Source organism: Streptomyces sp. B1866, from assembly GCF_031932565.1.
Lineage (GTDB): Bacteria > Actinomycetota > Actinomycetes > Streptomycetales > Streptomycetaceae > Streptomyces.
The window spans coordinates 1-41,879 of sequence record NZ_JAVSCF010000021.1 but is presented as its reverse complement, the minus strand read 5'-3'; the positions used below and the strand labels follow the sequence as shown (position 1 = coordinate 41,879).

At 72.0% G+C, this 41,879-nt stretch carries 39 protein-coding genes; 14 read left to right on the top strand and 25 right to left on the bottom strand.

Translation table 11 applies throughout. The features are described from left to right. The 4 genes from RKE29_RS05605 to RKE29_RS05590 all read right to left on the bottom strand — a co-directional run. A partial coding sequence (locus RKE29_RS05605; protein WP_312003913.1) for a DUF2637 domain-containing protein occupies positions 1-756 on the bottom strand: 756 nt, incomplete at its 3' end. Between the two features lie 219 nt (positions 757-975). Continuing rightward, the gene (locus RKE29_RS05600) at positions 976-1,698 is read right to left on the bottom strand and encodes a hypothetical protein (RefSeq protein WP_312003912.1); all 723 of its coding nucleotides are present in this window, start codon (positions 1,696-1,698) and stop codon (positions 976-978) included. Positions 1,699-1,816: 118 nt separating this feature from the next. After that, on the bottom strand, positions 1,817-2,782 hold the full coding sequence (locus RKE29_RS05595) for a DUF3558 domain-containing protein (protein ID WP_312003911.1): 966 nt from the start codon (positions 2,780-2,782) through the stop codon (positions 1,817-1,819). A 342-nt stretch (positions 2,783-3,124) separates the two neighbouring features. After that, positions 3,125-3,913 carry an SDR family NAD(P)-dependent oxidoreductase gene (locus RKE29_RS05590; protein ID WP_312003910.1) on the bottom strand — a complete coding sequence of 263 codons (789 nt, stop codon included), beginning with the start codon at positions 3,911-3,913 and terminating at the stop codon, positions 3,125-3,127. A gap of 669 nt (positions 3,914-4,582) precedes the next feature. Here RKE29_RS05590 and RKE29_RS05585 point away from each other — a divergent pair. After that, on the top strand, positions 4,583-5,008 hold the full coding sequence (locus RKE29_RS05585) for a hypothetical protein (protein WP_312003909.1): 426 nt from the start codon (positions 4,583-4,585) through the stop codon (positions 5,006-5,008). Between the two features lie 249 nt (positions 5,009-5,257). Here RKE29_RS05585 and RKE29_RS05580 read toward each other — a convergent pair whose 3' ends face one another. The 11 genes from RKE29_RS05580 to RKE29_RS05530 form a co-directional block, all read right to left on the bottom strand. Further along, positions 5,258-5,632: a VOC family protein gene (locus RKE29_RS05580; protein WP_312003908.1), complete on the bottom strand. Its 375-nt coding sequence runs from the start codon at positions 5,630-5,632 to the stop codon at positions 5,258-5,260. A 40-nt stretch (positions 5,633-5,672) separates the two neighbouring features. After that, positions 5,673-8,273 carry a serine/threonine-protein kinase gene (locus RKE29_RS05575; RefSeq protein WP_312003917.1) on the bottom strand — a complete coding sequence of 867 codons (2,601 nt, stop codon included), beginning with the start codon at positions 8,271-8,273 and terminating at the stop codon, positions 5,673-5,675. Between the two features lie 222 nt (positions 8,274-8,495). Continuing rightward, the gene (locus RKE29_RS05570) at positions 8,496-9,281 is read right to left on the bottom strand and encodes a carbohydrate ABC transporter permease (protein WP_312003907.1); all 786 of its coding nucleotides are present in this window, start codon (positions 9,279-9,281) and stop codon (positions 8,496-8,498) included. Positions 9,282-9,511: 230 nt separating this feature from the next. Then, positions 9,512-10,405 (bottom strand): sugar ABC transporter permease, encoded by an 894-nt coding sequence (locus RKE29_RS05565; RefSeq protein WP_312003906.1) that lies wholly within the window; start codon positions 10,403-10,405, stop codon positions 9,512-9,514. 100 nt (positions 10,406-10,505) lie between these two features. Beyond that, positions 10,506-11,825, bottom strand: a complete 1,320-nt coding sequence (locus RKE29_RS05560) for an extracellular solute-binding protein (protein WP_312003905.1) — start codon at positions 11,823-11,825, stop codon at positions 10,506-10,508. Positions 11,826-11,882: 57 nt separating this feature from the next. Further along, positions 11,883-13,619, bottom strand: coding sequence for an alpha-glucosidase (locus RKE29_RS05555; RefSeq protein ID WP_312003904.1), 1,737 nt, complete (start codon positions 13,617-13,619; stop codon positions 11,883-11,885). A gap of 93 nt (positions 13,620-13,712) precedes the next feature. Continuing rightward, complete coding sequence (locus RKE29_RS05550; protein ID WP_312003903.1) at positions 13,713-14,900, bottom strand: ROK family protein; 1,188 nt, start codon at positions 14,898-14,900, stop codon at positions 13,713-13,715. Between the two features lie 49 nt (positions 14,901-14,949). After that, positions 14,950-16,812 carry a hypothetical protein gene (locus tag RKE29_RS05545; RefSeq protein ID WP_312003902.1) on the bottom strand — a complete coding sequence of 621 codons (1,863 nt, stop codon included), beginning with the start codon at positions 16,810-16,812 and terminating at the stop codon, positions 14,950-14,952. Between the two features lie 766 nt (positions 16,813-17,578). Beyond that, positions 17,579-18,400, bottom strand: coding sequence for a class I SAM-dependent methyltransferase (locus RKE29_RS05540; protein WP_312003901.1), 822 nt, complete (start codon positions 18,398-18,400; stop codon positions 17,579-17,581). Continuing rightward, positions 18,397-19,326: an XRE family transcriptional regulator gene (locus RKE29_RS05535; protein WP_312003900.1), complete on the bottom strand. Its 930-nt coding sequence runs from the start codon at positions 19,324-19,326 to the stop codon at positions 18,397-18,399. The genes RKE29_RS05540 and RKE29_RS05535 overlap by 4 nt, the downstream gene beginning before the upstream one ends. Before the next feature lie 176 nt (positions 19,327-19,502). After that, positions 19,503-20,054 carry a hypothetical protein gene (locus tag RKE29_RS05530; protein ID WP_312003899.1) on the bottom strand — a complete coding sequence of 184 codons (552 nt, stop codon included), beginning with the start codon at positions 20,052-20,054 and terminating at the stop codon, positions 19,503-19,505. A gap of 386 nt (positions 20,055-20,440) precedes the next feature. Here RKE29_RS05530 and hemL point away from each other — a divergent pair, with 386 nt between their 5' ends. The 8 genes from hemL to RKE29_RS05490 all read left to right on the top strand — a co-directional run bounded on the left by hemL (position 20,441) and on the right by RKE29_RS05490 (position 29,295). Further along, positions 20,441-21,751 carry a glutamate-1-semialdehyde 2,1-aminomutase gene (hemL, locus tag RKE29_RS05525; RefSeq protein ID WP_312003898.1) on the top strand — a complete coding sequence of 437 codons (1,311 nt, stop codon included), beginning with the start codon at positions 20,441-20,443 and terminating at the stop codon, positions 21,749-21,751. Between the two features lie 8 nt (positions 21,752-21,759). Continuing rightward, a complete protein-coding gene (locus RKE29_RS05520) occupies positions 21,760-22,488 on the top strand; it encodes a histidine phosphatase family protein (RefSeq protein WP_312003897.1) in 729 nt (242 codons plus the stop codon). 265 nt (positions 22,489-22,753) lie between these two features. After that, positions 22,754-23,983 carry a hypothetical protein gene (locus tag RKE29_RS05515; protein WP_312003896.1) on the top strand — a complete coding sequence of 410 codons (1,230 nt, stop codon included), beginning with the start codon at positions 22,754-22,756 and terminating at the stop codon, positions 23,981-23,983. Between the two features lie 229 nt (positions 23,984-24,212). Then, the gene (locus tag RKE29_RS05510; RefSeq protein ID WP_312003916.1) at positions 24,213-24,800 is read left to right on the top strand and encodes a TlpA disulfide reductase family protein; all 588 of its coding nucleotides are present in this window, start codon (positions 24,213-24,215) and stop codon (positions 24,798-24,800) included. Between the two features lie 10 nt (positions 24,801-24,810). After that, the gene (locus tag RKE29_RS05505; RefSeq protein WP_312003915.1) at positions 24,811-25,572 is read left to right on the top strand and encodes a cytochrome c biogenesis CcdA family protein; all 762 of its coding nucleotides are present in this window, start codon (positions 24,811-24,813) and stop codon (positions 25,570-25,572) included. A 3-nt stretch (positions 25,573-25,575) separates the two neighbouring features. Continuing rightward, positions 25,576-27,597 carry a cytochrome c biogenesis protein ResB gene (locus RKE29_RS05500; RefSeq protein WP_312003895.1) on the top strand — a complete coding sequence of 674 codons (2,022 nt, stop codon included), beginning with the start codon at positions 25,576-25,578 and terminating at the stop codon, positions 27,595-27,597. Further along, positions 27,594-28,676 carry a c-type cytochrome biogenesis protein CcsB gene (gene ccsB, locus RKE29_RS05495; RefSeq protein WP_312003894.1) on the top strand — a complete coding sequence of 361 codons (1,083 nt, stop codon included), beginning with the start codon at positions 27,594-27,596 and terminating at the stop codon, positions 28,674-28,676. The genes RKE29_RS05500 and ccsB overlap by 4 nt, the downstream gene beginning before the upstream one ends. Positions 28,677-28,737: 61 nt before the next feature. Further along, positions 28,738-29,295 carry a Uma2 family endonuclease gene (locus RKE29_RS05490; protein WP_312003893.1) on the top strand — a complete coding sequence of 186 codons (558 nt, stop codon included), beginning with the start codon at positions 28,738-28,740 and terminating at the stop codon, positions 29,293-29,295. A 22-nt stretch (positions 29,296-29,317) separates the two neighbouring features. Here the strand turns inward: RKE29_RS05490 and RKE29_RS05485 are convergent, their stop codons facing one another. The 10 genes from RKE29_RS05485 to RKE29_RS05440 all read right to left on the bottom strand — a co-directional run bounded on the left by RKE29_RS05485 (position 29,318) and on the right by RKE29_RS05440 (position 36,432). After that, positions 29,318-30,292: a 2-oxoglutarate and iron-dependent oxygenase domain-containing protein gene (locus RKE29_RS05485; protein WP_312003892.1), complete on the bottom strand. Its 975-nt coding sequence runs from the start codon at positions 30,290-30,292 to the stop codon at positions 29,318-29,320. A gap of 152 nt (positions 30,293-30,444) precedes the next feature. Next, complete coding sequence (locus RKE29_RS05480) at positions 30,445-30,669, bottom strand: DUF397 domain-containing protein (RefSeq protein ID WP_312003891.1); 225 nt, start codon at positions 30,667-30,669, stop codon at positions 30,445-30,447. Then, positions 30,662-30,790 carry a hypothetical protein gene (locus RKE29_RS05475; protein ID WP_312003890.1) on the bottom strand — a complete coding sequence of 43 codons (129 nt, stop codon included), beginning with the start codon at positions 30,788-30,790 and terminating at the stop codon, positions 30,662-30,664. The genes RKE29_RS05480 and RKE29_RS05475 overlap by 8 nt, the downstream gene beginning before the upstream one ends. After that, positions 30,787-31,494 (bottom strand): helix-turn-helix transcriptional regulator, encoded by a 708-nt coding sequence (locus tag RKE29_RS05470; RefSeq protein WP_312003889.1) that lies wholly within the window; start codon positions 31,492-31,494, stop codon positions 30,787-30,789. Before RKE29_RS05470 ends, RKE29_RS05475 begins: the two co-directional genes overlap by 4 nt. A gap of 196 nt (positions 31,495-31,690) precedes the next feature. Continuing rightward, a complete protein-coding gene (locus RKE29_RS05465) occupies positions 31,691-32,161 on the bottom strand; it encodes a hypothetical protein (protein ID WP_312003887.1) in 471 nt (156 codons plus the stop codon). Positions 32,162-32,396: 235 nt separating this feature from the next. Continuing rightward, positions 32,397-32,933, bottom strand: coding sequence for a hypothetical protein (locus tag RKE29_RS05460; RefSeq protein ID WP_312003886.1), 537 nt, complete (start codon positions 32,931-32,933; stop codon positions 32,397-32,399). Between the two features lie 25 nt (positions 32,934-32,958). Next, a complete protein-coding gene (locus RKE29_RS05455; RefSeq protein WP_312003885.1) occupies positions 32,959-33,837 on the bottom strand; it encodes an alpha/beta hydrolase in 879 nt (292 codons plus the stop codon). A 964-nt stretch (positions 33,838-34,801) separates the two neighbouring features. Continuing rightward, the gene (locus tag RKE29_RS05450; protein ID WP_312003884.1) at positions 34,802-35,200 is read right to left on the bottom strand and encodes a hypothetical protein; all 399 of its coding nucleotides are present in this window, start codon (positions 35,198-35,200) and stop codon (positions 34,802-34,804) included. Between the two features lie 245 nt (positions 35,201-35,445). Then, positions 35,446-35,805, bottom strand: a complete 360-nt coding sequence (locus RKE29_RS05445; RefSeq protein WP_312003883.1) for a hypothetical protein — start codon at positions 35,803-35,805, stop codon at positions 35,446-35,448. Between the two features lie 234 nt (positions 35,806-36,039). Further along, positions 36,040-36,432 carry a PLD nuclease N-terminal domain-containing protein gene (locus RKE29_RS05440; protein ID WP_312003882.1) on the bottom strand — a complete coding sequence of 131 codons (393 nt, stop codon included), beginning with the start codon at positions 36,430-36,432 and terminating at the stop codon, positions 36,040-36,042. 93 nt (positions 36,433-36,525) lie between these two features. On the opposite strand from RKE29_RS05440, the gene RKE29_RS05435 reads away from it, so the two are divergent. From RKE29_RS05435 to mqnE, 5 genes are all read left to right on the top strand, one after another. Beyond that, positions 36,526-37,989, top strand: coding sequence for a menaquinone biosynthesis decarboxylase (locus RKE29_RS05435; protein WP_312003881.1), 1,464 nt, complete (start codon positions 36,526-36,528; stop codon positions 37,987-37,989). Between the two features lie 139 nt (positions 37,990-38,128). After that, a complete protein-coding gene (gene mqnP / locus RKE29_RS05430) occupies positions 38,129-39,046 on the top strand; it encodes a menaquinone biosynthesis prenyltransferase MqnP (RefSeq protein WP_312003880.1) in 918 nt (305 codons plus the stop codon). Positions 39,047-39,166: 120 nt separating this feature from the next. Further along, entirely contained in the window at positions 39,167-39,880 is a 714-nt protein-coding gene (locus RKE29_RS05425) for a UbiX family flavin prenyltransferase (protein ID WP_312003914.1), read from the top strand. Between the two features lie 126 nt (positions 39,881-40,006). Beyond that, the gene (locus RKE29_RS05420) at positions 40,007-40,462 is read left to right on the top strand and encodes an Lrp/AsnC family transcriptional regulator (RefSeq protein WP_312003879.1); all 456 of its coding nucleotides are present in this window, start codon (positions 40,007-40,009) and stop codon (positions 40,460-40,462) included. 70 nt (positions 40,463-40,532) lie between these two features. Next, positions 40,533-41,696, top strand: coding sequence for an aminofutalosine synthase MqnE (gene mqnE / locus RKE29_RS05415; RefSeq protein ID WP_312003878.1), 1,164 nt, complete (start codon positions 40,533-40,535; stop codon positions 41,694-41,696). Positions 41,697-41,879 lie beyond the last annotated feature (183 nt).

Sequence of the window (41,879 nt, the reverse complement as noted above, 5' to 3'; positions counted from 1 at the left end):
GCCCGCCCCGGCCGCGTCCGCCCCGGCCGCGAGCAGCGCCTGCGGGGACAGGGCGGCCGCCGCCTGTACGGGCAGGCCCGCCGCCGCCAGGCCCGCCGCAGCGGTCTCGGCCAGCGGCACCCCGTACCGCGCGAGCCGCAGCGGCATCAGCGACTCGACGGGTGCCTTGCGGCGCCAGGCGCGGCCGTAGCGGGCGCGCAGCCGGGCCCGGTAGACCAGGCGGTCCTGCTCGAAGCGGATGACCTCGTCGTAACTGCGCAGCTCCCACAGCTTCATCCGGCGCCACAGCCGGAAGGTCGGCACCGGCGCGAGCAGCCAGCGGGCGATGCGCACCGACTCCATGTGCCGGTCGGCGGTGATGTCGGCGATCCGCCCGATCGCGTGCCGGGCCGCCTCGACGGAGACGATGAACAGCACCGGGATGACGGCGTGCATGCCGACGCCGAGCTTGTCGGGCCAGGCGGCGGCGCCGTTGAAGGCGATGGTGGCGGCGGTCAGCAGCCACGCGGTCTGCCGCAGCAGCGGGAAGGGGATGCGCAGCCACGTCAGCAGCAGGTCCAGGGCGAGCAGGACGACGATCCCGGCGTCGATGCCGATGGGAAATACGGCGGAGAAGCGGCCGAAACCCCGGTCGTGGGCGAGGTCGCGCACGGCGGTGTACGAGCCCGCGAAGCCGATGGCGGCGATCACCAGCGCACCGGTGACGACCACCCCGACCAGTATTCGATGTGTGCGTGTCAACTGCATCGCGGCCACCCGCGTTCCCTCCCGCCTTCGGCAACCGGCGGGCCCAGCCTGGCATACGCGTCAAGCCCCGTTGACACGAAGGGGCGGGATGACGGGCCGGGGGCGCGTGCGGCGGGCGGTGCGTTCACCGCGGGTACGGGCGTCCGCCGCCCGTCCGTACGCCCGCCGCCCGTACGCCCGCGTCCCCCGTACGCACGGGGTCTGACCGGGGCTCAGGCGCCGCCGGTCTCAGGAGTTGGCCCGCTCCACCGCCGCGAGCGCCTCCTCGGCCGCCGCCTGCGCGTCCTTCAGCAGCCGTGCCCCGTCCGGGGTCTTGGCGTCCTCGTAGCCCGCGCCGTCGAGTTCGACGGTCACCACCACGTTGGCGGCCCGGGCTATGACGGTCTGGTTGCGGAAGTCCTCGCCGTCCTTCTTGCTCTCGCCGCGCACCGTGCTCGCCGCGTCGCCGATGCCCTGGGCCTGGCCGGTGACGGCCTTTCGCAGGCCCTCGGCGGTGGCGGCCCGCTGGGCCTGCTCGGCGGCGTAGTCCCGCGCGCGCGTCTCGCCCGCGCCGAGCGCCGGGTCGGAGGGCAGCAGCCGCAGCGAGACGGTCAGCGACCGGTACTGGTATCCGTCCAGGCGGCTCCACAGGCAGCTGCCCGACTCGCCGGAGTCCGTCGTCGGCAGCGACTTGCCGTGCTTGCTGCCGTCTCTGGGCACCAGGCGGTCGACGGTCCTGGGCGGCAGCGCCGAGCAGGGCGCGGGCAGCTTGGCGTACTTCCCGGGCGCGAGGGTCGGCGAGGCGCTGGTGCGGCCCGGGGTCGGCGAGGTCTCGTCCGGGCCCTTGTCGTCCCCGCCCGAGCCGGACGAGCAGCCGACCGCGAGCAGCGCGGGCAGGCCGAGGACGGCGAGCGCGCGGAGGGCGCGGAGCGTACGGGACGTGCGGGGCAGTCGCGAGGGTGTGCGGTGCATGGGTCCTTCGCTTGTCGGGTCGGCGGCCCGGTCCGGGCGGCGGCGCGTACGGGTACGGCGCGTGCGTGTGTGTGATGCGGTGCACGCGCGGGCGGTGCTAGGTGCTAGGTGCCAGGTGCTAGTCGCGGAAGCGGTCGGCCAGCTTGCGGGCCAGGTCGCCCGCCTCGCCCTGCATGGACGCGCTGTCGGGGACGTGGCCTCGGTCGCTGGACCAGTGGCCGTAGGTGACGGTGACGAGCACGTTGGAGGAGCGGAAGACGAGGGTGACGTCACGGCCGGCGCCGGAGCGGCGGAGGGTGGGCCGGTCGTCGAGGTACGCCTCGTCGCCCAGGTCGCCCACGCGGCGCGGCGCGGTGGTGTCCGCGCCGTCGTCCCCGCCGTCGTCTCCGTCCCCGCCGTCCTGGTCCTGCCCGCCGCCGTCCGAGCCGCCCGTGGCGCCCGAGCCGCCCGTGGCGCCGCTCGCGCTCGGCGAGGGTCCGCCGGTGGCGCCCGCCGTACCGGACGTACCCGTCGGCGAACCGGAGGCCGGGGAGTCCGCGTCCGCGTCCGAGGACGAGGACGAGGACGAGGAGGACGGGGCCGGGCCGGTGCTCGGGGAGTCCGGGACGTGCGCGGCCGCGGCCTTCTTCTCGTACGTCTCCTCCGCGCGCTGCTCGTCGCTGACCGCCGGGTCGTAGGAGACCACGCGCTCGAAATCGAGGGTGAGGACGCGCGTGCCGTCCGGGGTCTGGTACTGCCAGCGGCAGCCGACGCGCCGGTCGCTGTCGTACGTCGGGGCGGGCCGGCCCGCGTAGACCTGGTCCTCCTCGTCCTCCGGCACGCCGGGCAGCAGGTCGCGCAGCGCGCCGCGGCGGACGGCGGCGCACGCGTCGGGCAGGGTCCGGTACTTGCCGGGCGGCGCGGCGGCCGGCCCGCCCGTGGTGGGGTCCACGCCGCCGTGCAGGCCGGAGCCCGAGGCGGAGGTGGTGCACCCGGTGAGCCCGGCGGCGGCCAGCCCGGCGGCGGCCACGGCGCCGAGCAGGGCGGCGGCACGCCTGGCGCTCAGGCGGCCCGGGGAGTACGTACCGCGCGGGGCTGGCTGCACTGTGGTCCGCGTCCTTTCCAACGGGTCGGGCGGGCTGAACGGTCCGGGCGGGCGGTGCCGGTCGGGCGGGCCGGGCGGCCCGGCGGCCTTCAGCGGCGGCGCGCCCCGGCCCCGGCCGGCGTCCTGCCCGGCGCTCCGCGCGCCACCCCGCCCGGCGCTCCGCGCGTCAGTCCGGCCGGGGTCCCGCGCGGGAGGTTCGGTGGAGCGGGCCCTACTTGCTGCACGTATGGCCGCGTCCCGCGGTTCCCCGGCGCGCGCCCGCGTGCCGCGCGCCGTACCGCGCGCCGCCCGGCCGCCGCCTCGTTCGTTCGTCATGGCCTGTGGCTCCCGTCGCGCCGGCGGTCAGCTCTCCGGGCGCGGCTCGCGGTGCACCTTGTGCTGGGCGGCCTGCGCGCGCGGGCGGACGACCAGCAGGTCGACGTTCACGTGGGACGGCCGGGTGACGGCCCAGGCGACGGTGTCGGCGACGTCGTCCGCGGTGAGCGGTTCGGCCACGCCCTCGTACACGGCGGCGGCCTGGGCGGCGTCGCCGCGGTAACGGTTCACCGCGAACTCGTCGGTCCGCACCATCCCCGGCGCGACCTCCACCACCCGCACCGGCTCCCCGCACAGCTCCAGGCGGAGGGTGGCGGCGAGGGCGTGCGCGCCGTGCTTGGCGGCCACGTACCCGCCGCCGCCCTCGTACGCGACATGGCCCGCGGTGGACGACAGCACGACCACCGTGCCGTCGCCGCTCGCGGTGAGAGCGGGCAGCAGGGCCTGCGTGACGTGCAGCACGCCGAGCACGTTCACCTCGTACATCGCGCGCCAGTCGGCGGGGTCGGCGGCCGCGGCGTACTCGGCGCCGACGGCCCCGCCCGCGTTGTTGACCAATACGTGAACGGGGTCCGGGTTCGCGCCGGAGGCGGTCAGGTGCGCCGCGAAGGCGTCGACGGCGGCCCGGTCGGTGACGTCCAGCGCGTACGCCTCGGCCTGCCCGCCCGCCGCGGTCAGCTCGGCGGCCAGCGCCTCCACCCGCTCCTTGCGGCGCGCGGCGAGGACGACGCGGAAACCCGCGGCGGCCAGCCGTCGCGCGGTGGCCGCCCCGATTCCGCTGCTCGCGCCGGTGACGACTGCGGTACGGGCGGTCATGGGGCCTCCGGTGAAACTCCTGGTGCCTGCGGGTGGCGTACGCAGCATATGACGGGCCGGCCGCGGCGGTCCGAGCCGCCACCCGCTGGGGGCCCGCCGCCGCCGGGCGCCGGGACGGCGGTTCGCGCGGGCGCGCGGGTGCCGCCGGGCGGCCGTCCGGCGGGTCTTCCGGCGCCCGGTGGCCAGCGTCCGGTACGCATCGGGTGCGGGCGGCGGTGAACGGTTCCGGCTTCGGCGTCTCCTGACAGAGCGTGAGCGAGTCGCGGCCGGTCCACCCCGGAAAAGGAAAAATAAAAACAATAACGAAAATCGGGATTGAGCCCGTGATTCCGGTGCCATAACCCGGACCTTGGGTTGACGCGGGGGGAGGACAGCCCGATGTCCGGTGCGAGCGGTGGCGTGCACGTCGAGGGCGGCGTCGACGGGCGTCCAGCGCGCCTCGTGCCGCACGACGACGCACCCGGGCCCGGCCTCGCGCGCCTCGGGCCCGGGCACGTTCACCGCGACCTTCCGCCCGCCTCCGCCGGCGGAGTACGGCAGCACGTACCCGGCGCGGGTCACCGTGCGCGACGACCCGGGCCGGGGGGCGACGCGCCTGTCCGTGACCGGCACCACCGCCCCGGCCGGCGACACCACCAGTCCCGTCACGCCGTCGGAAGGAGCCCCGACATGACGGCAGCCCACCATCCCGACCCCCACCCCTGCCAGGTGCCCGCCCGCCGCCTGCCCGGCGCGCCCGGCGCGGTGGTCCGCGCCGAGCAGGCGGCGGACGGGCCCGGCCCGGTCTCCGCGGCGGAGATGGCCGCGCTGCGCGCCGAGTTCGCGCGGGTACGGGCGCTGGTGGCGCGCGCCGCGCCGGGCGACGGCCGGGCCCTGGACCTGTTGCGGGAGCTGGAGGAGTCGGTCGCCGACCCCACACCCGAGGACCTGTCCACGATGGTGTACGTGCGGCGCTGGTTCACCCGCAACCGGCCCGCCCTCGCCGGGACGGTCACGTCCCTGATGGTCCACCCGGTGGTGGGCCGCCTGGTGGACGCGGCGGGCGGGGCGGTGGCCGAGGACTACCGGCGGCGGTTCGGCGTGCCGGGGCCGTAGCGGCGCCCGCGGCCCAGCCCTCCTCGCCCGGACGGACCACCACCACGCCACGGGCCCGCAGAGCACCGGCCGCCGCCTTCGTGCTCGGCCCGGGTTTCGGCGGCGTCGACCACGGGCTCAGCCCTGCGAGGCGGGCGCCCGCGGGCCGCGACGCGGCGACCCGCGCGTACCGGTCAGCCGCCCGTGGACCGTCCTGGCCTCACCACCGGCCGGGACGGTGTGCGGACCGGACCGCCGCTCCGGGCCGCGTCACCGCGGCTCGGGAATCTGCGTCGACAGGCAGAACGGGTGACCCGAAGGGTCCAGCAGCACCCGCCAGCGGTCCGGCGCCGGCTGGTGCGCCACCCGCCGCGCGCCCAGCGCGACGGCGGCCGTTTCGGCGGCGTCCAGGTCGGCCACGGCGACGTCCAGGTGGATCTGCTTCGGTACGGCGTCCTCGGGCCAGGACGGCGGCCGGTAGCCGGCCACGCGCGTGGCGACGAGGTAGAGGCCGCCGGCCTGGACGACCGTGAAGTCGTCCTGCTGGAACACCAGCTTCCCGCCGACCACTTCGGCCCAGAACGCGGCCAGAGGGCCAGGGTCGGCACAGTCCAGAGCCACGGACCTCAGTTGACCGATCGCCACGGCAGTCTCCTTTGTCGGGTGCGCCAACGGCCCCGCGACCCTAACCCGTTCGGCTCGCGCGGCGGCCGCGGGCGCGCCGGGCGGCTCGCGCGGCCGTATCGCCTCGGACACCGGCTGCCGGGCCGGCCCCAGCCGGGTACGGTCCAGCTCCGGCCGTACGCGATCCGGTCCCAGCCGTACGCGAGCCGTGCCCAGCCGCGCCGCCCCGATTCCCGCACGGCACACCGGCGGCGGCGCCCAGGGCAGGCGGCTCAGGCGCGCAGCGCGTGGACCGTCCCCGCGTCGTTGCCGACGAAGACCAGGCCNGGACCGTCCCCGCGTCGTTGCCGACGAAGACCAGGCCGTCCGCGGCGGCGGGCGAGGACTTCACGTCGGCCCCGGTGTCGTAGCGCCACCGCTGCGTGCCCGTCGCCGCGTCGACCGCGTACACGGTGCCGCTCTTGCTGCCGACGTAGACGACTCCGCCCGCGACCACGGGCGAGGAGTAGACGATGCTGCCGGCGGCGAACTGCCAGCGCTTCGCGCCGGTCGCCAGGTCCACCGCGTACAGGTGGCCGTCGTCGCTGCCCACGTAGACCGTGCCCTTGTCGATCGCCGGGGAGGAGCCCACCCCGTCGCCCGTGGTGAACTTCCACAGCCGCGCGCCGGTGCCGGTGTCCACCGCGTACAGGCTGCCGTCGTAGCTGCCCGCGCACACGGTGCGGCCCGACACGGCGGGCGAGGACTTCACCTCCGCCCCCGTCGCCAGCCGCCAGCGCCGCTCGCCCGTGGCCGCCTCGACCGCGTGCAGGTAGCCGTCCTTGGCGCCGACGTACACCGCGCCGCCCGCCACCACGGGGGACGAGCGAATCCAGCCGCCCGTACGGTACCGCCAGCGCGGCTTGCCGGTGCCGGTGTCGATCGCGTACAGGTGGCCGTCGTCGCTGCCGACGTAGACGGTGCCGCCCGCCACCACCGGCGAGGAGTTGACCTCGCCGCCGGTGTCGTAGCGCCACAGCTCCCGGCCGGTGGACGCGTCCACGGCGTGCAGGCCGTAGTCGGCGCTGCCGACGTAGACGGCGTTTCCGACGACGGCCGCGGCCGAGTAGACGCCGTTGCCGGTGGTCAGCCGCCAGCGGGGGGCGCCGGTCCGGCCGTCCAGCGCGTACAGGTTGGTGTCCCTGCTGCCGGCGTAGACCACGCCGTTCGCCGCCGTCAGGGCCCCCACCACCTGGCCGCCCGTGGCCGTCTTCCAGGCCAGCCGCGGCGCCGGACCCGTGGATGCGCCGCCGCTGTTGTCCTTGCTGCCGCTGTCGTGGTCGCCGTCGCCGCCGGTGTCGCGCAGGAGCCACCAGCCGCCGAGACCGGCGGCCGACGCGGCCGCGGCCCCGACGAGCCCGGCCAGCAGGCGGCGCCGGCCGACCGGGCGCGGCGCTGCCGGTACGGGCGTGACGTGCACCGAGCCGAGGTCGCCGGGCGGCGCCCCGGTACCGGTACCACCCATGGCGGGCGGCGCGCCGAAGCCCGTGGACGTGCGGTCCGGGCGCGGCCAGGGGGACGTGGCGGCGACATCACCGGTGGCCGGACCGCCGGTGCCGGGCGCGCCGGTGGCGGATCCGTTCGTACGTGGCGCGTCGGCGGCCGGCGCCCCCGTACGAAAGCCCGTACCCGTACCCGTGGCCGCACCCGTGCCGAAGCCCCCGCCCGTGGCCCCCGCACCCGAACCCGGCGGGCCGAAGACGCCCGACGGGGCGGGCTCGGGCGTGGGCGGGGTGGCGGGCGCGGTGACGGTCTCGGCGTGGTTGACGGCGTTGGCGAGGGAGTCGGGCAGCCAGCCGGTGCCGCGCAGGGTCGGTGTGGGCACCTGGCTCCGCGGCCCGTCCGCCCCGCCCGGCGCCGGCTCGGCCAGCTCCCGCAGCACCTCGGACACGTCCGGCCGGTCCGCCGGCTCCTTGGCCAGGCACCGCGCGATGACGGCCCGCAGCCCCTCGGGCAGCGCGGCGAGGTCCGGCGCCTCGTGGACCGCGCGGTAGCCGAGGACGGCGGCGGTGCCCTCCCCGAACGGCCCGGTGCCGCAGGCCGCGAAGACCAGCACGGCGCCCAGGCAGAAGACGTCCGTGGCGGCTCCCACCGGCTGGCCGGTGAGCTGCTCGGGGGCCATGAAGCCGGGCGTGCCGATGGTGAGCCCGGTGCTGGTGATGGCCCCGGCGCCGGACACCACCGCGATGCCGAAGTCGATGACGCGCGGACCGTCCTGGGCCAGCAGGACGTTCGAGGGCTTCAGGTCGCGGTGCACGAGCCCGGCCGCGTGGATGGCCTGAAGGGCCTCGGCCAGCCCGGCGCCCAGCACCCGCACCGACGCCTCCGGCAGGGGCCCGTGCCGGCCGACCGCGTCGGACAGCGAGAGCCCGGGCACGTACAGCGTCGCGAGCCAGGGCGGCGCGCCGTACGGGTCGGCGCTGACCACGGCGGCGGTGAACGCCCCGCTGACGGCCTGCGCGGCCGCCGCCTCCCGGGCGAACCGCGCGCGGAACCCCGGATCGTCGGCCAGCTCCGGCCGGATGACCTTCACGGCCACGGCCCGCCCGCCCGGGGAGCGCCCCAGGTACACCTGACCCATGCCACCCGCGCCCAGCCGGCCCGTGATCCGGTACGGACCCACCTGCCGTGGGTCACCGGCCGCCAACGCCTTCACTCTGTATGCCCCCCATTTCGCGGTCGACCGCCGTCGGCCGACGTCGCCGTCACCGCTCCAGGATGTCCGAAACCAGTCCTTACGACACTCTTATAGCCGTACCGGTTCCGATCGTTGGCGTGCTGTGACCGACCGCGGGGCCGGGCCGCCCGGGATCACGCGGCGTCCGGGCGGCCGAGCCCACGGAGGCTACTTGACGGCGCCGGCGGTGACGCCGCGGGTCAGGGTGCGCTGGAAGAGGAGGAAGAAGACGACCATGGGGACGACGCCGAGGAGGGCGGCCGCGCCCATGGCGGTGGGGTCGCTGGTGTACTGGCCCTGCATGGAGGCCAGGCCCAGGGGGACGGTCTGGTTGTCGTTGGAGATGAGCAGGACGAGGGGGTAGAGGAACTCGTTCCAGCTCCAGACGAAGAAGAACACGCACATCACCGACAGGGTGGGCCAGCTCATGGGCAGCACGATGCGCCAGAGGATGGTCCAGCGCCCCGCGCCGTCGAGGGAGGCGGCCTCGATGAGCTGGCGGGGGAAGCTGCTGTAGACGGAGGACAGCAGGTACGTGCCGAAGGCGCTGTAGGTGATGCCGACCAGGATGGTGTAGCCCAGCTTGCCGTCGTACAGGCCCAGCTCTTTGAACATGTAGTAGATGGGATAGACCAGGCCCTCCTGCGGCAGGACGTTGACGCCGAGGAAGAACACCAGGAAGGCGGTGCGCCAGCGGACCCGGCCGATGCCGAGGGCGTAGGCGTTGAAGAGGGCCAGGGCGACGGCGATGACGACGACGCCGAGGCTGGTCTCGACGCTGTTCAGGAGTTTCTGCGTGAAGTCGGTGCGCTGCCAGACGTCTTCGATGACGCCCCAGTTCCAGTGGGCGGGCCAGGACAGCGATCCGTGGGCGCGGTAGTCGTCGCTCGTCTTGAACGAGTTCAGCAGGATGATCAGGAACGGGGACAGGAAGGACAGGACGACGACGCTCACGGCGACCAGTACGGCCCAGGACGCGGGGGTACGGCGGGACGCCGGCGCGACACGGCCTCGGCGGAGGCGACCCGGGCGGGCGGCCTCCTTCCGGACGGCGCGGGCGGCGCGGGCGGAGGAGGCAGACGGGCCGGAAGAGGCAGACGGGCCGGAAGGGCCGGAGAAGGCGGAGCGGGTCGAGGCGGCGCGTACGCCCGCGGGCTGGGAAGGCGTGTCGGTGCTCATCGTCATCAGTCCTCGCGGGTCTGCCGGGTCAGGAAGGTGGCGGCGAGGACCAGCACCAGGAGGGTGATGGTGCTGGAGATCGCCGAGCCGTAGCCGACGTCGGCGCGTTCGAAGAAGTTCTGGTAGGCGAAGTAGGAGGGGACCAGGGTGGAGTTGCCCGGTCCGCCGCCGGTGAGGACGTAGATCTGGGCGAAGACCTTCAGCCCGGCGATGGTGGTGGTGACCAGGACGACGTAGATCTCGGGGCGCAGGAGGGGGACCGTGATCCGGGTGAAGCGCGTCCACCAGGCGGCGCCGTCCAGGTCGGCCGCCTCGTAGAGTTCCGGGTCGATGCGCTGGAGGCCGGAGATGAACAGGACCAGCGGGTAGCCCAGCTGCATCCACACCAGGACCGCCAGGACCACCCAGAGGGCCAGGTCGGGGTCGCCGAGCCAGTTCTCTGACAGGGACTTCAGGCCGATCTTGTCCAGGATGCTGTTGGCGGCGCCGTCGGGGGCGAGAATCCAGCCCCACATCAGGCCGGTGACGGCGACCGGGATGACCTGCGGCAGGTACAGGCCCGAGCGCAGCACGGTCACCACCCGGTCGCCGTGCTTCTTGCCGACGTAGTCGAAGAGCAGGGCGGACAGGAACAGGCCGAGCAGGGTCGGCGCCACCGCCATGCCGGCGATGACGAAGCCGATGTTGCGGAAGGACGCCCAGAAGTCGGCGTCGTCGAACAGACGGGTGTAGTTGTCCAGGCCGGTGAAGACGGGAGAGCCGATGCCCTGCCACTGGGTGAAGCTGTAGGCGAAGGTCATCACCAGCGGGACGGCGAGGAACAGCAGGCTCAGCAGCAGGCCCGGCAGGAGGAAGACGGCGTAGCCCCTGGTACGGGGGCGGCGTGAGCGGGTTTTCACGGGTGCTCCTTGGGGGGCGGGGCGGCGGCGCGGTCGGGGAGGGGCGCCGCCGCCCGCGATTCGGGTGCCGGGCCTTGTCGCGGGCCTGGCGGTTGAGCCGTCAGTGCCGGGTGGAGACGTACGTGTCGTAGGGCCCGGCGAGCTGGCCCAGGACGGACTTGGCGCTGGAGCCGTTCATGAGGTTCTGGGTGGCGGCGACGAAGGTGTCGTAGTAGCCGGGGACGGGCCAGTCGGGGTAGAAGGCGAGGCCGTTCGACTGCTGGTAGTGGTCGAAGGCGTCGATCAGCTGCCGGGACCTGGCGTTGGTGATCTGGTCGGGCCTGACGGCCAGCGGGACGTTGCCGCTCTCACCGATCAGCTTCTGGATCTTCTCCGACATGGTGATGTCGATGAAGTCCTCGGCCAGCTTCTTGTTCTTCGCCCGGGTGGGGACGACCCACTGGTTGCCGCCGGAGCCGAGCGTCATCCGGGCGCCGGGGTACGGGGCGACGGACCACGTGAAGTTCTTGATGTCGCTGGTCAGGCCGCCGAACCACCAGTTGCCGCTGACCATGATCGGGCGCTTCTGGGAGATGAACTGCTCGCTCATGTTGTTGCCCTTGAGCCCGACGTCCTTCTTGTCGAAGTAGCCCTTGGACAGCCACTCCTTGTACTTCTCGGCCGCCCACGTCCACTCCGGCCCGTGGAAGTCGACCTTGCCCTTGTACAGCTGGTAGTCGTCGACCCAGCTCTTGTCCGCCTTGGCCAGCGCCAGCAGGTACAGCCAGTGGGCGGCGGGGTATTCGTTGCCCGCGTTGGCGAGCGGGGTGACGCCGGCCTGCCTGAACTTCGCCAGGGCCGCCTCGAAGCTCGCGAAGTCGGTGGGCTTGGCCACCTTGTACTTCGCGAACAGGTCGTCGTTGTAGTAGGCGAGGACGAACTCGCCGTAGTTGGGCACGCCGTACCACTTGTCGCCGCCCATCTCCCCCTTGGCGTCGTAGCGGGCGGTGACGGAGGCGCTTTCGCCGATCTTCTTGTCCCAGCCGTGCGCGGTGACGACGGGGGTCAGGTCGGTGAGCAGGCCCTGCTTGGCGAGCAGCCCGGTGGTGGCGTTGCCCTTGTTGTACTCCAGGACGTCGGGGGCCCGGTCGGAGTTCAGGATCATCCCGGCGTTCTGCTGGATCTGCTCGAACGTCTTCCGCTCGAAGATCACTTTCACGCCGGGGTGGGACTGCTTGAACTCGTCGACGGCGGCCGACCACGCTCTGTCCAGGGCGCCGTTCTGGTCTTCGTAGTGCCACAGCCGGAGCGTCTTGCCGTCCCCGGAGCCGGAGCCGGAGCCGCAGGCGGTGGCCAGCGGGGCTATCAGGGCGAGGGAGGCCGCGGCCATCAGCAGGCGGCGGCGGGCGGGCCGGGACTGGGGAGCGGAGCGGTGTGTCATGGCGGTTCCTTGCGGGGGAGCGCTTGCGGGGAGTCCTGGCGCCTGAGGGGCAGGCGGTCAGGGGCTGGTGCGGCGGTGGACGCGTGCCTCCCACGGCCGCAGCGTGTGGTGGGTGGCCAGCGGCTCGGACGCGGGCACGTTGGCGATGAGGGTTGCGGTGCCCTGCCAGCCGTCGGGGACGGTGACGGGGACGTCGTGACCGGTGAAGTTGCCCAGCACCAGGAGCGCGGTGCCGGTGGCGGGGTCGGTGCGGGTGAAGGCGTAGACCCGCTCGTCGTCCGGGAGCAGCATCCGGAAGTCGCCGTCGGTGACGGCGGGCACGGTGTGGCGCAGGGCGATCAGGCGGCGGTAGTAGTGGAAGACGGAGTCGGGGTCGGCGAGCTGGGCCTTGGCGTTGACGCGGGTGTGGTCGGGGTTGACCGCGATCCAGGGGCGGCCGGCGGTGAAACCGGCGTGTTCGGTGGTGTCCCACTGCATGGGCGTACGGGCGTTGTCGCGGCCGCGGGCCCGCAGCCCGGCCAGGATCCGGTCCTCCGCCACGCCGAGGGCGAGCTGTTCGCGGTGGTAGTTGAGCGACTCGATGTCGCGGAGGTCGTCGACCGAGGCGAACGGGGCGTTGGCCATGGCCAGTTCCTCGCCCTGGTAGACGTACGGGGTGCCGCGGTGCAGGTGCAGCACGGTGGCCAGCATGGTCGCCGAGCGGGCGCGGGAGACCGGGTCGCTGTCGTCGCCGAAGCGGGACACGACGCGGGGCTGGTCGTGGTTGCTCCAGTACAGGCTGTTCCAGCCGGTCTCGGCCAGGCCGGTCTGCCAGCGGCCGAGGCTGCGCTTGAGGTCGGTCAGCCGCAGCGGCCGGGCGTCGAACTTGTCGGTTCCGTGGTCGAGGGCGACGTGCTCGAACTGGAAGACCATGTCCAGCTCGCGCCGGGCCGGGTCGGTGAACCGCCGCGCCTCGTCGATGGTGACGCCGGGCATCTCCCCGACGGTCAGGCAGGTGCGCGGGTACCGGGCGAACACCTCGCGGTGCATTTCGGCGAGGTATTCGTGGATGCGCGGCCCGCACGTGTAGTAGGGGCTGCCGTCGCCGTAGCGGCCGCCCTCGGGCACGGTGCCGTCGGGCAGGGCCGGGTCCTTGGAGATCAGGTTGACGACGTCCATGCGGAAGCCGTCCACGCCCCGCTCCAGCCACCAGCGCATCACCCCGTACACGGCCTGCCGCACCTCGGGGTTCTCCCAGTTCAGGTCGGGCTGTTTGGCTGAGAACAGGTGCAGGTAGTACTCGCCGCCGGCCTCGTCGAAGGTCCAGGCCGGGCCGGAGAAGAACGAGCCCCAGTTGTTCGGCTCCGCCTCCGGCGCGCCCGGCGGCAGGCCCCCGCGCGGCGGGCGCCAGATGTACCAGTCGCGCCGCGGGCCGGCCGGGCCGCCGTCGCGGGAGGAGGTGAACCAGGGGTGTTCGTCGGAGGTGTGGTTGACGACCAGGTCCATCACCAGCTTCATGCCGCGCTCGTGGACCGCCGCCAGCAGCCGGTCGAAGTCGGCCAGCGTCCCGAACAGCGGGTCGATGTCCTGGTAGTCGCTGACGTCGTAGCCGTTGTCGTCGTGCGGGGAGGGGTAGACCGGCGACAGCCACAGCACGTCGACGCCGAGCTGGGTGAGGTAGTCCAGCCGCTCGGTGATCCCCTGGAGGTCGCCGACGCCGTCCGCGTTGGAGTCGGCGAAGGAGCGCGGGTAGATCTGGTAGACCACCGCGTTCTTCCACCAGGCGGCGGTGTCGGCAGGAGTGTTCAGGGGCACGGCGGGACCTCGTGTCGGGAGGGCGGACGGCGGATGGGGGTGGACGGGGACCGGGGCGGGGAGACCGGGGTGGTCGCGGAGCACCGGAGACGGTCAGGACAGGGCGCTGCCGACGGCCTCGCGGATGACCAGGCAGGCCGCGCCGCGCGCCCACAGGTCGTGGGTGACGGGGTCGATGTGGATCTCGCAGTCGCGCGCCGCGTCGGAGAACGCGTGCGCTTCGAGCGACCGGGTCATGGCCGGGCCGAACAGGTCGTGGGCCACGGCCCCCTCCCCGGCGATGATGATCTTCTGAAGGTTGAGCAGGTTGCACAGGCCGGCCAGGCCCCGTCCGAGCGCGGTGCCGGCCTCGGCGAACGCGGCGCGCACGACCGTACGGGTGGCGGAGTGCTCGCCGCGGGCCAGGGCGATGGCCTCGGTGATCGTGGTGACGCCGGTGATGCCGGCGTCGTGCAGGTGACGCAGTACGGTCCGGTCGCCGGCCAGCGCCTCCAGGCAGCCGCGCCGCCCGCAGCTGCACATCGGCCCGTACGGATCCAGCGGCAGGTGGCCCAGCTCGCCCGCCATGCCGCTGGCGCCCCCGTACAGGCTGCCGCCCAGCAGCAGCCCGCAGCCGATGCCGGGCCCGACCGTCACGACGGCGAAGGAGTCCACGTCCCGGCCCTGGCCGAACCAGCGCTCGGCGACCACCAGGGTGTTGACGTCGTTGTTGACCGTGACCATCAGGCCGGTCGCCTCGGACAGCGGCCCGGCGACGTCGACCTTCGTCCAGCCCAGCAGGGCGGAGTAGCGGCAGACGCCGGCGGCGGAGTCGACGTGGCCGCTGACGCCGACGCCGACGCCCAGCACCCTGTCCGCCGCCGCCTGCGGGGCCTGGTCCAGCAGCCCCGAGGCCAGGGCGGCGGCGGCGGACAGGGCGGTCTCGGGGCCGGGGTCGTCGATCGGCCGCTCGTCCCTGGCCAGTACGTTGGCCGCCATGTCGGTGACCACGCCGGACACCTGCGCGGGACCGATCTTCATGCCGACCACGACGTGCTTGTCCGGGTTGACGTGCAGCAGCTTCTGTGGCCGGCCCCGCCCCTGCGGAGCGGCGTCCGTCTCGCGCAGGTAGTCGTGTTCGAGGAGCGGGGGCAGCATGCGGGTGACGCTGGAGGGCACCAGGCCCAGACGCTGGGCGAGCTGGGTGCGCGAGAGCGGACCGGCCGTGAGCACGGTGGCGAAGATCTCCGCGCGGGTCTGCTCGCTGATGAGATCCGAGAAGGGGATCGGCGAGGGGCTCATCCCAGTGCCTCCAGGCGTGAGTGACGCACCGTCAGAAGAGCGGGTCTCGTCAGACGGAGTGGACGTCGATGTGGTTCAGCGCTATCGAACCGCTGTCGCCGCCGGTGCGCATGAGCGTGACCAGGTTCTCGCCCGCGGCCAGCCGGATCCGGCCGCTGAGGGTGGCCCACGTGTCGCCGGTGGCACGGAAGCCGACCTGGCGGGGCGAGGTGACGACGGTGTGGTCCGGCTGTTCGGCGTCGAGGGTGAGCCGGGCCGCCTGCTCGGCCCGGTAGCGCAGGTCGAGGCGGTACGTACCGGCGCTCGGCGCCTTGACGGTGAAGGTGACCGACTGGTTCTCCCCGCTGACGCGGGCGTATCCCATCGCCTCGTAGCCGGACAGCGCGTTGCCGAAGCCGGCGCCGCCGCCCCAGGCCGCGAACGCCGCCTGGTAGCGGGAGCGGTCGGCGGGGGTGACGGTGGCCAGCAGGCAGCCGTGGGCCGGCAGCTCGGCGCGTACGGTGCTCAGCTGGCCCAGGTCCGCGTGCTGCCACACGTCCCGCACCGTGGCGGTGCCCTTGATGCCCAGCGTGGACAGGTCCAGGGAGCGGACGGCGGTGCCGTCGGAACGGTTGAACAGTGCGACCACCCAGCTGCCGTCGGGCAGCTGACCGGCCCAGCGCTCGGTGTCGCGGCTGCCGGGGTCGTCGGCGTAGGAGGTGCCGTTGCGGAAGTACGGCTTGCCGACCAGGCCCTGGTGGTGCAGGGCGAGGACCTCGGGGTTGGTGTAGGCCCAGCCGTGGTCGGCGATGTCGGCGTGGGTGTCGGCGATGGCCAGCGGGGAGCCGGCGATGGTCATCAGCGAGATGCAGGTGCGGCGCTCGTCGTCGTTGGCGAAGGTGTGCAGCCGCAGGAAGTCGCCGTCGAGGATGAGCTGGCCGCGCCCGGAGCGGTCGGCGTAGCCGGTGAAGCCGGCGAACGGGTTGAACCAGTTCGGCCACAGGTTCTGCCAGTCCTGCCGGCCGCCGCTGAGCCGGTCCCAGCCGCCGCGGTCGGCGTCGGCGTTGATGCGCACCATGTCGCCGTAGCGCACCTCCGCCTCGGCGTGCTGGAAGAGGTGCGGCATGACCAGGGACAGCTCCATGTCGTCCCCGGTGGCCTCGCTCATCCAGCGCAGCGCGGTCTCGTAGTTGGCGCGGCCGTGGGCGCGGTTGACGGCGCCGATGTTGGCGTCGCGGCCGTCCTCGTACCAGGACAGGAAGTCGACGCGCAGGTAGGGCACGCCGAGGTCCTTGAAGTACCGCACGTAGCCCTGCACGTACTCCTTGGCCCCGTCGCGGGTCACGTCGATCCAGTACAGGGAGTCGCCGCCGATCTCCGAGGCGAAGAAGTCGCCGTCGGCGACCAGGTCGGCGATCTTGACGTCCGGTCGGCCGACGACGGTCTTGCCGGTGTCGGCGACGGCGGCTTTGTGGACCCACAGGGGGTTGTAGTAGATGCCCAGGGTCATGCCGCGGTCCTTCAGGTACCGCGACCAGTAGGACCAGTCGTGGGTCCAGGAGTCGTTGTAGCTGGTGATGTAGCCGTGCTCGGTGGTCCTGGACGAGCCTTCGATCCAGCCGTCGGTGCAGGCCATGCGGTAGCCGTGCGGAGCGAGGTCGCGCGCCAGCCAGTCGATGTTGGCCTTCCACTCGCCCTCGGGGATCGGCGCGTTGTTCGGGAACGACCAGCCGTAGATGTTCCAGTACAGCGGCCCGGCCCCGGAGCGGGTGAACACGCTGTTGCGGCTGGCCACCGGCAGGGTCCTGGCCCGGCCCGGACCCGCGGGAGCCGCGGCCGTCCCGGCGGCGAAGGCATGGGGTGCGGTGGCCAGGGTCGCCAGGCCCGCACCGGCCGCGGCGCTGGATATCAGGGCTCTTCTGGAAAGTGCCATGGCGTGGCTCCATCCGTGGTGCGCGCAGGGTCGGAGCGGCTCGACCGGTTGCCTGCGGATGACGGGAGTGTGTCCCGGGCTGTTTTCGTGCGTCAAGGAAGAAAAAACCGCGTTACGCAACCGTGATGTGGATCACATGACGCTCAGGAGGGCCCGTGACGAGTGGGTTCGCGCCCCGCTGTGGGTCAAGTGGCCGCAGATCTGGCACATTTAGTTGAGTAGAAGAAGAAAATTGGGGACCTGATCCGGCCACTGTGCAGGCCATGGCTACCTGGCTGCCCGGGCTGGGCGAAGGCCAGCGGCGGCGGCCGCGGCGATCGGCGTACGCCCCGTCGTGGACCGCCCGCCGGTCGCCGATGCCGCCGCCGGGGCCGTGGCGTCGACGGCGGCGTCGGCGCCCCGCGGGGCCGCGGCGCGCACGCGGTCGGCCAGGCCCCGGCCCGTAGGCGACCGGGATCGCCCCCCTGGCGGACTGAGACCGGCCTTCAGCGGGCGCCTCATCGGCTCCCGGCCGGGTCGACGCGGACCGCGAATCCCCAGCTCAGGGCCACACCAGGCAGTACGGCTGGTGCCCCGCCTCGTGCAGCCGGTGTGAGAAGTCCTGCCACTCGTGCAGCGAGTGACGAGGGTGGGGCGCTGACCTGGGGGTTCGCTGGGGGTTGGCCGGTGACCAGCGAAAACGACCTTCAGTGGTCGACGCTGGTCACCGGCGTTTTCGGACCCCGTGTGCCCTGGATGTGCCCTCGGCGCGGGCGCTCACGGGGATCTACGGTCGGCAAACCAGGATGCCGCCGAGGCAGGTGATCGTGAAGGAGCCGCTTGTGGCGATGTCGGCGGCTACGAGGTCGTGGGCTCGGGAGACGGTTTCCTCGAAGGGGACGCCGCACTGTTCGGCCCAGGCTTCGTAGGAGGCGAGGTGGGCGACGACCGGTGCCGGGTCGGTGACCTTGACGATCCCGGGGAGTTCGCGCATGTGGATGTCGCTGAACGCGGCCCCGAGGAGAGCGGGGGCCTTTTCCAGGGAGAAGCGTGAGCTGAGGGAGACCCGGGCTGGTGCCTCGGGAATGCCGAGGACGTCCCCTGCGGCGCGCTGCCAGATCTGGTCCAGTTCCCGCTTGTCGGTGTCGCTGTTGGTCGATGCGATCACCATGCCGCCGGGCCGCAGGACGCGTGCCAGTTCCTCGATCGCGGCGGGTATGTCGGCGACGTGGTAGAGCATGTGCAGGGCCAGGACCGCGTCGGCCGTGTCGTCCCCGAAGGGCAGCGCGTGCGCGTCGGCGACCAGGACGGCCTTGTCGGCGAGGTCGGCCAGGATGCCTGCCGAGATGTCCATCCCCACCGTTCGCAGGTCCGGGCGGTCCTGGTGCAGTCGGCTGAGGAACTTTCCGTTGCCGCATCCGATGTCCAGCACGGTCCCGGACGTGCCGGTCAGCTCTTCGACGATGATCCCCGGCAGGTCGTACCGGGGCTGCTGCCACTGGTAGAGGGACTGGCGGGCGGCCAGATGGCGGCCGTCCGCGTAGGCGCTGCGTGTGAGGAGCTTCCGGTCGGCGACGGACGCGTTCTGCTCGTCGGTGTTGCTCGTCACGTGGTCGGCTCCGGAGGATTGGCGAGGACGGGGCGGGTGCAGGCTTCTCTGACATTGTCGCGAAGGCTCCGCACCATGGGCGAGCGAGCGTAGGTCGGTTCGGCGAGGTGGGCGCTCAGCGCGTGAAGGCGTTTGGAGATGCTCGCGGTGCGTCGGCCCGGTTCGACATCGAGTACGGCGGTCAGGGTTTCCCGGACGCCGTCGATGTCGCCGTTGACCAGGTGCGCGGTGGCGAGGTCGTGGCGGGCGGCCTGGAGGTCGCCGAACGAGCGGTCCTGCCGTGGCGCGGACTCGTACAGGGCGATGGCGCGGTTCACTTGCGGTCGGCCGCCTACCGTCAGCAGTGCGGTCCCGGTGTAGGTCCACTGCTTGGCTTCGGGAAAAGTGAATACCCCGGGCAGATCCGAGTTTGCCGTGCAGGCGCTTCTGGCGTCCTTGGCGGCTTCGAGTGAGCGAAGCGCTCGTGGGGTGTCCCCGAGGGCCGCTGCGGCCCGGGCTTCGAGGCTCAGGAGGCGAGCCGCGATGGTGCCACTGTCGGCGTACGGCAATCCAGCCTTGGCCACGTCTGCGGCCTGGGCGTAGTTCTCCTGCCAGTAGGCGATCAGCGACTGGACGGACCTGACCCAGGCGCGGAGCCCGTTGTCGCCTGCGGACTCGGCGCACCTCCAGACCATACGGGAGTGGGTCGCAGCCGCGGCGTACTGGCCGAGGTCGAGGGCCACATGGGTGGCCAGGCCGCAGAGGCGGCCCGCTGCCAGGTACAGGTGAGCGGTCTGGTACGGGTACTGGCGCCCGCCCAGCAGCTCGAACACCGCTCGCCGGAGCCGGCTGATGTCCTGGAAGATCTCAACCACGGGAGTGCAGACGTAGTCCGTCGCGAGTCGGACGATGTCGGCGTCGAGTTGCTCCAGCAGGGTGTCGTCCACATTGGACGCGCTGGCGAAACGGAGAAACAGAGCCCACTCCTGGGAGTCGGCCGCCACGGCTACCGCGATTACGTGGGCGTCCTGAGTCGGCTGAGACCTGCTTCGTCGTCGTCGCCAAGGCCGACCGCCTCGCGGTCACCCCGCAAGGGCACCGGCCTGCCGCCCCCGCGTCCGGCTTACGGCCACACCAGGCAGTACGGCTGGTGCCCCGCCTCGTGCAGCCGGTGGGAGAAGTCCTGCCACTCGTGCAGCAGCTGGTAGACCGCGAACGCGTCGCGCGGGCCGCCGCGGTCGGGGACCGTGGACCAGATGAAGGCCGCCGCGCCGACCGCCTCCTCGCCGATGCCGCGGAGCGGGTCGACGACCGTCATCGGCAGCTTGACCACCGCGTAGTCGGGGTGGAGGACGACGAGCTCCAGGGGCGGGACGCGGTGGAGGGGTATGCCCTCGAAGCCGGTGAGGACCATGGCGGCCATCGTCTCCGGCTTGATCTTGGTGAACAGGCCGTGGCCGAGTTCGTCGCCGCCGAGCTCCTCGGGGCGCATGGAGATGGGGACCCGGGCGGCGGTGGCACCGTCGGGAGCGCCGAAGTACTTGTACGTCACCCCCATGCGGCCGCCCCTGCCCCTGCTCGCCCCGGAGGCGTCGTCGCGCCGATGGCGGCCGGGGCGGGCACGCTCAGGACCCCGGTCGTCGGTCCCTTCACCCAGTTCGCCACCGCGATGCATATCTCCACCCGACCACTCGCGGCCCCCGCCGCGCAACCCGATCATCGTGTCAGAGACCTCCCCCGTGCCAGGGCTGCGAAACGCCCGTCGGCGCGAGTGGTGTCCCCTCTGCCACCATGGTTTGCGTGACTCGTCCGTACGTACCACCAGTTTCGCAGACACCTGCGGCCGCAGGTGGACCGTGAGGGAGGATTTCCGCGTCACTCGTTCGATGTAACGCCAGCCGCCTCCCGGGGCAGGGGGCGGGCCCGGGCCCGTTTCGTCCGGGCCCAGGGTACGTTCCCGGTGGCGGCCTCCGTCGCGCGCCCCCGCCGCCGTCGGGCCGGAGCCGTCAGCCCGCTGCCCGCCGCCGTCCAACGCCTCCATCATCCCAGGTCAGGACCACCGTGCCGTATCCGTATGAAGCGCCAGCCTCTCAGTCCCTGTTCGACCGCGCGACCGCCGTCACGCCGGGCGGGGTGAACTCGCCCGTCCGCGCCTTCCGGGCCGTGGGCGGTACGCCCCGGTTCATGGCGTCTGGTTCCGGTCCGTACCTCACCGATGCCGACGGCCGGGAGTACGTGGACCTCGTCTGCTCCTGGGGGCCGATGATCCTCGGCCACGCGCACCCGGAGGTGACCGCCGCCGTGCAGGCCGCGGTCGCGCGCGGGACGTCGTTCGGGACGCCGGGGGAGGGGGAGGTGGCGCTGGCCGAGGAGATGACGGCCCGCGTCGGGCCGCTGGAGCAGGTGCGGCTGGTGTCGTCCGGCACCGAGGCGACCATGTCGGCGATCCGGCTCGCGCGCGGGTTCACCGGGCGGCAGAAGGTGGTGAAGTTCGCCGGCTGCTACCACGGGCACGTGGACGCGCTGCTGGCCGCGGCCGGGTCCGGGGTGGCGACCTTCGCGCTGCCCGACACCCCCGGCGTCACCGGCGCCCAGACCGGGGACACCGTCGTGCTGCCGTACAACGACCTCGACGCCGTACGGGCCGTCTTCGCCGCCCACCCCGGCGAGATCGCCTGCGTGATCACCGAGGCGTCGCCGGGCAACATGGGCGTCGTGCCGCCGCTGCCTGGCTTCAACGCCGGGCTGAAGGAGCTGTGCGCGGCGGATGGGGCGCTGTTCGTCTCCGACGAGGTCATGACCGGGTTCCGGGTCTCGCGAGCCGGGTGGTACGGGGTCGAGGGCGTCCGTCCCGACCTGATGACCTTCGGCAAGGTCATGGGCGGCGGCTTCCCGGCCGCGGCCTTCGGCGGGCGCGCCGACGTGATGGCGCACCTCGCGCCCGCCGGGCCCGTCTACCAGGCGGGCACCCTGTCGGGGAACCCGGTCGCCACCGCCGCCGGGCTCGCGCAGCTGAGGCTGCTGGACGACGCCGCGTACGCGCGTCTGGACGCGGTCTCCGCCGAGCTGCGCTCGCTGGTGGGCCGGGCGCTGGCGAAGGAGGGCGTGCCGCACCGGGTGCAGGCCGCCGGGAACATGTTCTCCGTCTTCTTCACCGACGGCGGGCCGGTCGTCGACTACGACCGGGCGCGGGCCCAGGACCTGCACCGCTTCACCGCCTTCTTCCACGCGATGCTCGCCGAGGGCGTCTACCTGCCGCCGTCCGCCTTCGAGTCCTGGTTCGTCTCCACCGCGCACGACGACCGCGCCCTGGAGCGGGTGGCCGCGGCGCTGCCGGGGGCGGCGCGGGCCGCCGCGGAGGCGTCTGAATGATGGTGCGCATGAATGATGCGAGGGATCAGAAGAACGCTTTCGGGGGCGACGGGGAGATCACCGTCGTGCACCTCGTGCGGCACGGCGAGGTCGAGAACCCCGAGGGCGTCCTGTACGGGCGGCTGCCCGGCTACCACCTGTCCGAGCTGGGCCGCCGGATGGCCGACCGGGTCGCCGACCACCTCGCCGCCCGCGACATCACGTACGTGGTCGCCTCCCCGCTGGAGCGGGCCCAGGAGACGGCCGAGCCCACCGCCAAGGCGCACGGGCTCGACGTGGCCGCCGACCCGCGGCTGATCGAGGCGGACAACGCCTTCCAGGGCAAGACCTTCGGCGTCGGCGACGGCGCGCTGCGCCGCCCCGCCAACTGGAAGCTGCTCACCAACCCCTTCCGCCCGTCCTGGGGCGAGCCGTACCTCGACCAGGTGGTGCGGATGATGGCCGCCCTGGGCGCCGCGCGTGACGCCGCGCGCGGCCACGAGGCGGTGTGCGTCAGCCACCAGCTGCCGATCTGGGTGGTGCGCTCCTACGCCGAGGGGCGGCGGCTGTGGCACGACCCGCGCAGGCGGCAGTGCACGCTGGCGAGCCTGACCAGCTTCACCTACCGCGGCGACGAGATCGTGTCCGTCGGCTACAGCGAGCCGGCCCGCGACCTGGTGCCGCCCCACCTCCTGCCGGGCGGGCGGCCGCGGCGGGGGAAGGGGCAGGCGGGGCAGGGGAAGAGCTTCGGGGCCTGAGGGAGGGCGGGCCTCCGGGCCCGCTTCCCGTTGCCTGCTCCCGGGCCCGCTCCCCGGGCTTGCCCCCCGGGTCCGCTCCCTTCCCTTCCGTAGTGGGATTTCCACCCTCTGTCGCGGATTTTCCGCCATCCCCTGCCGTTCCGTCATCGCTCCGCCGATTCCCCCTGTGCGCCGGAACCTCCGCGTCCACTCCGCCATCTTCCATATCGCCACGGTGCATATGCCTCGGGCAGGGTCAGCACGGCGAGTACGGAGTGGGAACGGTATGCGCGACATCAGCCGGCGGGGGATTCTCGGCCTGGGCGCGGGCGCGGCGGCGGCGCTGACCGCCGCCGGCTGCTCAGGGTCCGGCTCGGGGCCCGGCCACGGCGGGGGAAAGGGCGGGGCGCCGGAGCCGAACGGCGGCCGTCCGGAGCGTACGGTGCAGGCGGCGCGGCCGATCGGGGACGGCTCCACCGCCGACACCGGCCCGCAGCCGCACCAGCCGCCGCCCCCGGAGCGGCTGGCGCCGGGGCAGAAGCCGCCGCAGTTCGTGGTCTTCTCCTGGGACGGCGCGGGCGAGGTCGGCAACGGCCTGTTCCCCCGCTTCCGCAAGCTGGCCCGCGACCACGGCGCGGCCATGACGTTCTTCCTGTCCGGGCTGTACTGCCTGCCGGAGTCGAAGAAGTCGGCGTACCGGCCGCCGAACAACCCGGTCGGCGCCTCCGACATCGGCTACCTCACCGACGCACACGTCCGCGAGACGCTGAAGAACGTGCGGCTGGCCTGGCTGGAGGGCCACGAGATCGGCACGCACTTCAACGGTCACTTCTGCTCCGGCCGCGGCTCGGTCGGCCGCTGGACGCCCGCCCAGTGGCGGTCGGAGATCGAGCAGGCCGTGTCGTTCGTCACGAGCTGGCGTACGAACACCGGCTTCACCGACCTCGACCCGCTGCCCTTCGACTACCGCGAGGAACTGGTCGGCGGCCGCACCCCGTGCCTGCTCGGCCAGGACAGCCTGCTGCCCGCGGCGCGCGGCCTCGGCTGGCGGTACGACGCGAGCTCGCCCGGCGGGCGCCAGGTGTGGCCCGGCAAGAAACGGGGCATATGGGACTTTCCGCTCCAGCAGATACCTTTCCCCGGGCACTCGTTCGAGGTGTTGTCCATGGACTACAACATGCTGGCGAACCAGTCCATCCGCACCACCCAGGCCCCGCCCGCCCACCACCCGCGCTGGCGCCGCCAGGCCACCCAGGCGTACATCGCCGGCTTCCAGCGGGCGTACGAGACCAACCGGGCGCCCTACTTCATCGGCAACCACTTCGAGCGCTGGAACGGCGGCATCTACATGGACGCCGTCGAGGAGGCCCTGAAGCACATCGCCGACGAGCGGCACAAGGACGTGCGCCTGGTCTCCTTCCGCCAGCTCACCGACTGGCTCGACGCGCAGGACCCGGACGTCCTCGCCCACCTGCGGACTTTCGAGGTGGGGCGGGAATGGGCCCCGGCCGCGTGACGGGCGCGGCGGAACGCGGGGAAGAAGGCGTGCGGCGGCCGGACGCCCCCGAGGGGGGCGCTGAAGAACTGTCCGAGCCCCATGCGAAACTTTTCACATGAGTGCCGACCACGCCTCACGACGCCCCGCGATCCGCCGGCGCGAACGCGCCCGCGTACCCGGCGGCGCACCCGGTAGCGCACCCGGTAGCGCAGCAGGCAGCGCCCCTTGCGGTACGCCCTGCGGTGGCATCCCCAGAGGCAGCCGCCGCGCCGCGGCGGCCACCGCCGTCCTGGCCGCCGCGGCCCTGGCCCTGACCGCCTGCGGGGGCGGCGTCTCCGGCGGCGGGGGCGGCACGGGCTTCGTGAGAGGCAAGGGCGGCGTGGACACCGTCGCCCCGGGCAAGCGCAAGGCCGCCCCGCGCATCGAGGGCGAGACCCTTCAGGGCAAGCGGCTGAACCTCGCCGACTACAAGGGCAAGGTCGTGGTCCTCAACGTGTGGGGCTCGTGGTGCGCGCCGTGCCGCGCCGAGGCGGAGAACCTCGTCACGGTCGCCAAGGACACCGCCGCCGACACCCGGTTCGTGGGCATCAACACGCGCGACTACGGCAAGGCCAACGCGACCAGGTTCGAGAAGGAGTTCGGCGTCCCGTACCCGAGCCTGTACGACCCGAACGGCAAGCTCATCCTGCGCTTCCCCAAGGGCAGCCTCAGCCCGCAGGGCATTCCCTCGACTCTCGTCCTCGACCGCCGGGGAAGGATCGCCGCCCGCTCCCTGGCCGCGCTCAGCGAGGACCGGCTGCGCGGGATGCTCAAGCCGCTGATCGCGGAGAAGTGACCCGAGCGTGATCGCACTCGCCGCCGCCACCGGCCCCAACCAGACCGTCATGACCGGCGCCCTGCTGCTCGCGCTGCCCGTCGCCGTGCTCGGCGGCCTGGTGTCGTTCTTCTCGCCCTGCGTGCTGCCGCTCGTGCCCGGCTACATGTCGTACGTCACCGGCGTCACCGGCGCCGACCTGGCCGAGGCGCGGCGCGGCCGGATGGTGGCCGGGGCGTCGCTGTTCGTCCTCGGCTTCAGCGCCGTCTTCGTCTCGGGCGGGGCCCTGTTCGGGAACTTCGGCCTGACCCTCCAGGAGCACCGCGACACGCTGACCAAGGTCCTCGGCGGCGTCACGATCGTCATGGGCCTGGCCTTCATGGGCCTGCTCGGGCGCTTCGGGCAGCGGGAGTTCCGCTTCCACGTCCGGCCCACGATGGGCCTGGTGGGCGCGCCGGTGCTCGGCGCGCTGTTCGGCGTCGGCTGGACGCCGTGCCTGGGCCCGACCCTCGCCGCCGTCACCTCCCTGGCGTTCAACCAGGCCAGCGCCGGGCGCGGCGCGCTGCTCACGGCCGCGTACTGCGCCGGGCTCGGCCTGCCGTTCATCGCCGTCGCCGTCGCCTACCGGCGCGCGCTCGGCGCCTTCGGCTGGGTCAAGCGGCACTACGCGTGGGTGATGCGGACCGGTGGGGGCATGCTGATCGCCCTCGGCGTTCTGCTGCTGACCGGGGTCTGGGACACCATGATGAGCGACACGCAGTCCTGGGCTCAGCGCTTCAATGTTGGGATCTGATCCATGTCCACCACCGAAACCGGCTCCGCCCCCGCCGACACCGGCGCGGGAGACGCGGCGGACGCGGCAGCAGACGCGGGCCAAGCGGCCGAGGGCCAGGCGGCCGACCAGGGCCAGGTGGCCGACGCGCGGGAGCTGGGCGCGGCCGGGGCCCAGCTGTCGACGGCCCCCGCCGAGGACGTCCACGTCCCCTCCCTGGGGCCGCTCGGCTGGGCCCGGTGGTTCTGGCGGCAGCTGACCTCCATGCGGGTCGCCCTGCTGCTGCTGTTCCTGCTGTCGCTGGGCTCCATCCCCGGCTCCCTGATCCCGCAGACCCGCACCGACCCGGTCAAGGTCGAGGACTTCAAGGACCGGCACCCGGACCTCGCGCCGGTCTACGAGAAGCTGGGCCTGTTCCACGTCTACAGCTCGGTGTGGTTCTCGGCGATCTACATCCTGCTGTTCGTCTCGCTGGTCGGCTGCATCGTGCCGCGCACCTGGCAGTTCGTCGGCCAGCTCCGCGGCCGCCCGCCGGCCGCCCCGCGCCGCCTGACCCGGCTGCCCGCCTACACCACCTGGACCACGGACGCCGACCCCGGCCGCGTACTGGACGCCGCGCGGCAGACGCTGGCCGGCCGCCGCTTCCGGGTGCACCGGCACGGCGACGCGGTCGGCGCCGAGAAGGGCTACCTGCGCGAGGCGGGCAACCTCCTCTTCCACGTCGCGCTGATCGTCATGCTGGTCGCCTTCGCGGCCGGGCAGCTGTGGAAGTCCGAGGGCGGCAAGCTGGTGGTGGAGGGCGAGGGCTTCTCCAACACCCTGACCCAGTACGACGACTTCACGTCCGGCGCCCTCTTCAAGGCCGAGGACCTCGACCCGTTCGGCTTCCAGCTCGACGGCTTCTCCGCGAGGTACGAGCGTACGGGCCCCAACCGCGGCACGCCGCGCGAGTACCGCGCCCACGTCACGTACTGGAAGGGCGCCGACGGCGCGCGGAAGAAGAAGGACATCCAGGTCAACAAGCCGCTGAAGGTCGGCGGCTCCAAGGTCTTCCTGCTCTCGCGCGGGTACGCGCCGGTCGTCACCGTACGGGACGGATCCGGCCAGATCGCCTACCAGGGCGCCGTGCCCTTCCTCCAGCAGGACAACAACCTCACCTCCTCCGGCGTGGTGAAGGTGCCCGACGCCCGCGACCGGAGCGGAAGGAAGGACCAGCTCGGCTTCCAGGGCTTCTTCGTGCCGACCTTCATCGGCGGCCAGTTCGGGATGTTCTCCCAGTTCCCGGCGCTGGACAATCCGGCGCTTTTCCTCACCGCCTTCCACGGCAGCCTGGGCCTGGACGGCGGCACGCCGCAGAACGTGTACCAGCTCGACACCTCGCGGATGAAGCAGTTCAAGGACGCCGAGGGGCAGAACTTCGCCCGCAGGCTGGTGCCCGGCGAGACCATGACACTGCCCGGCGGCGCCGGGACGCTGCGGTTCGACGGCGTCCGGCAGTGGGCCAGCTTCCAGATCTCCCACCAGCCGGGCAACGGCTGGGCGCTGGCGGGCGCGGTGGCCGCGCTGGCGGGCCTGGCGGCGTCGCTGTTCATCCGGCGGCGGCGGGTGTGGGTACGGGCCGTGCCGGACGGGGCGGGCGGCACCCTGGTCGAGATGGGCGGGCTCGGGCGCAGCGAGTCGGCCCGGCTGCCGGAGGAGATCGGGGACCTGGCGCTGGCGGTGCAGGCGGAGGTGCCGCCTGTGCCCGTACGGGAGCCGGAGCCGGACCCTGGGGCCGGGCCGGGGGCCGACGCCGGGCCGGAGCCGGAGACCGACGCCGGGCCGGAGCCGGGGGCCGGGCCCGGGCCGGAGGCCGACGCCCGGCCCCGGCCGGGGGCCGACGCCCGGCCCCGGCCGGAGGCCGCCCCCGGGCCGGAGCCGGCGGGGCCCCAGGAGGAGGATGTCCCCGAGGGGGAGGACACCCCCGCCCGAACGGACCCGTCCGAGCCGTCCGGTCCCGCACCAGCCGCTGATCCCGCCGACCCGTCCGAAGGAGCGCGCGCGTGAGTCTCGCTGCCGCAACCAACGAGAACCTGGCCCACGTCAGCAACGTGCTGATCTACTCGGCCATGGCGGTCTACGCCCTCGCCTTCATGGCGCACATCGCCGAGTGGGCGCTGGGCAGCCGCAGCAAGGTCGCCCGCACCGCCGCCGCTCTGACGGCCCCCGACGCGGCGGCCCCCGCCCCGGCCACGGTCACCGTGCGGACGGCCGGCGGCGGCACCACCGTCCTGGAGCGGCCCAAGGTCGTCACCCGCTCGGCGGTCGGCAGCCGCGACGTGCCGGACGGCCCGGGCGCGGCGGGCGGCAGCGAGCAGGGCGACCTGTACGGCCGGATCGCCATCGGCCTGACGGCCCTGGCCTTCGCGATGCACGTGGGCGGGGTGCTCAGCCGCGCCCTGTCCGTGCAGCGCGCCCCCTGGGGCAACATGTACGAGTTCTCCACGACCTTCTCCGCGGTCGCGGTGGCCGCGTACCTCTCGCTGCTCGCGGCGAAGAAGAACCTCCGCTGGATCGGCCTGCCCCTGGTCACCACCGTCCTGCTCGACCTGGGCCTGGCGGTCACGGTGCTGTACACCGACAGCGACCAGCTGGTGCCCGCGCTGCACTCCTACTGGCTGTGGATCCACGTCTCCTGCGCGATCGTCTCCGGCGCGGTCCTCTACCTGGGCGCGATGGCCACGCTGCTGTACCTGTTCCGCGACCGGTACGAGGAGAAGACGGCGGCCGGAAAGGACCCGGGCCGACTGGGGAACGTGCTCCAGCGGCTGCCCGCCGCCGCGTCGCTGGACAAGTTCGCCTACCGCGTGAACGCCGCGATCTTCCCGCTGTGGACCTTCACGATCATCGCGGGCGCGATCTGGGCCGAGGCCGCGTGGGGCCGCTACTGGGGCTGGGACCCCAAGGAGGTCTGGGCGTTCATCACCTGGGTCGCGTACGCCTGCTACCTGCACGCGCGGGCCACGGCGGGCTGGAAGGGCCGCAAGGCGGCGTACCTGGCGCTGATCGCCTTCGGCTGCTTCCTGTTCAACTACTACGGGGTCAACATCTTCGTGGGCGGCAAGCACTCGTACGCGGGGGTGTGAGCGGGCGGCCACTGTCAGCAGCGGGTCTTAGACTTGAGCACGACGGATGGGAGGTGTCCGGATGACCACCGCAGTGGACTCGGCAGCCCTGGACGAGATGTTCGCGGCCATTGAGCGGATGAACGTGCCCGCGGACTACCGCGTGGAGATCGTCGAGGGGGAGATCGTCATGAACCCGCAGCGCAAGGTCCACTCGGTGATCATCCGGAAGCTGACGCAATCACTGGAAGACGCCTTCGGCAGGGACGCCACCATCCTGTGGGACGTGCGGATCGACTTCCCCGGAGTGCTCAACGGATACGTGCCCGACGTGGCGTACATCGCAGAGGGCGCGGAGGAAGACGAGCACGGCAACCACGACTACCGGGATGTCCAGTTGATCGCCGAGGTCGTCTCGCGCGGCAGCCGCCGGGACGACTACGACGCCAAGCTGAAGGTGTACGCCGAGGCCGGCGTGCCGACGTATGTCATCGCCGATCCGAAGACGGGCCTGGTGCACGTCTTCCACGCGCCGCGCGACGGCGTGTACACGGACGAGTCGACCTACACCTTCGGCACCAAGTTCACGCTGCCGTTCCCGGACGTCACGATCGACACCGCCAAGTGGCCCCGCGACTGACCCGCAGGGCCGTCCGCCCGCGTCAGTCCACGCTGATCGCGTCCAGCTTCGCCCGCAGGTACACGTGCGAGTCCACCGGCTCGTACGCCACCCGCCCCTTCGGCGCGGGCAGGGAGGCCACGCGGGTGCCCGGGTCGCACTCGTAGAAGTACACCAGCGACATCAGCTCCTCGGACGGCGCGTCGAGCGGCGGCGGCAGCACGCGGTGCCGTCCGGAGCGCCAGCGGTCGCCGGTCCAGCGGGCCATCAGGTCGCCGATGTTGACGGTCAGACCGTCCGGGTGCCAGGGGGCGTCCTCCCAGCCGCGCGCGTCGGTGTACACCTGGAGTCCGCCGCGACCCTGCTGGCGGTCGAGCACGGTGACCGTGCCGAAGTCGGTGTGCGGGCCGATGCGAAACTGGCCGGGCTGCGGCGCGCCGACCCGGTCGGTGCCCGGATACCAGTTGATGTTGAAGCCCCAGGTGGGGTGCCCGGTGTGGCGGGTGAAGAAGTCCAGCGGCTCGCCGAGGGCGGCGGCCAGCAGCTCCAGCAGCTCGTCCGACAGCTCCCGCATCCGCGCCAGGTAGGCGGCGGCCAGCCGGCGCAGGCCGGGGACCTCCTCGGGCCACACGTTCGGCCGGAACCACTCCTCGTCCACCGCCGGGACGCCCGTCGGCTCCTCCGCGGCGCACGACCAGGACTCCTTGAGGTCGGGCGGGGTGTGCGTGCCCTCCGCGTACCCGTTCGCCTCCGCACCCGGCCCCAGCCAGCCGCGGCCGCCCACCCGCACCGCGTACGGCTCCTTCACGGCCGCCGGCAGGTGGAAGAACGCGCGCGCCGCGTCGCGGATGCCGCTGCGCAGCGACGGGTCCACGCCGTGCCCGGTGACCAGCAGGAAACCGGCCGTCTGGAGCGCGCGGTCGACCGTGCGGGCGATCTCCCCGCGGGCGGCCAAACCGCCGGTCCGCCACGGCGTGAGGTCGATGGTGGGGACGGTGGGGGTGGTCGTCTCGCTCATGCGCCCTCCGCCGCGAGTCCGGCCTGCGGCTCGGCGGCCGCCGTCGCGAGCACGGCCCGCGCGTGCGGTTCTTCGTTACGCCGCTGCCGCGGCGGCATCAGGTCCATGACCCCAGCCTTCCCCGCCGGGGGCGCCGGGGCAACGCGGCGGGGTCAGGGGTTCAGCGGCGGCTCACCGCTCTGCACAGCGGTGACGAACGAGGACCACGCCGGGGTCGGGAACACGAGGGCGGGGCCGTCGGGGTTCTTGCTGTCCCGTATGGGGACGGCGCCGGGGTAACCGTCGGCGACCTCGACGCATTCGGCTCCCTGACCGTTGCTGTAGCTCGACTTGCGCCAGGAGACCAGGGCGGACGCGTCGCTGATTCGCTCAGCCATCATTGCCGTACTCTTTCCGGTAAGCGCGGATAAGCTCCAGGCTCTCGTCCTTGGGCAGCGCCTTGGAACGCACCACGTCGAAGAGTTGCGTCAGTTCGAGAACCCCGTCGGGCGACTTCACGATGTCCCCGGACGCGAAGCTCTCGACGTAGCCGAGTGTATCGCCCCTGGCTCCAGTGTCAGGAGCACCAGGGAACCGCCCAGCATGGAGTGCTCGCCCCGGGAGAACGGGAGCACCTGGACCTCGACGTGCGGGGGTTCGGACAGCCGGAGCACGGTGTCGAGTTGCTCCACCATGGCGCCCTTTCCTCCTATCGGCCTTTTCAGGGCTGCTTCGTCCATAATCGCCCAGTAAAAGGGCGGATCGTCGCGCTCGAAGACGTGCTTGCGGTCCATGCGGGTGTCCACCAGAGAATCCACCCTTCCTCCGGTCTCCTTCGGGCACGACGCGCGGATCAGCGCCCGCGCGTAGGCTTCCGTCTGGAGCAGTCCGGGGATGACGCTGCTGCTGAACACCTGGATGCGGGTGGCCTTCGCCTCGTTGCGCAGGATCTCCCGGCCGTAATTGGGAACGGGCGAGTCCTGCGCCATCCTCAGGAGGTCGGTGAACAGGTCTCTCGTGCCGAAGTGCTTGTCCAGCGCTGTGGCCAGGGCTGATGACGGAAGTTGGTGCCCCATTTCCACCCGGCTGATGTAACTGGCCGGGTATCCGACCTGCTCCCCGAGCCCGCGCAGGGACAGTTCGGCGTCGTCCCTCATGCGGGACAGGTTCTTGCCGATCAGCATCGGCGGAGTGATTTTGCCGTCGTTCGGATACGATTCCATGTCCTCGGACCAACCTCCTGTCGCCCGCCAACTCCCCGTGCAGTGCAGGGTGGTTGGCCATGGATTGGCTGTGTGGCCGAGTGTGCCGGACGGGAGCGGGAGCCGCAGTCCCCCGGAAGGGTGTATGTTCCGCCGCCGGGTGGCCGGTGTTTCCAGGACTCCGGCCGTCCGGTCGCTGCGGGGTGGCGGGCCGGGCTCAGTAGTCGGTGGGGCTACTGGATGCGCGGGAGTCGATGAAGCACCGGGAGACCAGGTCGACCGAGATCAGCGGCTCGTGAGTGTCGTAGCCCTTCATCCAGATGATCAACGCTCCAGTGTGGGTCTTCAAATGAACGGCTTCGATTTCCAGGTCTTTGTTCTTGCTGGAGTTCGGGCCGTACTTGATGATCTTCCAGCCCTGGTCCGGGAGTCGGGAGAACAGGTTCTTCATTCCCTTCTCCAGGACATCGTCGCCCACCCCGTACACGGACCACGGGTGATCCACGGATCGGTACTTTGATTCGACGGTGTCGTACCCGCAGTAGCCGGTCGCGGGGCCTGGTTCTGCAACCTTCCCCTTGATCTGCATAAGGTCAAGGAGCTCGCTGGAAAGTGAGCCAACTTCCTCTTCGACTTGCCGACTGTCGCGTACCTTGAGCTTGTATCCAAGGTCGCCGGAATCGTTCATGGCGGAACACCCCATGGTCAACGCGAGAGCGCCGCAGAGTGCCATGCCGGTCCAGGTCCGCTTACTGCTCGTTCGAGAAGTCCGGAAACCAGGGGATGCCTGACTCTTCAAACTGGCCGACAAATTGTTGCCATGCTCTTCCCGGTAGGCGCACTGCCCTCCGGGCTCCGATTCCATCACGCGCCCACCAAATTCTCTGCCGACTGGTATGGTCGAACTGTGGTGAAGGGTCGCCTCAGTATTCCTCTACAGTTTTTCCTTCGGGGACCTGAAAGCAGGCTGATGCAAGATGCGCGTAGATCATCGAAACGCCCTCGGGTTTGGCTTTCCTGCTCTCGTCATAGAGGTAGATGCGGACCGAGAACTCTTTTTGGGTGGAATCGGCTTTTAGTGCAAGGCTTCTGCTGGGGCTCTGGTCCGGGCCGTATTTGGTGACCTTCCAGCCCTTTTTGGGCATCTCCTCTCTGAGGCGTGTCATGGCCTGCCTCAAATCTTCGACCGGAACCTCAGCCACGGACCAAGGGTGATGGATGACGTAGTATTTCTCCGAGTCCTTCTCGCCGCAAAGTGCGACTCCCGGACCAGGCTCGCTTACCTTGCCGCGAAGATTGATGATTTCCAGGATCTGGCTGGAGAGCTCTTGCGCCTCTTTTTCGACATCGTGGACCTCTCGGGTCTTCGGTGCGTCGCCCGGATCATTTGAGTTCTCCACCGAACACCCCGTCAGTGTGGTCATGACCGTCAGAGACAGCAGGGCGGCAAGGTACGCCATCAATTCAGGTCGGTATCGAAAGCGATTATTCGGCATGGGTGACCCTGTCGTAGCGCCCGGCAATCACCCTTGCCTGATTGAGCAAACTATCCGAATCTTCTTTCCAGTACTCGCTGTGTCCTGACGTGTTTGTGCGCATCTGAACCGCCCCAAATTCCTCATCGCTGGGGATAACGCCGATGGCGCGCATTATGATTCTGCCGTCTTTTATTTCCCACTGGTTTCCGCTGTGGAATTCTCGGCCCAATTCGGGCACCGAGTCGCTTCCGGCTTCCTCGTTCCACACATGCCCCTTGGGAACGTCCATCGCCTCGGCGCTGTCGACCTGCACGCCTGGACTGCCCGCGAAGACCACGTCATCCGCATGCAGATCACCCTGGCGCGCGGCGGAGCCGATGAGTGTCGTCCCGTAGCTGTGGCCGACTACCGTGGTATGGCCCGCCGATCCAGGTTCGTGGGAGGCGTGGAGACCATCCACGAATCGGTTGAAGGCGGGGGCGCCGTCGTTGGCGTAATGGCTGAAAGTAGCATCTTTGAGTACGTCGTCCGGCGCGTCATAGCCGAGCCAGGCAATGGTCGAGACGCTCTGACCATGCGCCAGGGGAGCGGCAGCCTGCCACAGGTTTTTCGTACGTTCCAGGCTTCCGTGGATGCCGCTGAGATCTGAGCCGGTGCCAGGCACGTAGACCGCCGTGTGGTCGGCTTTGTCGGGGTTCCCAGTGGCAATGATCGCGCGCCCGTCCTTTTTCGGGTCGAACCCCAACAGGTAAGCCTCCGGCAACCCATGTCGACCGGTCTCATCGAAGCGGTCCCGGATGGCCTGCATCCCCTTGAGCCCAGCCTGGAGCCGGTCGATCCTGTCGCCGTACTTTTTGTGCCACGCCGTCCACTCGTCGGTGTGCACCTTGACCGGGTAACGCCCTGCGGTGATGGTTGTCCACTTGTTCGTGGGCTCCGGGGGATCGCGTTCAGTTGTATCTGGTACGAGGCGTGTTGTTCGTCCAGCACCATGCGGTTGGCCTCGTCGCGGACGTCTGCCGGGAGGCCGTCCAAAGCGCCGATATTCTCTGGAAACAGCGCGACGTATTCGGCTCTCTGCTCCTTGGACAGCCCTCTCCACCACGCCGCGTTCTCTTGCGGGCTCCTGCCCTTGGGAATGTCCTTCAGGCGCAGATAGTCCCCTGCCGCCTTCCGGACCGAGGCCGTGTCCCGCTGGGCGTCGGCCCAGTCCGCGTCGGAGACGGTCAGGTCGTCGTCGGCTGCCAGCTTCCGCAGTTGCGGGGCCCACCTCTGGTCGGCCTCGGTGGCCTCGCGTACGGCCTCGGCTATGCGGTCGGCGCACTCCAGCGCGTGGGCGTGGTTCGGGTTGGGGTCGACGGCGCCCGCCTGGCGGGCGATGGCGTTGGCCAGGTCGTCGGTCGGTCCGGTGATCGGGTCCGACCCGCCGGGTGCGCCGCCTCTGGCTGTGCCGCCCTGCACGGGCTTGCCGTCGTCGCCCTTGCCTGCCGCCGGGTAGCTGACCGAGCCGTCGGCGCCGACGGTGAACCGCCGGGCCTCGGCTTCGTGGAGCGCCGCGTCGAGCTTCCTCTTGGCCGCCCGCATGTCGGAGGCGAACGCGTTGAGGGCGGTGCTCATCAGGCCGCACTCGGTCTGCACATAGTGGAAGTTCTGGGCCAGCTCGCGGAGCTGCGCCACGGCCGCGTCCACCGCCGCGCCCGCCAGGGTTTTCCGTAAGCGCGCGCTGATCTGGTTTTCGATGGTGTCCTTGGCGTGACCGGCCATGTCGCTGGTCGTCCGGTATCCGTCCGCCGCGCTCTCGAACGCGGCGGGTCGCAGGGCCCTGAGGGTCGCGAGGTCCATCGCTCAGGTCACCGGTCCCTGCTCTGGCCGCCGACGGCCGGAGTGTCCTGGTAGCCGCCGCCCAGCGTGCGGAACGCGTCGGCGGTGGCCTGGTCGTTGGCGTCCTGCGCCCGGCCCGTCTTCGCAAGCTGCTCGCGCAGCGCGCCGCACCTGCGGCCGACGTCCTCCAGGTAGCGCTTCCAGGAGTCGTACACCTTCGCCTGGGCCGCGGCGCTTTCGACCCCGCCGTGGCTGCCGCCGCCCAGCCCCTGCTGCTTCAGCTCCAGCTCGGTCCGTGCCTTCCGCACGTTCCCCTGGAGGGCGCCGACACCGTTCCCCGCCGCGTTCCACGCGGCCTGGTCCGACTTGAGCCGGTCCGAGCCGCCGGAACCCCACGCCGGTTTCCCATCCGTGGCGGAAGTCGACATGTCCCCCTCTTCTGAGATGCCTCACACTCCGTGGTGACGACAGACAAGAGTCCCACACAGGGCTCCTGTCGTGTTGTCATGCCCTTGGTGATTTCCTGCGTGTCTCGCGGGTGGCGGACCGTAAGCCGCCTTCAGGTTCGGTCCCGGGCCGTCCGAGCGGCCCGCGCCCCGCTCCTCGGTGCACGGCAGCCCCAACGCCGGTCCGGGCCGCAGGGGCCTGAGCGACTTTCGCGTGGGGGTCAGGTCTAGAACTGACTGATGGCCAGAGGAAGCAGCAACACCAGCAGCACGCTGCCGGCGCAGCCCACCCGAAAGCCGCCTCGGGGAAGGACCATGCCGACCGCTGTCGCCAGCAGGGTGACCGGCACCGCGCATGCGACGAGCACCAGCATCAAGCGCAAGTGTGGCGTGTCGCCGTGGTCCTGGCAGGAGTCGCAGGCGATGGAGGACGACAGGGATTCGTATATTGCTCCGTAGGTGCTGATCGCCAGCGTTCCCACCAAAAGGAACACAAGCCAGACCCAGCCGAGGGCGTTGCGCCGGACCCAGGGGCGTAAAGCCCGGGGCGCGGGGTCGCGATCAGATTCGGTGTCGGTTTGCTTCACGTGATGGACGTTATGGAAGCCCGTCACCGGCCGGTATCCGCTCTCGTACTCAGATTCCCCGGCATGCGCAGTGGGGGAGGGCATCGTGCGCTCGGGTGTCCGGGCCTGGTATGCGGCGGCCGACGCCTGGCCCGGTTGCGGTGACCGCCGGTCACGGCCCCGGTTCATACGCGCGGTTCGCGCCGGGTGGTCCGGGGCGGGGGCCCTCGCGCGGTCCCGTACGGACTACGCCCGTCAGCCCGACGGCGGCGTCTCCTCCGGGCCGTCCTGGGCGCGGCCCGACCGCTCCCCTTCCCGGCCGGTGGCCTCCCGGCCGGTCGCCTCGCGCTCCGCCGCCTCGCCGTCCCGCGCCGTCTTCGCCGCCTCGTCCAGCGACCTCAGGAACTCCGGGTTGTCGTCCGGCGCCACCCACACCGGCCGCCCCGCCCCCCGCCCGCGCTCGCCGCCGCGCCGTCCGCCGGCCGTCAGCCAGGCCACCGCACCCACCACCGGCAGCAGCAGCACGCACGCCGCCCACACCGGCTTGGGGAGATGGCGCACATTCCGCTCGTCGGCCGTGACGCAGTCGACGAACGCGTAGACCACGAGCGCCAGCGGGATCAGGATCATCAGCAGTCGGGGCAGCATGCGGGGCGCCTCCTCCGCTCGGTGTTTCACGGGCCTCCGCCGCACGGCCCCCGGTGACTCACCCAGGGTAGTGCGTAGCCGATACTGGGACCCATGGCCTACGACGATCTTCGCGCGTTTCTGCGGGCGCTGGAGCGCGAGGGTGACCTCAAGCGCGTCACCGTCGAGACCGACCCGCACCTGGAGATCGGCGAGATCACCGACCGCGTGAACAAGGCGGGCGGGCCCGCGCTGCTGTTCGAGAACGTCAAGGGCGCGGCCATGCCGCTGGCCATGAACGTCTTCGGCACCGACCGCCGCCTGCTCAAGGCGCTGGGGCTGGCCTCGTACGACGAGATCGCCGAGAAGATCGGCGCGCTGGTCAAGCCGGAGCTGCCGCAGGGCTTCGGCGGGCTGCGGGAGGCGTTCGGGAAGCTCGGCAGCATGACGCACGTGCCGCCGAAGAAGGTGCCGCAGAAGGCGAAGGACGCGCCCGTGCGGGAGGTGGTCCTGAAGGGCGACGAGGTGGACCTGGAGGCGCTGCCCGCGCTGTTCACCTGGCCCGAGGACGGCGGCTCGTTCTTCAACCTGGGCCTGACCCACACCAAGCACCCGGTCACCGGCGCGCGCAACCTCGGGCTGTACCGGCTCCAGCGGCACGACCGGCGCACCATCGGCATGCACTGGCAGATCCACAAGGACAGCCGCAACCACTACCAGGTGGCCGCCGCGCGCGGTGAGCGGCTGCCGGTCGCGGTGGCCTTCGGCGCGCCGCCGGCCGTGACGTACGCGGCCACCGCGCCGCTGCCCGGCGACATCGACGAGTACCTGTTCGCCGGGTTCGTGCAGGGCAAGCGGGTGGAGCTGGTCGACTGCGAGACGGTGCCGCTCCAGGTCCCGGCGCGCGCCGAGGTGGTCATCGAGGGCTGGCTGGAGCCGGGCCGGATGCTGCCGGAGGGGCCGTTCGGCGACCACACCGGCTTCTACACGCCGCAGGAGCCGTTCCCCGCGCTGACCATCGACTGCGTGACGATGCGGCGGCGGCCGCTGCTCCAGTCGATCGTCGTGGGCCGGCCGCCGACCGAGGACGGGCCGCTGGGCCGGGCCACCGAGCGGTTCTTCCTGCCCCTGCTGAAGATCATCATCCCGGACATCGTGGACTACCACCTGCCCGAGGCGGGCGGCTTCCACAACTGCGCGATCGTCTCGATCGACAAGAAGTACCCCAAGCACGCGCAGAAGGTCATGCACGCCATCTGGGGCGCGCACATGATGTCGCTGACCAAGCTGATCGTCGTGGTCGACGCCGACTGCGACGTGCACGACCTGCACGAGGTGTCCTGGCGCGCGCTGGGCAACACCGACTACGGCCGCGACCTGACCGTGGTCGAGGGCCCGGTCGACCACCTCGACCACGCCTCCTACCAGCAGTTCTGGGGCGGCAAGGCGGGCATCGACGCGACCGCGAAGTGGCCCGAGGAGGGCTACACGCGCGACGGCGGCTGGCCGCGCATGGTGCGCTCCGATCCGGAGACGGCCGAGCGTGTGAACGCGCGATGGAGGGAGTACGGGCTGTGAACCGCGACGTCGATCCCGGGTACGGCGGGCCCGCGGCGTGCCGTACGGGCCGGGCGGCCGGGCCGGTGGGTACGGCGGCCGTCCGCCTGCGTGCGGCGGGCCTCCACGCGCGTGATGCGGCGTACGGGCCGGTGCGCTGATGTCGGCCGCCGAAGGGGTCCTGGGCCCCGGGCCCGCGCAGCCGGGCGGACGGGTCCGCACCTTCCTGCGCGTGGTGATGATCGAGCACTCGGTCTTCGCGCTGCCCTTCGCCTACATCGCCGCGCTCACCGCCATGCACCTGTGGGACGCCAACGTGCACTGGGGCCGGCTGCTGCTGGTCACCGTGGCCATGGTGGGCCTGCGCACCTTCGCCATGGCGTGCAACCGGATCATCGACCGCGAGATCGACGCCCGCAACCCGCGCACCGCCGGCCGCGAGCTGGTCACCGGCGCCATGTCCGTACGCTCCGCGTGGACCGGCGCGCTGCTCGCGCTCACCGTCTTCCTCGGCGCGGCGGCGCTGCTCGGGCCGCTGTGCCTGGCCCTGGCGCCCGTCGCCGTCGTGCCGATGGTCGTCTACCCGTACGGCAAGCGCTTCACGGACTTCCCGCACGCCATCCTCGGCCTCGCCCAGGCCATGGGCCCGGTCGGCGCCTGGATAGCGGTCTCGGGGGAGTGGTCGTGGGACGCGGTGATCCTGGGCGTGGCGGTCGGTGTGTGGATCGGCGGCTTCGACCTGATCTTCGCCTGCCAGGACGTGGCGGCCGACCGCGCGCACGGCGTGAAGTCCGTCCCGGCCCGCTTCGGCGTCGCGGCGGCGCTGTACGGGGCGCGGGCCTGCCACGTGGTGACGACGCTGCTGCTGGTGTGGTTCGCCGGGGCGACGGGCGCCGGGTTCTTCTTCTGGGCGGGCCTGGTGGTGGTGGCGTCGGCGTTCGTCTACGAGCACTCGATCGTCCGGCCGGACGACCTGTCCCGCCTGAACCGCGCGTTCTTCACGGTCAACGGCTTCATCGGCATCGCGCTGTTCGCCTGCGCCCTGCTGGACCTGCTGGCCCGGGGCCTGACGCTGTGACCTCGCGGCCCGGATAGGCTCGGAGTCGTGGACCCGCCGCTCACCCCGCACGCGTACGAGCGCCGGCGTCCGGCGGCGGACGCGCCGGACGCGTCGGACGCCGGCCGGCGTCGGCCCTGGGTGGTCGGCGTGTCCGGCGCGTCCGGGACGCCGTACGCCGCCGCCGTGCTGCGCGCGCTGCTGCACGCCGGCGAGCCGGTCGACCTGGTGATCAGCCGCGCGTCGCGGCTGACCCTGCTGGACGAGACGGGCGCCGCCTTCCGCGACGCGCACTGGCGCGCGGACCTGCGCCGCTGGCTCGCACGCGGCGCCGACGGCTCGCCCGACGCGTTCGCCGCCTTCACGGGCGACGCGGACCTGTCCAACGTGCGCTACTGGGCGGCGGGCGACCTGGCCGCCGGCCCGTCCTCCGGCTCGTACCCGGCCCGCGGAATGATCGTCGTACCGGCGAGTACGGCGTGTGTGGCCGGGGTGGCGCTCGGCCTGTCCAAGGACCTGCTGCAGCGGGCCGCGAGCGTGACGCTGAAGGAGCGGCGCAGGCTGGTGGTCGTGGTACGGGAAACGCCGCTGAGCGGGCAGACGCTGCGGGCGCTGGTGTCCCTGGACGAGGCGGGCGCGGTGGTCCTGCCGGCGTCTCCGGCCTTCTACGCGGGGGCGACGACCGCGCAGGACCTGGTCGACTTCGTGGCAGGCCGCGCGCTGGACGCGGCGGGCGTGTCGCACAAGCTGTACCGGCGCTGGTCCGGGGAGCTGGGCGGCGCGGACCCGGCCCGGCCGTACGGGCCCGGAGACGCGGAGGGGCCGCAGGGCTCAGGCGGCCACCGGGAGCCGTGACGCGCGGCCGGTCAGGGCCGGAACCTTTGGGGAAAGGCTGACGGAATGCAGGATTTCGGCCCCTGGTGCCTTAAGTTCTAGAAGCGAACCCGGGAATCCGCTGAGTGATGGAAGGCGCACGGGCATATGGACGCGGTGGACAGGCAGCTCATCCAGGCTCTGCGGGAGAACGGCAGGGCCTCGTACGCGGAGCTGGGCAGGCTCGTCGGCCTGTCCGGGCCGAGCGTCACGGACCGGATCAACCGCCTGGAGGCGGCCGGGGTCATCACCGGCTACCGCGCCACCGTGAACGCCGCGTCGCTCGGCCTCGGCGTCACCGCCCTCATCGGCATCCAGCTGTCCGACGCCACCGACCACGAGGAGGTCGCGCAGCGGCTGCGGGACGTGGCGGAGATCGAGGACTGCTGGTTCATCGCGGGCGACGACTCGTACATGCTCAAGGTGCGGGTGACGGACGTGGACGGCCTGGAGGGGACCATCCGGCGGCTGTCGGGCACCAAGGGCGTCTCCCGGACCCGTACGACGATCGTGTTGTCCACCAAGTGGGAGAACCGGGTCGGCGAACTTCCCGAGGACGCCTAGGCGTACGCTCGGGTGGAAGCCGGGCGCGGGCGACGGCTTACGGTCAGCGAGGGCGACAGGAGGCGGCCGCATGGACGCGGGACTCAAGCGGGAGCTGGAGGAGAAGGTCCGCGCGGGCGAGCGGCTGTCGCGCGAGGACGGCCTCGCGCTGTACGCGTCGGACGACCTGGCGTGGCTCGGCGGCCTGGCCCACCAGGTGCGCACCCGGCTCAACGGCGACGTGGTGCACTTCAACGTCAACCGCCACCTGAACATGACGAACGTGTGCACCGCCTCCTGCGCCTACTGCTCCTTCCAGCGCAAGCCGGGCGAGAAGGACGCGTACACGATGCGCATCGAGGAGGCCGTCCGCCTGGCCAAGGCGATGGAGAACGACAACCTCACCGAGCTGCACATCGTCAACGGCCTGCACCCCACCCTCCCCTGGCGCTACTACCCGCGGTCGCTGCGGGCGCTGAAGGAGGCGCTGCCGCAGGTGTCGCTGAAGGCGTTCACCGCCACCGAGATCCACCACTTCGAGAAGATCTCCGGCCTGCCCGCCGCCGACATCCTCGACGAGCTGATCGACGCCGGGCTCGAATCGCTCACCGGGGGCGGCGCGGAGATCTTCGACTGGGAGGTCCGGCAGCACATCGTGGACCACGCCACCCACTGGGAGGACTGGTCGCGCATCCACCGGCTCGCCCACGCCAAGGGTCTGAAGACGCCGTGCACGATGCTCTACGGGCACATCGAGGAGCCCCGGCACCGGGTGGACCACGTGCTGCGGCTGCGCGAGCTGCAGGACGAGACCGGCGGCTTCCAGGTCTTCATCCCGCTGCGCTACCAGCACGACTTCGTGGACGTGAAGGACGGCAAGGTCCGCAACCGGCTCCAGGCCCGTACGACGATGGCCACCGGCGCCGAGGCGCTGCGCACGTTCGCCGTCTCCCGGCTGCTGTTCGACAACGTGCCGCACGTGAAGGTCTTCTGGGTCATGCACGGCGTACGGACCGCGCAGCTCGCCCTGAGCCACGGCGCGGACGACATGGACGGGTCGGTGGTCGAGTACAAGATCACCCACGACGCGGACAACTACGGCACGCCGAACAAGCTGACCCGCGAGGACCTGCTGGAGCTGATCCGGGAGGCGGGCTTCCGGCCGGTGGAGCGCAACACGCGCTACGAGGTCATCCGCGAGTACGCGGGCCCGGACCCGGCGCTGCGGGAGTCGCCGCAGCCGATGCGGGTCTGAGCCCGGCGACGCGGCCGGGCTCAGGGCCGCGGGCCGGGCTCGGCGGGCCCGTGCCTGCCCTGGGCCCGGCCCGGGGCCGCGCAGACCTGTTCTGGCCGTGCGGCTGCCGTCCCGGGCCCGCACTCTTCCGCGCGGGCGCCGGGCCTGGCCGGGGCCGGGGCGGCCCCTGGGCCCGGCCCGCAC

What these genes read in the sequence shown, in the direction of transcription:
- RKE29_RS05520 (WP_312003897.1), top strand. Translation starts at nt 21,760, where the DNA reads ATGAATGATGCGAGGGATCAGAAGAACGCTTTCGGGGGCGACGGGGAG.
- RKE29_RS05470 (WP_312003889.1), bottom strand. Translation starts at nt 31,494, where the DNA reads ATGGAATCGTATCCGAACGACGGCAAAATCACTCCGCCGATGCTGATC.
- RKE29_RS05530 (WP_312003899.1), bottom strand. Translation starts at nt 20,054, where the DNA reads ATGCATCGCGGTGGCGAACTGGGTGAAGGGACCGACGACCGGGGTCCT.
- RKE29_RS05435 (WP_312003881.1), top strand. Translation starts at nt 36,526, where the DNA reads ATGGCCTACGACGATCTTCGCGCGTTTCTGCGGGCGCTGGAGCGCGAG.
- RKE29_RS05545 (WP_312003902.1), bottom strand. Translation starts at nt 16,812, where the DNA reads ATGGCACTTTCCAGAAGAGCCCTGATATCCAGCGCCGCGGCCGGTGCG.
- RKE29_RS05460 (WP_312003886.1), bottom strand. Translation starts at nt 32,933, where the DNA reads ATGGCGTACCTTGCCGCCCTGCTGTCTCTGACGGTCATGACCACACTG.
- RKE29_RS05500 (WP_312003895.1), top strand. Translation starts at nt 25,576, where the DNA reads ATGTCCACCACCGAAACCGGCTCCGCCCCCGCCGACACCGGCGCGGGA.
- RKE29_RS05585 (WP_312003909.1), top strand. Translation starts at nt 4,583, where the DNA reads ATGACGGCAGCCCACCATCCCGACCCCCACCCCTGCCAGGTGCCCGCC.
- mqnP (WP_312003880.1), top strand. Translation starts at nt 38,129, where the DNA reads ATGTCGGCCGCCGAAGGGGTCCTGGGCCCCGGGCCCGCGCAGCCGGGC.
- RKE29_RS05550 (WP_312003903.1), bottom strand. Translation starts at nt 14,900, where the DNA reads ATGAGCCCCTCGCCGATCCCCTTCTCGGATCTCATCAGCGAGCAGACC.
- RKE29_RS05490 (WP_312003893.1), top strand. Translation starts at nt 28,738, where the DNA reads ATGACCACCGCAGTGGACTCGGCAGCCCTGGACGAGATGTTCGCGGCC.
- RKE29_RS05450 (WP_312003884.1), bottom strand. Translation starts at nt 35,200, where the DNA reads ATGTCGACTTCCGCCACGGATGGGAAACCGGCGTGGGGTTCCGGCGGC.
- RKE29_RS05560 (WP_312003905.1), bottom strand. Translation starts at nt 11,825, where the DNA reads ATGACACACCGCTCCGCTCCCCAGTCCCGGCCCGCCCGCCGCCGCCTG.
- RKE29_RS05420 (WP_312003879.1), top strand. Translation starts at nt 40,007, where the DNA reads ATGGACGCGGTGGACAGGCAGCTCATCCAGGCTCTGCGGGAGAACGGC.
- RKE29_RS05590 (WP_312003910.1), bottom strand. Translation starts at nt 3,913, where the DNA reads ATGACCGCCCGTACCGCAGTCGTCACCGGCGCGAGCAGCGGAATCGGG.
- mqnE (WP_312003878.1), top strand. Translation starts at nt 40,533, where the DNA reads ATGGACGCGGGACTCAAGCGGGAGCTGGAGGAGAAGGTCCGCGCGGGC.
- RKE29_RS05485 (WP_312003892.1), bottom strand. Translation starts at nt 30,292, where the DNA reads ATGAGCGAGACGACCACCCCCACCGTCCCCACCATCGACCTCACGCCG.
- RKE29_RS05440 (WP_312003882.1), bottom strand. Translation starts at nt 36,432, where the DNA reads ATGCTGCCCCGACTGCTGATGATCCTGATCCCGCTGGCGCTCGTGGTC.
- RKE29_RS05600 (WP_312003912.1), bottom strand. Translation starts at nt 1,698, where the DNA reads ATGCACCGCACACCCTCGCGACTGCCCCGCACGTCCCGTACGCTCCGC.
- RKE29_RS05480 (WP_312003891.1), bottom strand. Translation starts at nt 30,669, where the DNA reads ATGGCTGAGCGAATCAGCGACGCGTCCGCCCTGGTCTCCTGGCGCAAG.
- RKE29_RS05465 (WP_312003887.1), bottom strand. Translation starts at nt 32,161, where the DNA reads ATGAACGATTCCGGCGACCTTGGATACAAGCTCAAGGTACGCGACAGT.
- RKE29_RS05515 (WP_312003896.1), top strand. Translation starts at nt 22,754, where the DNA reads ATGCGCGACATCAGCCGGCGGGGGATTCTCGGCCTGGGCGCGGGCGCG.